Raw genomic sequence first — 40904 nt, 5'->3', positions numbered from 1 at the left:
ATATTGTGCGTTTGGTTAATTGGTGGCAGGGAGTTCCATTTGCAGCTACCCGATGTTCTCGTTTTGCTGCTCTTGGGCCGACCGGTTGACCTATGTCTAAACAAATATTAATTTCGCCAGCGGTATCAAAGTTGGGGGATTTAGGGGGCTTGCCCAAAACCAAAAGATCCTGCATTGATACTTCAATTCAGCAACCCCCAATTTTCCCTCAAATCCTCTGTCGAGAATCCTCAATATCATTCCTTAGCTCCTCTAGCTTCCCTTGTGCCTCTGGATCTTCCAAATTAAAAAGCTTTTGATAAATTCCCTCAGCAGCCTTTAACGATTCAACCGCTTCAGCAAACTCTTCTAAGTTGTGGGCAATCTCACCAAGCTGTTCTTGAATTTCCGCCTGCAATGGCAAATTATTAGCTTTTTTGGCCAGTGCCAGGGCTGTGCGGTAACGCTGCTGAGCCTGTCGCTTTAGTCCAATGCGCTGATACATGTCAGCTTGGAGCTGATAAATGGCAGCATTGTCTGTACCAGCTTTGATTCTTTTTTCTAAAAGGTCAATGGCATCCTGATTGAGACAAGTGTTGGGGTAATTTAGATCTTGGCAAGTGCTGTGATAAAGATGAGCTTTTTTCTGAGCTTTGGCATCTGCATCCAGATTTTGTGTCTCAATCTGAGCTAGCTTCTTCTTCAGCTCCTGCTCCTGGTCATCCGTCAGCAGGGTAATGGTGGGAGCTGGATCTTGATTGGGATTTTCAAGTGAAGACACATCGGTACTAGCAGTCACCACTATAAAATAATCCCGATCCCGTCGGAGTTGGGAGCTATTAGGATAATCAACTATGGGTTCAGATACCCGTTTTTTCCACACTGGTGTTGCCAAATCCTTGATAGTAACATCATAGTGGCTGGCTTCTTTCACCCCATGCCAGCGCAGGGTCAGGGGTTGATTAGGACGTAGTGCTGTATTCCTCGGACTGATCAGGTAGGGAAAGTCTTCATTCTCGATGCCACGTCCAGGTGCTAGGTTATCTCCCGGTCGGAACAATATTCCTGAATTTGGGCAAACTTCAGACACCTTCAAAGCTTTTCCTAAAGGAACTTGCCAATTACTGAGATCACTGCAGGAAACTGTAGCAGAGGACTGAGGGTTTTTGACCCAGATCTGGTCTGTTAGCTTGAGACGATCTCCTTGGTGAGCTCGATCATAACCAAACCACAGGCGACGTTTCACTTGAACATCTCCTGTGACAGCTGCGATGTAGTACAGACCTTCAGCCGGAATAGTTGCTGGAGCCGCGATCGCGATTAAAACGGTGGAAAGTAGGGAGATGGAGAATAGACGTTTCCAAATCATGGCCTTTGTTTCTGTTGTTGAGCTTTCTGAATACGTTCATTAGCTAGATGTAACCAGGTGTCTTCTTCTGGAATTAAACGATTTCCTATTCCTAATTTATTAGCTAAATCTAGCCATTTGTTTGGGTTTAAAATCAGAGGATTTACGATGATTAAATCGCGACAATTTTCCCATTCCTGGAGAGCTTCAGGTTTTTCCTGGCGTTCAAGGACCTGAGCTAAAATACAAGAGGCAGAGGCACGATTGGGCAGATAGTTTGCTACCTTTGGATTCTTGGCAATGTTGATAGCTTTTTCCAGGGCAATCTTAGCTTCATCATCCCGGTTTTGTTTGAATCTTACCCACCCTAAATTTTTATATAAATTGTACTGATCCTCTGGATAAACTGATTGCTCTGTGGTTAATTTTAGACCTTCAACTAAAAGGTTTGCCGCTTTAGGATAGTCCCCTTCTAGAATGTAGAGTCTGGCCAAGTTGTTGTATGCCCTAGGAATTTTGGCACTTACCGCCAGCTGGTACTCTTGCTTTGATTTCTTGAGCTGTAACCAGTCTTCATAGACTACGGCCAGGTTGTAATGGGCCTTAGCATTATCAGGATCAAGGGCAATTGCTCTGTGGTAGTCGGCTTCAGCACTACTAAGCTCACCGGCTCGATAGTGCTCTAAGCCACGTTCACCGTAAATATCTGAAATTCTAGGTAGGCTATACCAAAACCCTAGCAATCCCAACAGTAGAACCATGGTGGAGAGAAACTTGGTTTCAGCATGAAGAAACTTAGGCACTTTCCAACTAATCAGCAATTCCTCAAAACCTTTTTTCAATGCTTCTGAGAAATCGTTGTCTTTTTGCTCTTCTTCGGTAAGGTCACTTTTGGCTTTCAGCAGAGTTATCAGACTCGGTACAATGATCGCGAAAGTGCCAACCACATCGGGACCACCACTTAAGAAACGACTGGCAATGTTGACTAGCAGAGCCAGACTGACACTCCAACCTCCAAAGGTCAGACCCTTAAACACCCAGTCGTAACGATCTAGCCGATGAGGAGGACGCTGTTGATCCAGATACCACCACCAGCCCTTAGGCTTTGCGGGTAGACTGTGACGATAGGTAGAAAGTTCCAGAGCTTGGTCAATCCGTTGTTTGTGTTGTTGGAGTTGGGCATCTAGCTCATGGATGCACTCTAGAAGCTCTGCAGCTATGAAGGGTTCCTGAGTGAGGGCATTGTGGAGTGCATCTCTGGCACACAGAATCTCTAGAGCTTGTTGGTGAGTCAAGGGAGAATCTGTGGCTAGGGACTGCAGGGCAGCTCGATATTGACTTAGCACCAATGTATGATAAGGCATGCTCTTGGGTTTGACTGACTACATTTGACTTAATCTGACTTCTAACTTCTGACTTCTAACTTCTGACTTCTGCCTTCTAACTTCTGACTTCTAACTTCTGACTTCTAACTTCTGACTTCTGCCTTCTGAATGGTTTCCAGTTACCAGAATTGATGAAAGCTGCCCAGAAATAGGGGTGCTGGTATCGTTGATTTTGCTGCATCTCTAGTTGAGCCTGTCTCATGGCCTCGCTACGTCCCAGACCCTGATTTAACTTCTGATAGTAAGAGACCATCAGCTCTTTAGTAGACTGATCGTCCACCCGCCAGAGGCTGATCACCTGGCTTTGGGAACCAGCTAGCACCAAGGCTCGCCGCAAACCATAGACTCCTTCTCCTTGAGAGAGTTCACCTAGTCCGGTTTCACAGGCAGACAGTACCACCAACTCACTACCGTAGAGATTCAGCCCCGATGCCTCCAATGCTGTCAGCACCCCATCCTGGACTACATCGGCAAGGTTGCCACTTTGATAATTCTGAACCCCAGCCAGCACTAGTCCAGAGTTCAACAGAGTCAGCCTAGACCGCAATAAGGGATTTTTTGCCACCAGAGAGTCAACCCGTTGATTGCCCTCAAAGAAGCCATGAGTGGCAATGTGCAGAATACTGGGACGATTAACTTGCTTGATCACTGCTTCAGTTGCCTGTCGCCCAAGCCAGAGTTGAGCTTGGGGTAAGATTTTAGCAATGGCTTTAGCCTCATCTTTGCTTGCTGGTAGAGGGGGAAGCTTACGCTGGGGCCAATTCCCGGAACGGGTAGGGTTTTGAGCTAATTGAACCGTTTCACCAGGTTTTCCGAAAATGGGGTCAGCAATCAGCACTGGCGGCTGCTGAGGTGGGGCTTGAACAGGGAAACGCAGCACGTCTCGCCCGGAGGTAAGGTAGGTAACAGTAACGTTTTCAATCAGGAATTGGTTATTTTTATCCACCAGGGCTTCAAAGGGAATCAAGTTGAGAGCCCCATCCGGTGAAATGATTAAGTGATTGCTATTACCAATTTGTGCTTGGATGGGAGCCAGTATCGCTTCCTCTAATTTACGAGCAGCGTCTTTAACTTGAGGAATACGTATTCGAGGACTGCGGATAGCAGCGGTAAAATCTTTAATCAGTGGGTCTATTTCCTCTACTAGTCCCAAATCAATGCCTTGAAAACGACCATCGGAGTCTAAAGTATAGACGGCATAGCGGGGCTTGCCGAATCCCTGATTTGGAGGAGCTTTGGGGTCAAAAGGTCGGTATTGGAAGAATTCAATCAGAACTGCATCAGGGGGCAGTTGAGCTTGCACAGCTTTGAGGGTAGCGACTTGAGTGGCACGTTGAAATTCAGCACTCTTTTCCAGAAGAGCCTTCTCTTGAGTTTCCCTTTTTTTCGTTAGTTCTTCGAGTTGGGTTTCATAATCATCGGAAGACTGCTTGTTGAAATCTTGATGGTAGAGTTTTGCCAGTTGAGCCCGAGTGTCGTTGAGTTGGTCGAAGCGTTTCTGGTCTTCAGGAGTCAAGTTTTGGCGCAAGCGTTGCCAGCTATTGGTGGTAGTATCCAGAATACGACCTTTACGACGCACAATTGTGGTTAGTGCCAAATGGGCTGCCTTTTGATTATTTGGAATTTGTTGGAGATGGAGAGAAATAGCTTTATCTACTTGATCAGAATCAGAGATTCTGTTGAGATAGTCTTGTTTTTGAGACTCAGAGCCAACTACTAGATTGTAGTCGAGGTTTTGTTCTTCTACCTCTAACCCTTGAATTAAGAGATTGAGAGCAGAAATAAGGTCTTCCTGTGCCCAGTAGAGTACTGCCAGATTATTGAGGCTGATTGCCACATCGGGATGGTCTTCACCAAGGAGTTTTTTCCACAGTGCTAAGGCTTGTTGATACAGGGGTTCGGCTTCAGAATATCTGCCCTGGCGAAAGTAGAGTGCAGCCAGATTATTGAGGCTGGTTGCCACATGGGGATGGTCATCACCGAGGCGTTTTTTCCACAGTGCTAAGGCTTGTTGATACAGGGTTTCAGCTTCACCATATCTGCCCTGGGTTTCGTAGAGTACAGCTAGATTATTGAGGCTGAAAGCCACATCGGGATGGTCATCACCCAGGAGTTTTTTCCTCAGTGCTAAGGCTTGTTGTAAGAGGGGTTCTGCTTCACCATATCTGCCCTGGGTTTCGTAGAGTACTGCCAGATTATTGAGGCTTTGTGCCACATCGGGATGGTCATCACCCAGGAGTTTTTTCCTCAGTGCTAAAGCTTGTTGATACAGGGGCTCGGCTTCAGAATATCTGCCCTGGGTTTCGTAGAGTCCAGCTAGATTATTCAGGCTTTGTGCCACATCGGGATGGTCATCACCCAGGAGTTTTTTCCTCAATGCTAAGGCTTGTTGTAAGAGGGGTTCGGCTTCAGAATATCTGCCCTGGCGAAAGTAGAGTGCAGCCAGATTATTGAGGCTGCTTGCCACATCGGGATGGTCATCACCCAGGAGTTTTTTCCTCAGTGCTAAGGCTTGTTGTAAGAGGGGTTCTGCTTCACCATATCTGCCCTGGGTTTCGTAGAGTACTGCCAGATTATTGAGGCTGCTTGCCACATGGGGATGGTCTTGACCAAGGAGTTTTTTCGTCAGTGCTAAAGCTTGTTGTAAGAGGGGTTCGGCTTCAGCATATCTGCCCTGGCTTTGGTAGAGTTCAGCTAGATTATTGAGGCTGATTGCCACATCGGGATGGTTCTCACCCAGGAGTTTTTTTCTCAGTGCTAAGGCTTGTTGTAAGAGGGGTTCGGCTTCAGAATATCTGCCCTGGCTTTGGTAGAGTAATGCCAGATTATTAAGGCTGTCTGCCACACGGGGATGGTCCTGACCGAGGAGTTTTTTCCTCAGTGCTAAGACTTGTTGATACAGGGATTCAGCTTCATCATATCGCCCCTGGCGAAAGTAGAGTGCAGCCAGATTATTGAGGCTGTCTGCCACATCGGGATGGTCCTGACCGAGGAGTTTTTTCCTCAGTGCTAAGGCTTGTTGATACAGGGATTCAGCTTCACCATATCGCCCCTGGCGAAAGTAGAGTGCAGCCAGATTATTGAGGCTGTCTGCCACATCGGGATGGTTCTCACCTAAGAGTTTTTTCCTCAGTGCTAAGGCTTGTTGATACAGGGGTTCGGCTTTTTTATATCGCCCCTGGTGTTGGTAGAGTGCAGCCAGATTATTGAGGCTTTCTGCCACATCGGGATGGTTTTCACCGAGGAGTTTTTTCCTCAGTGCTAAGGCTTGTTGATACAGGGGTTCGGCTTTTTTATATCGCCCCTGGTGTTGGTAGAGTGCAGCTAGATTATTGAGGCTGTCTGCCACATCGGGATGGTTCTGACCGAGGAGTTTTTTCCTCAGGGCTAAGGCTTGTTGATACAGGGGCTCGGCTTCTGCATATTTCCCCTGGTGTTGGTAAAGTCCAGCCAGATTATTGAGGCTTATTGCCACACGGGGATGGTTCTCTCCCAGCCGTTTTTTGATCAGTGCTAAGGCTTGTTGATACAGGGGTTCGGCTTCAGCATATCGCCCTTGGTTAGAGTAGAGTAATGCCAGATTATTGAGGCTAGTTGCCACATCGGGATGGTCTTGACCGAGGCGTTTTTTGATCAGTGCTAAGGCTTGTTGTAAGAGGGGTTCGGCTTCAGAATATCTGCCCTGGCTATGGTAGAGTACTGCTAGATTATTGAGGCTTTCTGCCACATCGGGATGGTCTTCACCGAGGAGTTTTTTCCTCAGTGCTAAGGCTTGTTGTAAGAGGGGTTCGGCTTCAGCATATCTGCCCTGGCTTTGGTAGAGTAATGCCAGATTATTGAGGCTGCTTGCCACATCCGGGTGTTCCTCTCCCAAGATTTCTTGCCGAATCTCTAATGCTCTCTTAGCTAGGGGAATCGCGTCTGAGTACTTTCCTTGTTGATAAAGCACCCATGCTTGCTGATTAAGTTGAGAGGCTTCTGCTAGGGATAACTCTTTGGCTGAAGCTTCTCGCCAACTGAGTCTGTAGCGTCCTCTCTCTTCTGGTTTGTCAGTTGTTACAATTACTGTGTAGGTACCTGTGCTCGGTAAACTCAAACTCACTCTGGCATTTTTCCGTTCTCCCCCATCATTATCTTTGGCAATTATCCTCTTCTGTTGGGGGTCAAACAAAAACAAGTCAGCATCAAACTCACTGCTGGTTAGCTCAATGGTAATCGCTTCCCCAGCTTTACCAGAAAAACTGTGAGTCTGAAAATAACTCCCATCTTCGAGAGTATCGCTTTCGAGGTCTAAAACACCATTGATGGTCGATTGCTTTCCTTCACTCCCTGGTGAACTCAGTTGTTGAGCTATTATACTTTGCCCCCAGCTAGACCTAGGGAAAGCCACTCCCATTCCCATCACACCGACGACGGTGGCTAAAATCGCTGCTCCCTTGACAGATAGGTTTTGATTCATTGGTTGACACAAAGGTTTTGATTGATTTGCTACATCCACGATTATTTTTCTACAGGAAGTTCTAGGGATCGGGATTTATAGCAAAGGGAATAGGGAGTCGGGAGCAGGGAACAAGTTAGCAAGTAGGGTGGGCAGTGGTTAAGACAGATCAGATCAGGTGGGCTTTAGGCGTAGGTAGGCACTGCCCACCGACGATTAATCCCAATGGTGCCAGATGTGAGTATAAACATTTCCAGGATCACGAATTGTCATAGAAAACTATAGTCAATCAAATTTTTATCCTAATAACTTACCCTTGAAATCGTTATATGAAATTCCTTGATCGTTACGGGAGCGATAAGTTTCCCAAGCTTATTGAGTTTGAATAATTTCTGTGATCGGAATAGTTTCCTTATCTCCTTCTAATTCTATTGGTTGATGCTGAATGTGCTGACGCAACACCTGATTAATTAAGGTTTGATAATTGCCTCCACCAGATAGATGTACCTGCTCACGAAACCACTCGATAACATCGTTATCTAAACAAATGGTGATCCGAGTTTTACCAGATGGCATCGGGTCAATCGCGCCACGCTTACCTTGACTAAAATCATACTCAGCTTCCATCTTCATCCCTCCAGATATTGTTTATGTTACGCTAATGGTGATCAATCGTTCCTCCTCAAATCGTTGCTCCTCAATTGTAATGGCCATTGGGTCAGAGATTATCTATTTTTATAGACATTTCCTCTAAAGCCAATCGTATAAATTTCTATATCTGCTAAGGTTAAATCAACGGTAAAAATCACTCTAATTTTACCAATACGCAATCGATAAAAGCCTTCCCAATTTCCTTTCATTTTCTTGATGTCTAGGTCGTTAAAAGGAATAATTGACTTATTTTCAATAGCATCAACAAGCTGCCTGAGTTGTTTGCGAATATTTGCGGTAGTTTCCTGATCAGCAGACTCTAAGAATTTAATCGCACTCTTGCGGAATTTAATGGTCATTTTTAATCCAATCTGTCAGATCAGTCACGTCTTCAGTTTCATAGTCTTGAGGTAAGCCAAAAGTGGTGTCAAGCTCTTGTTGCTCTTGATCACTAACGTAAGGCATTAACATATGACAGAGTAAGAGTCTTTCTTCTCTCAAAACTTCTCGGATGCTTTCTTTGATCAGTGTTTTTAAGTCTTGAGTTTCCATCGCTTTTGAATTAAAGGTTATTTTTTTAATTATATAGCAAAGGGAACAGGGAACAGGGAACAGGGAACAGGGAACAGGGAACAGGGAGCAGGGAGTAGGGAGTAGGGAGTAGGGAGTAAAGAAAAAAAAAATAGCCGCAGAAATACTATCCACGACTATTTCAATTTGTTATGTCACAAAATTAGCAAACCTAACCTGATCAGATCCTATCTGATTCGACCAAAACCTTGGCCAGGGGGGAAACCCCCCCAGAAAATTAGCGATGCAGCGCGGTCTTGGGGGTTTCCCCCATGAGCGACTGCATCAAGACAAGGTGTTATGGCAATAACCAATACTTGGTGATTGTAGTGATCACTTCCCCTGGAACATCAGTCGCTTCCAAAGGCGTCCATTCCGCAATCTCTGCATAGCCTAGGGCATACAGCATTTGCATACTATAAAGTACTGATTGACGAGAACCTTTGAGAGTGTGGTGAGCAGGTTGTTTCTTGAAGTTTTGGCTGAATTGTTGTGACATCATAAAAAATCTCATTTCGGTTTATATTGATTATTGTAATGATTATATTTTTAATTGTCAAGGGTTTTAAAAAGTTTTTTTTGGAAGTTTTAGGATTAATAAAAAATAAGCGTTCGCTTTTAGCGGAAGCTTTGCTTCATCGCGTAGCGTGACATGCAGGTCAATCGCGTAGTGTATCGTTCAAATAATCGCTTTTATAAAATTAGCGATCGCATAAACGCGGAAGGTTCGCGTGACTCGCGTAGGGTGACATGCAGGTCAATCGCATAAGCGCAGAAGGTTTACGTGACTCGCGTAGCGTCTCTTTCAGAAAATTGCTTTTTTTTACTAGTATTTTGTGATAGCGTTTATTGCATTTATGAGGTACGCTTATCAACCTCAAAGTCCCCCTTTTTAAGGGGGATTTAGGGGGATCATTTTTTACCTCATGGCAGAGAGAATAGCTATAACTAGTAATTTTAACAATAGCGCTGGGAGCAGTAGCTTCTAAAATAGACAAGGTTTAATCAGCGCGGAGATTGTAACGATAAAATACAAATTACTGATTTGCTATAATAAAGTAACCTATCAGCCAAATACACAGGATTGTTTTCCCACTTCCCTGTTCCCTGTTCCCACTTCCCTATTCCCTGCTCCCTGCTCCCTGCTCCCTAAAACCAGAAACTCTGTACCTCACCAAATTGAAAAACGCTATATAACCCCAGACCAAGAGCTACCAATATGTACAGACTGTACTAGGATCTGGTTTCACCGACTTCATCGTTTTGCCCTGATCGTAGTCAAAGCTTCCCTCACAAAAGCCACTTTCACTCTCGAACGCACAATTCAAAACGGTTTTATAATTTTTGCGATGATGATTGTCGATAATCTCAAATTTACCCATTAAGTTGTCTCGAGAAAATGAAACTAGATAAGCATAGGGCAAATGCTGGTATCTTTCAGGTTTATATGGGACACAAGGAACTTTATCATAAACATTTTGGATACGAATAGTTCGTGTCTCCGGGTTTTGTTGAGGTGCCTGTTGTTGATAAAATTCTACAAATGCTTGGTTGCCTACACGAGGGGAAGCATAGTTGTAGCTTACAGACTTGATATCTGGTCTAGACAACGCCATATCAAGTGTGAAGAAAGTGCTCAGTGTAGAGCCTAAACTATGGCCAGTAATATACAGAGTATCGATCGGTTTTTCAGATGCTTGATATTTATCAACTAGGGCAAACACTTGATTCTGCATCGAGGGTGTGTTCCCATCACTATTGGAATAGATATGGTAGAAACCTGATTCAACCCTAAGCTTAGATGGAACTACAACATCTTCCTGATAAGGTACAAATGTTGTATGATTAACACCAAAATTATCTATTAAATCCTCTGTCGAAGAAGTACCTCTAAAGGCAAATATATAAGTGTAAGGAGACTGCTGAGATCGAAACACTAGACCATAACACTCAACAGTTTTGTATTTATTAAAAATCGCATCAACACCAGTCCAGTAGTCTACAAAATCATAACCATCCGGTGGAGACACCTCAAGACACTCAGCAGGGTTTTGCTTATCAAAAGCATCATAAGTTAGACCGCTTGCTTGCGCTAAAACGATGGCCCTGGTGGAATCAAGGTCAGCAGTTGTGAGGTAAGTAATTGTGTTATCCATCACGCATGCTTTCATTAGGATGGCTATATATAGCCATCCTATCTGATGTGTGAAAGAAATGGTCTGCTTTAAGGCAGGAAGCAGACGGCAGATGGCAGAACGTAAGGGAGAAGGCACCACTTTTTAACAATTCCAGTGATTTTACAAATACATTACATAATTTAGGATTGCTATATAGGCTTCCTCCCCACTAGCAAGGATGAAGCCAATGGCATTACTCTCGAGTCTTTTAAACCCTAGTAATGTAATTATTTTTTGCACAAAAGTCCATACAATTAATTGCTGCTTCAGAATTAGCAACAGAGGGATTCACGGTACACTTAAGACGGTAATCACCAGTAAAAAACTGACAGTTAGAACAGGGAATTTGATGCAGTCGTTTGGCAACAGCAAAACTGTCTCGGACTGCTGACAAAACGCTCCAAGCTAGAATCATCATTAGCCCCCAAGCCAAACAAAAACAAATCAGGTTTAGATAAGGCTGGAGGGCATAGATCAGTACGTAAAGGAGTTGAAACACAATTTAATAGACTTCTTGCAGAAGTCGGGAACAGGGAGCAGGGAGCAGGGAACAGGGAGCAGGGAGCAGGGAGCAGGAACCCACCCCTAACCCCTCCCAGGAGGGGAAAAGAGGGAAGAGGTAAAACATTTTGTGTACCTCATAGCTATGATAAACGCTATAATCTTTGCTCCTAATAACTAAAAGGGAATATCATCTAAATCTTGTTGATGACTAGGGCTACCAGACGTTGGGTTTTGAGGAGATGAAGACCCAAAAGAAGAGTCAAAACTTTGCTCAGTATTTTGTTCAGTGCTGGTATAAGCAAAATCTTGTTCGGTATTGCTAGGAAAAGAAACAGATGACGACATCCGATGTTGCTCCATGGATACAACCTTATCATGGGTTTGGGGACGGGATGGTTCTGGGGTATGGTTGAAAGTTCTGTCCGAGGCCATGACTTGTGGCTCGAAGTGATCATCTGTTCCCAATTTGTGAATCCGGGAAACATTCAATTCTGCCCGTTTTTCCTTGAACCCTTCTGGTCGCTCAATCACATTCATCCTTAAGCTCCCTTCAATCACCACGCGATCGCCTGTGGAATAGTTTGTTTTAATTTCATTAGCCAAATATTCCCCCCAACCTACCACTTTTAAGGTTGATGGGGATTCCTCAGCCTTGAGACCGGAGAATTGTACTAGCATCTGAGTCAGGGGTGTCTGATTCTCTGAGGTGTAACGCAGTTCTGGATCTTGAATAATTTGTGCCATTAAAATGCAGCTGTTCATCTCGTATCTCCCTTGTCCTTTCAGTGTTGACTCTTCATTATAGAACAAGCGTACCAATACTCTAGGCTTTTCTTTGAGTGAACTTAACCTACCAACAATTAACTAACAACAATAGCGTAGCGGCTTTCCTCTGAGCTCTACAAACACTCTGGGGAAAGCCACCGCTATGCCTGTTAACAGCCGATCAATCCGATTTATGACACGGCTGAAGGTTGCGCTTCTACACCTTGTTCTTGTTCAACGAATTCCTGAACATGGTTGCGATAATGCTTGAGGTTTTCCTCGGCCCAATCCCGGTCATCGCTGTTGGCAAAAATATGAACTAAGGGTTCGCCAGCATCGGGTAAAATCAACACCCAGTTATCATTTTGCGCGTTGATAATTTTAACGCCATCAACAAGTTCGAGCTGCTCACTGGGATGGGTTTCCACCAGATGACGCATCAGGCTACCCTTAACTGTCCAAGGACAGCGCAGGGTAACGGTTTTGTACCATACCCGGGGGAGCTCAGCGCGAATATCAGCAAGCGATCGCTCTTGGACTGTCAGCATCTCGATCAACTTGGCGATTCCAAACATGGCATCAAAGCCTGGATGTAGTTGGGGGAAAATAAAGCCCATATCCCAACTGCCTCCCAATACCACATTGGGGTTGCTTTGAGAAGCTTCCATCAGTGCTGTGGGGTTAGCTTTGGTGCGGATCACCTTGCCATCATGGCGTCGGGCAATTTGTTCCACCGCACTTGATGTCTGCACTGGAACCACCACAGTTCCCCTGGGATTAGAGGTTAACATAATATTGACCATCAGTGCAGTCAATACCTCACCTCGAATCGACATTCCCGATTCATCCACCAAAATAAACTGTTCCCCATTAGCAGAGACCTGCACGCCAAAATTGGCTTTTAGGGCTTCGACCACCTGACCCAGCTGATTGAGCAAACTCTCTCGTTCTTCTGTGGAGATAGCTGTTTGTTTCAAACTGGCATTGAGGACTACTGCATCAGCGCCAAATTTCGCTAACAGTCGGGGTAACACCGCACCAGACACGGCATAAGCATAGTCAATAACTACCTTAGAACCACTGTTGCGAATTGCCTCTACATTGAGATGCTTCTCAAAAGCAGTACCGTAGATATCGATTAACTGGATCGGGTAGTTAACATTACCGATATCATTGATCTGGACTCGTCTTAGGTCTTCTTTGAAGTAAGCCCCCTCAATTTTTTTCTCTTTACCCTTGCTGATATTAATTCCCTTGGCATCAATAACTTCGATCAGGATATGATCTGGTCGGTCAGGATGCACTCGCACATGGATACCCCCCTCAACCCCTAGGGTTGGTATCACGGTTCGAGCCACAGGAATTGCAGTTGCATCTAGGTTCTGGACATCGACACCCACAGACATCAATCCCCCAATCAAAGACCGGGTCACCATGCGACAGATACTACGCTGGTCACGGGAGAGTGATACTTGGGAGCCTAGTTTTAGGGTAGACCCATAAGCAGCTCCCAACTTAACGGCAAATTCCGGAGTAATATCGATGTTGGCTAAGCCTTGGACACCCCGCTGACCAAAAAGATTCCGTTGGGCAGTGTTGCCCCAAATTAAATTGATATTCAATGTTGCACCTGATTCTATAGTTTTACTTGGCCAAACCCTTACAGTGGGACTAATTTGAGCTTCTTCTCCCACTTTAGACAGGGAACCGACAACGGCACCTTCGAAAACTTGAGCACGACGGTCTACCCGGGTTCCCCTGGAAATGGTGCAGGCACTCAGATTAACCTCTTCACCAATCAACGCTCCATTCCAAATAATCGGTCGTTTCAGGTTAGCGTAGGCAGAGATGGTAACATTATCGCCAATTACTGTTCCTGCTTCGATGTGGGCGTTTGGACCAATCCGGCAGTTGCTACCAATTAGTACTGGGGTTTCAATCTTGGCAGTAGGGTCGATATAGGTATTTTGTCCCACCCACAGTCCTGAGGATTGTTCTGGGTAAGCAAAGTCTAGTGTGACCTTATTCATTAAGCCGTCATACTGGGCTTCTCGGTAAGCCTCCAGGTGACCGACATCACACCAATATCCCTCAGCCACATAGCCATACATTGGCTCATCTTTCGCGAGGAGTTTCGGAAACAGGTCTTTGGAAAAGTCACATTCCTCATTTGATGGCAGGTACTCTAGAACCGATGGTTCGAGAATGTAAGTGCCAGTATTAACAGTATCGGAAAAAATTTCTGAGGTCGAAGGTTTTTCCAAAAATCGGCGGATGCGCATTTCCTTATCGGTGATCACCACCCCGAACTCAACGGGATTAGGAACGCGAGTTAGGATTAATGTCGCCTTTGATTTCTTAGCTTTATGAAATTCAATCGCAGCAGTCAAATCAAAGTCGGTGATGCTATCGCCACTAATGACTAAAAAGGTTTCATTGAGTAATTCGGAAATATTTTTAACACAACCTGCAGTCCCCAGAGGCTGTTCTTCTTCTACCGCATAGGTCATCTTTACCCCAAAGTCACTGCCGTCTTGGAAGTAGTCCCGCATGACATCTGGGAGATAGTACAGAGTGGCAATGACCTCATTGATATTGTGCCGTTTGAGTAGATTAACGATATGTTCAGCAATGGGTCGATTCAGGATTGGCACCATGGGCTTGGGCAGATCACAGGTCAACGGTCTCAGCCGTGTTCCTGAACCACCAGCCATCAGCACTGCTCGCATAATTCCTCCTCTTTTAACCCGTTAAGGGGTTTGATCATCTTGTCTACGTTCATTTGTCTTGTTATGGGCTTTTTTTAGTGAAGTACTTTCCGATACTTTTTAGCTACCAAAATCTACCCTCGTAGACTTTAGCCCGCCAATGCAAGATGCAATAGCATCCAGGGGGTATCTCCGCGCTTCTCTGACGGAATATCCCGCGAGCGCCATAAAAATGTCAAAAAAGTTCGTTCCACCGGGATTTAAGCGCAACTATTTTTACCTTGGTTTTCGGCTTTAATTTAAGTTACATAATCATCCGTGTCGGTGTTACCATAATTTAACTCTCACAAATAATAAGAGTTTTTGGTAGTCTCTGGGACATTTTATCTAGCTGTTTACTCACCTCCACAAACAGTGACTTGATCTCAAAACCGTGATTTTGGCATGCTAGCGTCGATAGTGAGTCATAAAAGAGTGCTTTCGACAAAGACTGGCGGAACTATAACTAACGACATTGGTGTCGCCAAGTTTTCTCCGAGCTCAGAAGAAAGATCGCGTGTTGACCCGCTCCTTCTTCACTCACGTAATCATGACTACTGAGTTTGGCTAGTCTGTCACTCCTAAGGGTCACACCACAAATGAAGACTAGAGAAACTGGATCTGGATCAATGCTACTAGGAGCTGTAATCCGAATCAATTCGGTTGATTAACCTACACACTTATGGTATTGAGGTCATGGTCTAACACTGGCTTGATAAGGTAAAATTATCATTAATATAAAAATTATCTTATAAAAAGCACCGGAGGTGAAAAACCATGTCACAATAACCAAATGTCTTCTACCCAGATTCATCAAGGGTAGTTAAAACCGCCCCAAGGGCTCGCTTTTAATCCCTGTCAGGCGAGACGCCTATCTGACTTGAGACGGGGTTTCCAAATATGGCAAGATTTTTGATGAATGGCTAACTTAATTGTCTTCGGGTTACTGGTAGTCTATGGGTATGGCGTGTGGAAATTCTGGAGGGGGTTTGAGCGCACTGACTTCAGCCGGAGCTTAACCAATCGGATAGCATTGTCACTGTTGTGGCCAGCTTTAATCGTTGCCAATAAGTCCTATCGCAAAAACTTTACTAAAGCCCTTAAGGGCAGATAGGAGTGCTAGATAGCAGTGGCGGTATTTGGCTGATTGGTGGAACCACGGAAAGTGTGACTCTGGCAAATGCGATCGCGTCCAGGGGGATTCCCTGTACAGTAACGGTTACCACAACGGTGGCTAAATCCCTCTATCCCCAAACCCCAAATTTAAGGGTTCAAGTCGGACGTTTAGATACAAATGGGCTAGAGCAGTTTTTGGAGAAGCATGGTATTGTAGCGATCCTAGATGCCTCTCACCCCTATGCAGTGGAAATTTCCCAAATAGCGATTTCAGCTGCTTGTGCTCGGCATATACCTTACCTGCGTTTTGAACGGCAACAGCTAAATTCTCAGGTAAGTTCTGAACTAGACAATTCACCAATAATTTATCTCAATAGTTTCCAAGACCTGATTGCTGGTAACTATCTCCATCACCAGCGGGTATTGCTGACCATCGGTTACAAAAATTTACCCTTATTCCGTAGCTGGCAAGACCAGTCAACCCTATACGCCAGGATTCTGCCGAGTGTTACTGCCATCGATGTAGCGATCGCGTCTGGATTTAGCCCAAATCGAATTATTGCCCTGCGCCCTCCGGTACCAGCTGATTTGGAAAAGGCACTCTGGCATCACTGGGACATCTCTGTGGTTGTCACCAAGGCCTCTGGGGTTGCTGGGGGAGAAGATATTAAACGAGCCCTAGCTGCTGAGTTAGGCATCTCCCTAGTTATCATTACTCGCCCAGTTGTTGATTATCCGCAGCAAACCAGCAATGTATCTGTGGCATTAGAGTTTTGCGATCGTTATGTTTGAACTATCCTCCCCCTTAAATAAAAGGTAAGCATTCAGCCTTTGGCTGACGGCTGACAGCTGAACGCGCACGCGTGCGCGTAGCGCATGAGCTGAATGCTTAAAACCATAGCTTAAACCATAGCTGGTTCGAGTAACCTGATATTAGAAAAGTTGAATTCAGTAGCTGTCCGCCCTTTTTCCTCAATGGCATAAACCACTTGACGAGTCATAATATAATAATCACCAACTTTATCGAACCTGTCCTCAAACTCTCGTTTAGCCATCAAATCACCCGTTTTGGCATTGCGAAAAATGGCATTGTAGCCTGAGGAAATATACCCTTCTCCTGTATCTAGGCTATCGTTGGTATTAATTGTAAAAGCCATCGGACCCATAACCCGACTGACATGACAAATTTCCCTTCCTCGGACTTTATAGTTAGAGCCCATAGCATCACCCTTGACAAAAATTTCTACTGCACCAGTAGAATCATTTTCACCAAAGCTAAATTGGTTTTTACCATGGGCTTTTTCAAAAGATGACCGCTTGCGGTGGGTCACAATATCCCGCATCTGGTTATAGACACTTTCTTTGACCTTTTCATCATCAAACCCACTGACTTCAACACTGTGATCACCATTAATGCGAACTTGACCAGTGTATACTTCATCACCTTGCTTAATTTCCAGGTCAGCTTTGTAACCAGGAAAATTGTCGTCCCAGGTGTAGCGGTTTTCGTAAGCCGCCTGGAATACTTCACGAGCTGTTGCGTTTTCGATCATAGTCTTGCTAAGTCAACCGATAGTTTATCCAAAGACTACTCATTCACTAATCTCTGACGCTGGTTATTATAGCATTACTACTTTACATATAATCTTTAAATTGGGTGAGGTAGTTTAAGCTAACTTTAAGCTAAAAATCATTTTTAACCATTACTCCCAAATTTATCATGAGTTGGAATAAGTATAGGTAAGTTTAGTTTAAATTTTCCATAAAAAGTTTGCTAATATTACCGTTAGGTTTTATAAATAATAAACTATTAACCATTAACAGGATCAGCTGACTTTATTTTAATTCCATAGTTCTGACAGCTGCTCTCCCTGTTCTCGTCAGCAGGAAGTATGGTTATTTAACCAGATTTGATCTAATTCTCCAGCAGAGGAGATCGCTTAAGCTTGCCAGCCTTAAGCTAACCCCCTAAGCCAATGCTAAGCTTACCAGCTATCACCCCTTGATCATGCCAAAGTTACTGGGGGTGGTGATTGTAAGGGTAACGTCAAGGATGGATGGTTAATCGATATCAGTTGGTTGATTGGAAACCATCACAGGAACTTGATAAAGAGGTACAGTGAAGGTAACTGTTGACCCTAAATTTTCCCCCATACTGAAAAAATTGACCACACCCCCCATGGTTTCAATCAGCTTTTGGGATATGACTAGACCTAAACCCGTGCCGCCATATTGGCGAGTTCGGGAACCATCGACTTGGGTAAATGTTTGAAACAGCCGGTCTTGCTGGTCTAGGGAAACACCGATGCCAGTATCGGCAACTCGAACTTTAACCAATCCTGGGAATTCCGTACCTTTGAAAGTTATCTTCTTTCGGATCACCTCAGCACTAACAGTCACCCCACCTTCATCAGTAAACTTAATGGCATTGCCCACTAGGTTTAACATCACCTGTAGCAGCCTTTGATAGTTACCATACATAACAATGCCATCATAGACATCAGGCATTTCAATTCTGAGGCTGAGGTTTTTGAGCTCAGCTTGATTGGCCGTAAAGTCCTCAACTTTTCTAAACAGAGACTCTAATTCTACTGGAGCCAGTTCTAGCTCCATTTTCCCCGCTTCAATCTTGGCAATATCGAGGATATCATTAATAATATTTAGCAGATGCAATGCAGAATTGTAGGCTTCTTGGATAAAATCCCGTTGCTCCTGTGGATCGTCTGCCATGCCATCAAGAACCAACTTGAGAAACCCAATCATGCCATTGAGAGGGGTGCGTAACTCATGGGAAGTATTAGCCAGAAAATCACTTTTGTGGCGAGACGCTTCTTCAGCCCTTTCACTAGCTATTTCTAGCTCCTTGTAAAGGGTGCCATGAGCGATCGCTGTGCCGACTTGTTCAGCCAATTCTCCCACTAACTTTATTTCTGCGGCACTCCATTGACGGCGATGGTCACACTGCTGTAGCCAAATCAAACCATTGGGTTGATCTTTATAGGAGGTTGAAACCACCAACACAGACAACTGTTCCCATTCACCGGGAACAATGTGTTCGACCAGCACTGGCTCCTGACTAGTGAGGGATTGTTCGAGGTAAGGCTCAGAATCTAAGGGTAGCAGTTGTTTCGCCATTGACCGCAAGGGCTGTTGGCAATATTCTGCCTGCACCTTGGTTACCCGTGCGTCTGGTTTGTAATAGCAGACGAGGCAACGGCTTACCTGGAGTGCCTCCCCTAGACTTTTGGCAGTTTGTTGCCAAATGGTATCTAGATCGAGAGTACGACGAATCTGCCCGGAAATTTTGGTGAGTAATTTTTGATGGGGGTCTACACTTAGGCTTGTAGGAGATTCCCGGCATTCCAATGTTGATGATTCCGGCAACAAGTGACCCATAACTAGAACGGTTGTTGCTTCGCCATCCGCTGGCAAAATAGGACTAATCACCAACTCAAAGGCAAAGGATCTGTCCTGGTAACAAAACGATTGAAGACAACGTTCAGGGGTTCGCTGGCTCAAAATTCTCTGAAGCCTCTCTTGGTAGGCTTCGGCTTCAGTCGGGCAGAATGCATCTTCTAGGGGAAGTCCCACCACTTGTGTGAAACTCAGACCATATTGCTCAGCAGCTTGCCAGTAAAAAGAAAGGCATTTACCCGATGCCTCTTGAGTATACACCAGCTCACACCCTAAACCCTGCAAAAAGTTAGAATCACCTTGTGCACTAGCGGATTGCCTATTTATATATCCAGTTTGAAAACATTGAAAATTCACAGGTGCAGCCATTAAAAGAAACCTGGAAACTACAAGCAACACCGGGAGCCTCAGTTCCCGTTTCAACAAGTAAATGCAACCACCCAACCCTAACGCACGAGCCAATGGCAACGTCTCAACCTAGATGCCTTTACCTCTTGTCTATCAATCGTTCCACTCACCTCGGGGCGGCAGGGGCGGATTTCGGTCAAAGGTACGGGCTAATTCCTGATCTGTTCCCCTTTCACCCCTGAGCCATTGACGAATTGCCGTTTCTATTACTTTACTCGGATCATTAGTCAAGTGTTTGATTTGATCCAAGAGTTCCGTATCCAAATGAATAGAAATTTCTTCTTTGTCAGCTGAACGTGATAGCGCTACGTTAGTAGCTTTGGTAGACTCAAGGTGGTTTTCAAGCAAACCCTCTTGATGTAAGGCATGATCATTCATAATCAATGGGCTAATAACACTACTAATATAACTTTACGATAACTGACAATTACGCTGGGTCAGTTATAACCATTCCAGGGATAGTACCCTTACCTCTGACGGAAAACATTAAAATACATTAAGTGAAGCATGAACTCAATAGACCAGTTATTGACTGGGTTTATACCAATAGCTTATGACTGATGCCCCTGTCTCTCATATTCGTAATTTTTCGATTATCGCCCACATTGATCATGGGAAATCGACCTTAGCTGATCGCCTACTGCAAGCTACTGGTACCGTAAGCGACCGCCAGATGAAAGAACAGTTCCTGGACAATATGGATTTGGAACGGGAGCGGGGAATTACGATTAAGCTGCAAGCAGCTCGGATGAACTATACAGCTAGCGATGGTCACCAGTACGTTCTCAATTTAATTGACACTCCCGGTCATGTGGATTTCTCCTATGAAGTGTCCCGCTCACTAGTGGCTTGTGAAGGAGCACTGTTGGTAGTCGATGCATCCCAGGGTGTAGAGGCTCAAACTCTAGCAAATGTTTACCTAGCCCTTGAACACGATCTAGAAATTATTCCAGTTCTAAATAAAATAGACTTGCCTGGAGCTGAACCGGAAAGGGTAAGTACCGAAATCGAAGATATCATTGGTCTTGATTGTAGCCAAGCGATTCGAGCATCAGCCAAGGAAGGTATAGGCATACAAGAAATCCTGGAATCTATTGTACATCTAATTCCACCTCCAATCGATACTGTAGACCAACCCCTAAGGGCGTTGATTTTTGACAGTTACTATGATGCTTATCGTGGCGTAATCGTTTATTTTAGAGTGGTCGATGGCACTCTAAAAAAAGGCGATCGCATTCGCTTGATGGCATCTGGCAAGGAGTACGAAATTGATGAGCTAGGGGTGCTTTCCCCTAACCAAGTCCAAGTCGATGAACTCCACGCTGGTGAAGTTGGTTACCTAGCTGCTGCCATTAAGGCGGTAGCCGATGCCCGTGTGGGTGACACCATTACTTTAGCAAAAGCAGCAGCTATTGACCCTTTACCGGGATACACTGAAGCCAAACCGATGGTTTTTTGTGGCTTGTTTCCCACTGATGCTGACCAGTACAAGGATTTAAAGGAAGCATTAGATAAGCTCAAACTCAATGATGCTGCCCTGAACTACGAACCAGAAACTTCCTCTGCCATGGGATTTGGCTTCCGCTGTGGTTTCTTAGGCTTGCTGCACATGGAAATTGTTCAAGAGCGCCTGGAAAGGGAATATGATTTGGAGCTAATCACCACCGCCCCTTCAGTGGTCTATCAAGTGACTACCAATCAGGGAGAAGTCCTTGAAATTGATAATCCGAGTACTCTGCCATCCCCCCAAGAACGGGAAAAAATTGCCGAACCCTATGTCCGGGTAGAAATGATTACTCCAGAAACCTATGTTGGGACTCTGATGGAACTCTGTCAAAGCCGCCGTGGGGATTTTAAGGATATGACTTATCTTGCCCAAGGACGGACTACTTTAATTTATGAATTACCCCTAGCAGAAGTGGTTACTGACTTTTTTGATCAAATGAAGTCTCGCTCTCGGGGTTATGCCAGTATGGAGTACCAGCTCATTGGTTACCGAGATAATCCCTTAGTCAAGCTGGATCTACTGATTAATGCGGAGCCTGTAGACTCCCTGGCAGTAATTGTTCACCGAGACAAAGCTTACTATGTGGGTCGTACCTTAGTGGAAAAACTCAAGGAACTCATTCCCCGGCACCAATTTAAAATTCCTCTTCAAGCCGCTATTGGTAGTCGAGTCATTGCTAGTGAACATATTCCGGCTTTGAGAAAAGATGTATTGGCTAAATGCTACGGTGGTGACATTTCCCGGAAGAAAAAACTTCTCCAAAAGCAGGCAAAAGGTAAAAAGCGGATGAAGGCTGTAGGCACTGTTGATGTTCCCCAGGAAGCGTTTATGGCAGTCTTACGTCTTGACCAAGGTTAGAGGGGGGATTCAGTGATTAAAAGTCCAGACCTGAAAGCCTAGTACTAATCTCGGAATGCTTACTACCAACTAGCGTAATTTTCAACCAGTCAGCCAAGAGAATTCGATGATCACCTTCGGGAATTACGGAATTGGTTTTCAAGGTAGGTAAAAAACTATATGGAGAGATATATATCCGGACTTTTTGCCATAAATTAAGTAAAAATTGTCTAACTGGACACTGTTAAATTCAGAGGTTAGTTTAGGATTGATTTCACATCACAAAAGTTCAGTGGCATGAGAATCCTAGTTACTGGTGGGGCTGGTTTTATCGGCTCCCATCTAATTGATCGTTTGATGGCAGAAGGTCATGAAGTTATTTGTCTGGATAACTTCTATACTGGCCACAAACGGAATATCCTCAAATGGCTGTCACACCCCTACTTTGAGTTGCTCCGTCACGACATCACTGAGCCAATTCGGTTAGAAGTTGATCAAATATACCACCTCGCTTGTCCAGCATCCCCAGTTCACTACCAATACAATCCCGTCAAGACTATCAAAACCAATGTCATGGGTACCCTATACATGTTAGGGTTAGCCAAACGGGTGAAGGCGAGATTCTTATTAGCCTCCACGTCTGAGGTATATGGGGATCCGGATGTCCATCCCCAGTCAGAAGATTATCGGGGTAATGTCAATCCCATTGGGATTCGCAGTTGTTACGATGAAGGCAAGCGAGTGGCAGAAACCCTCGCATTTGACTACCATCGACAGAATGGTGTAGACATTCGTGTAGCCCGCATTTTTAACACCTACGGTCCTCGAATGCTGGAAAATGATGGGCGAGTCGTTAGCAATTTTGTGGTGCAAGCTCTGAAGGGGGAACCCTTAACCGTTTATGGTGATGGTTCACAGACCCGCAGTTTCTGCTATGTCTCCGACTTAGTAGAAGGACTAATGCGACTTATGAATAATGACCATACCGGACCGATTAATCTCGGGAATCCTGGAGAATACACTATCTTAGAACTCGCTCAGGCGATTCAAAAAATGGTCAATCCTGATACAGAAATTATCTTTAAGCCTCTACCTCAGGATGACCCCCGACGTCGCCAACCAGACATTAGTAAAGCTAAAACCTTACTAGGGTGGGAACCTACTATTCCTTTGTCAGAAGGGTTAGATTTGACAGTATCCGATTTCCGTAAGCGTTTAACTGCTCAAGAGTAAAACAATCAGATTTAATTAAATCAATCAACCTCAGGTCAGGGTGCCAATACTATCTTTGGCTCCAACCGTGAGACTTTCCTAACGTTTACTAACGATTGAAGTTTATATTAATTGAGGCATAGGTCCATGCGCGTTTGTGTAATTGGTACAGGATATGTGGGCTTAGTAACTGGCGCTTGCTTAGCCCATATCGGTCATCATGTAATCTGTGTAGACAACAACGAAGAAAAAGTTAAGCTGATGAAATCTGGACAGTCCCCCATTTACGAACCGGGACTGTCGGAAATAATGCAAGAGTCAGCTAATGCAGGTAGAATTGAGTTTACCACAGATTTGGCGGCTGGGGTAGACCATGGGGAAATTTTATTCATTGCAGTGGGAACTCCCCCCCTACCTACTGGAGAAAGTGACACTCGTTATGTGGAAGCTGTTGCCAGAGGGATTGGAACCCATCTCAAGGATGGTTACAAAGTAATTGTCAACAAATCAACGGTACCCATTGGTTCTGGAGATTGGGTGAGGATGATTGTCCTAGATGGGGTAGCTGAACGCCAGAAATCTTTGGTAACTGCAGGAGGTAAAGCTGAAACTGAACCAGCAGAAGACATTACGGCGGATTTTGATGTGGTCAGTAATCCAGAGTTTCTCCGAGAAGGCTCAGCAGTTTACGATACCTTTAATCCAGACCGTATTGTCCTAGGAGGCAATAGCGAACAAGCGATCGCAATGATGAAGGAACTGTATCAACCAATTGTTGAACGCCAGTTTGCCGAAGACAAATCCCTTCCCCCAGTTCCTGTACTAGCTACAGACCTCAGCTCAGCTGAGATGATTAAATATGCGGCTAATGCCTTTTTGGCTACTAAAATTAGCTTTATTAATGAAATTGCCAATATTTGCGATCGCGTAGGTGCTGATGTTACCCAAGTTGCCCAAGGAATTGGTTTAGATTCCCGGATTGGCAACAAGTTTTTACAAGCAGGAATTGGCTGGGGTGGTTCTTGCTTCCCCAAAGATGTCTTAGCACTACTCCATACCGCTGAAGATTACGGCTATGAAGCAGATTTGCTGACAGCCACTGTCAGTGTCAACAAACGCCAACGTCTACTTGCCCTTGAAAAACTCCAGAAAGAGCTGAAAATCCTCAAAGGTAAAACAGTGGGACTGTTGGGTTTGACCTTTAAGCCCAATACTGATGATATGCGGGATGCTCCTGCTCTAAATCTGGTGGAAGAACTAAACCGACTCGGAGCCAAGGTCAAAGCCTATGACCCAATTATTTCCCAAACTGGCATGCGTCATGGTCTATCTAACGTGATTGTCGAAACCGATCCAGAACGGTTGGCTGATAGCTGTGATGCTTTAGTTTTAGTTACAGATTGGGATCAGTTCCAGAAGCTCGACTATGGTAAAATGGCCGAGCTGATGAACTATCCGGTGATCATTGATGGTCGCAACTGCCTAGATCGGACCCAGCTAGAACGTGCTGGTTTCTCCTATTTGGGAATTGGTCGTTGAACTCTATCCCCTCCTCATACGAGGATTGATTGTCAACCTAAAGTTGTCAGAGCAGCTGATTCACTTTATCTGATTATCTGACAACTTTAGGTTTAAAACCAACTTTAGGTTTAAAACTTCCCGACAAACCTCTGACTGGGGACAATCAAGTTGTGTTGTTACTTCCTGCTCTAGGGAAGAGGACTTTCCTGGAGCGCTTTGATCAAGGAATTAGGGGCATCTTTTAGGTGCGACCCGGAGGTGCGACCCGTGATGGCGAGCAATCCCTTGACCGTAGGTCACGCGGGGCGCGTTCGCCATCACGGAAAGCGCACCTGTAGCGAATTTAATTCTTAATGGTAAGAGCGTACCTTTAGAATTTTTGTGATAGCAAGTTTACCTTACTTATATGTAAATTGCCATAAGTGAAATCCTGTACTAGAATAACTGAGGGGTCTGACCCCTCAGTTATTTTGTGAATACTAGCTAAATACCCAAACCCCATCCCCAAAGCTAAAAATCCTAGTTGTTGGGATTTGCCAACAACTTTGTGTTAAGACTAGTGTTGGTGTTGAACAAGAACAAAACCCCAGTCAGCACCCCCCACCCTTGGTGACGGGGCATCAAGCATCTAAATTGAGTTAACTGACCAGTAATCCCCATTAATATTGGCTAGGTGATCGGCAAGTGTTAAAGTCCTACCAAAAAATCGGCACTACCCCAAAAGGGGAGGTCAGGCAACTGATTTGGTTGTCAACTATTATGGGGGAGATTATATATCTGTGTTGATGGTTTAATGGCTTTATGGATGCCAGCAACCATTGACTATCAGCAAACCTAATCAGTAACCCTTAGTGATGTAGTTGGCGACAAATCGAGCTAAGCACTAAACTCTAGTAATGGTAATTTTGGTGATAGTTTTGGCTTAGATCACTAATAGTCCAGTTAATCCAAGGGATATGAGCTAATTTTGGTTCATTTTAAAACAAATATGAGCCAAAATAATCTATAAATGGGTGTGCCATAAAATTGTGACCATAACTGGTCGTCAGGAAATATCAATGAGAGTGGAGTGGCAACAAAAACACGAAAAACATCACTAAGGGTTATTAAACATGCACAAAGCTATCAAGACCAAACTAAAACTGAATAATCACCAAAAAACTTTGATGGCTAAACATGCTGGCTATTATAGGTGGGTTTATAACTGGGGACTGGCTTTATGGCAGCAAGCTTACTCAGAAGGTCTAAAACCATCAGCAAGTAAGCTGAGGAAGCTTTTTACCAACCATGTCAAACCCCAGTACCCTTGGATGAATCAACTATCCTCTAAAGTCTATCAATATGCTTTTATTTCCCTAGGCGTTGCCTATAAACGTTTCTTCAAGGGGCTAGGAGGATATCCAAAATTCAAAAAGAAAGGGAGAAATGACAGTTTGACGATTGACAACTCTGGTAAGTCGATTAAATTATCAGGCATAAGACATAAGTTACCCAAGTTAGGTTGGGTGAAAACTTATGAGCCATTACCACAGATAACCACCAAGAAAATAACTATTTCTAGGCAAGCTGACGGTTGGTATGTGAGTTTTCATTATGAACACGAAGCATTACCGACCCCCAAATTAAAAGATGTGGTAGGGGTGGATTTAGGAATCAAGGAATTAGCTGTACTCAGCACTGGCATTGTGTTCCCAGGTTCATTGCCCTATGGTCAAGCTTTTAAGCAACTAGTCAGATGCCAGCGTGACCTATCTAGAAAAATTAAAGGTTCAAACAATTGGTACAAGGCAGTAAATCGACTAGCTAAGAAACATCAAAAAGTAGCTAATATCCGCAAAAATACATTAAACCAACTCACTACTTATTTAGCTAAGAACCACGGCACGGTAGTGATTGAAGACTTAAATGTATCTGGAATGATGGCTAATCATAGGCTAGCTGCCTCTATTGCTGACCAAGGGTTTTACGAGTTCAAGAGACAGCTGGAATACAAATGTGAATGGTATGGCTCACAGTTAGTCATGGTTGACAGATTTTACCCATCATCTCAACTGTGTTCAAGCTGTGGGCATCGTCAAAAGATGCCACTGAACATCAGGACTTATAACTGTCCTGAGTGCGGGTTAAGTCTCGACAGAGATTTAAACGCAGCAATTAATTTGAGAAACGCCGTAGGCTCTACGGTGTCTGCCTGTGGACGGAGTGCTGCCGACAGTTCCGGAAGAAGCAGGAAGTAAACAGCTTTAACTAGCTAAGGCAAGTTTTGTATAAGTTTTATGGAGCAGGTAGTATGAGTCGCCCAAAACCAAGCCCTTTGCTAGAGCGGCGACAGGGTTTACAGAAAGGATTGATTAGGCAAAAAACCCAGACAATCCATCAAACAACTAGTCAATGTCTGAGATGGATAGTCAAGAATGTCCTTCTATGGATGCAACTGCTTAGTACTGGGTCATTCGTTGTAGTCTGGATGCTGTCCTTCAGTGCCATTGAACCAGCCCAGGCAACTGCTATATCTAAACATACTAAGTTCTTAGAGCAGCTCCGGACAAATCAGAGCAATGATTCAGAGCAATCCATTAGTGAAGAAAGTGAAGAAGTAGCCCCAATAAGTATTGTAGCACTAGGAAAGCTTGAAAGTCAACAGGAGACAATCCCTGAGCCAATTAAGACCCAAAGGTCTTCTGCCCCAAGGAGCAACTCCACCAGGAAACTGGATTCAGCTGTGCCGCCACACTTCTTACCCCAGACTGAAGAATCAGCTAAACCAGTAGCTAAGCGTAAGTTAGGGTCACGCCAGTCAAGGGCTACCCCTGAGGCTCTCCCGACCTTGCTGAAAACCAAGGAATCTGCTCAGCCCAGTTCTTATGCTACCAGGAGGAAGTTACCATTATCTCGGTTGCAGCAGCAAAAATTAGCCAAACGGGAGTCTACAGCTAAAGCTGTTTCTGCACCGCTGAAAACCCAAAGCTCAGCTACCTCAAGGACTGCCTCCCAAAAAACCGTCCAAAAAACCGTAGCTGCTCCAATCCAGCCGACGGCTAAGCCCCAGCCAGAGGAGATAGCCAAAGTTATTCCAGCACGGCCCAAAGGTAAAAAGTCGGCTTTACTAAGCAGTAACGGTAGAGAAAACGGTAGAGAAAACAGAACTACCCTAGCCCAGCCGACAGGTAACCACCAGCAAAGACAATCAACTAAACCCAAGTTCAGATCACCCTATGCCAGGTCTAGAGCTAGGGCAATGCCACCCTTTGGAAAAGCCAAAACGTCGGCTTCCCTAAACATCACCACTAGCCAACCTAACCTCACCACTAGCAAAAAGGTGGGTTCGGAAATCCCTGAGTTATCTCAACAGCCTCAAAAACCAGGGAAACTGGAGCTAAAACCAGGACACAGGGATGGGTTACCAAAGTCATCCCGGCTCAATAAAACTACTAAAGTCTCTCATCGACCTAACCCTGAGGCTACCTCGAAACTAGGCTCACCAGTCCCAGAGTCGTCGGAACTAAAACACAGCAAAGCAGCTAACTCTAAGCTAGTCACCCAGAAGAAATCTGCTGACACTAAAGCTGACACTAAAGTAGACCAGTTAGCGTTAACGCCATCACCTCAAAAGCCTTTAGTGTCATCATCGACGCTAAACCTAGAGAAAATCGACTTAACTTTCACGGAATTCAAGCTAAGCCAACTGTTGCCCTATGGCAGCAGTTCGAGTTTAGATTTGCAAGGAGTAGTTCCAGCTAACTGGAGCAACTGTCAAAACAACACAGCCTGTAATCAGCTGCTGCCATCCCTAATTCCGAAGTTAGTTCCCAATAGTCCCAACTCTAGCTCGAACCAGCAGACAACCTCCCAAGCAAAAACCGAACCTTTGCCAGTACCAACAGGGCCAATTCCGTCCAATGCTGGTAAACTGCCCAACAAGTTCAAGCAACTACCTCCTTCCCCACCAACCCTGCCCGAGCAGCTAGGGCAAGGAACAGCCACACCCCTATTTCTGAATAACTACCAAAACCAATCGGTAGGACAACTGCCTGTCTTCCCACAAACCAAAACACCAGCGCCATTGCCAGCACTTCCTAACTCGATGCCGTTGGTAAGCAATACTCCTAACCAGAATTGGGGCTATTTTCCTTACGTGCCACAAACGGTAGTATTGATGCCGATGATGCCAGGAGTAACTGGGACGATGCCGTTGGGAACGAGTATGGGTACGAATAATGGGTTACCTGCTCAATTGCCCTACGTACCACAAACTGTAATATTGATACCAACGGCAGGGTTCGGCATGTCTACCCCCCAGGGGATAAATAGCTATAACCCTAGCTATAACCCTGGCTTGGGTCAGCTACCTTATTTGAGAACTACACCGGCTCCCCTGCCAGCCCCAGTCAATACCATTCCGATGGGGGGTACTACCTATAACCCTGGCTTCGGTCAGTTGCCCTACCCGAGACCTATGCCCGCTCCTCTGCCAGCCCCAGTCAATCCCATGCCCATGAGGGGTAGTCCTTACAATTCGGGTTTAGGTCAGCTGCCCTATCTGAGAAGTTCCCCAGCCCCCCGGCCAGTAGTCCCGATCAATCCCATTCCCATGGGGGGCAGTAGTTATGGCTTGGGCTTAGGTCAGCTACCGTATTTGAACAATATTCCAGGGCAGGTACCAGGGCAAGTCATTGCGATACCAATGATGCCCAATCCCAACATCCCTGGCTTGAGCCAGTCTCCTTTTCCAGCCACCCCTCCAGGTCAGGTACCAGGACAATTCATTCCCATCCCAGTGGTGCCGAATCCCAACACCCCTGGCTTTGGTCAATCTCCTTTCCCAGCCACCCCCCAACCACCCCTACCAGGGCAAGTCACTCCCATCCCAGTGGTGCCAAATCCCAACACCCCTGGCTTTGGTCAAGTACCCTTCTTCCAACCAGCACTACAACCCTGGCCACCGGCTCCTAACTCAAACCTGAATCGACCAACCTCTCCCCCAACAGCCCAATCCACCGGTCGCCCCTTGCTGCCTACTACCGCTCTCACCCCAGCATCATTGCGTTTCCAGGGTAGTTTCGTGACTCAAGGGGAAAATTCAGTAGCCAGAGCTCGCTTGGACGGAAACTATGTGCTAACGCCCCAATTCCTGTTTGGAGCTACCCTAGATCTGACTAGCGAAAATGACCAATTGGTAGACTCACCTAACGAAGGGGCAACTATCAATCAGTTGTTCTTTACGGCTGCTCCTGCTAGCACCTTACCCACTCTGCGCTTTTCTGTCGGTCAGTTGGATTTAACCTCCTACTTTGATCGGAATAGTTTTGCCAAGGATGGGGTAAGCCATTTCTTTAATCCAGTTTTTCAAACTAATCCAGCCTTGAGTGCTACTGCGATCGCATCTCGTCCAGGTTTATTGGTTAACTGGGCAGTTACAGACAATATAGAAGGCAAAGTCGCTCTGTTTTCATCAGCTGAGAGTCTGGAGCGATTTGACCTCAATGGCTTGGCTGGAGAAATTGGTCTGCGTTACGATAATGTGATCGTGCGAGGAACCTATGCCTCAGGCAGGGATGGTGGTGCCAATAGTGGCTTCCGGGAAATTTTCTCCATCGAACGGGGAAGGGATGACTTTGGCATCAACAAGAATGATGATGAAGAAGCATTTGGTGTCAATGGCGAAGTGTTTATTCCTGAACTGAATATGGGCATATTTGGTCGCTATGGGATTTACCGCAACCGGGATTTGGATGAAGATGGAAACACCTTCAGTTTCGGAATCACCTTCTTGGATTTGTTTTCTAAGAATGACCGGGTAGGATTAGCCTATGGTCGGGACCTCTCCAATGAGGAATTGCGCCAGGAAAATGGGGATGATGTACCAGATGTGTTAGAGCTATACTACGATTTCCAATTTTTACCGAATGTGCGGCTTGGTTTTAGCCTTCAGCAACGCAATAGTTTCAAGGAAACGTTTGCCGGATTTCGATTGAAAACCGATTTTGATGTAACTCCTAGAGGTAGGTTTACTCCATGATTCTAGAGGAAGGCAAAAGGAACAAGGGAAAAGGCTTACCCCCGATAAAGAGCGGAGAATCCTCGGGTCAGAGGCAAAAGGCAAAGGGACTGGATTCACCTTGCCATCCGTGCCGCCGTGTGGTAAATTATTTACCCATTTACCTCTTACCCTTGACCGTTTACCTCTTACCCTTAACTGTTTCCCTTTTCCCTCTTGCCTTTTGCCTTGAGGCAGCTCAAGCCCAAACTATTCCGGTGCCGATTATCAAAGCCTTTAATCTGCTCAGGGAAGGACGAGTGGAGGAGGCAATTAAAGAGTTTGAGCAAGCTGTCCAGCGTTATCCCCAATCCATTGATGCGAAGATTGGCCTAGCCATCGCCTACCGCCGACAGGGATTGATTGACCAAGCCTGGGATGCCTATCAACAGGTGCTCGCTGAAGACCCTACCAATGAGTTAGCCCTAAGTGCAGTAGGTCTGTTCGGGACTTATAAACAAGAATGGCAGGCTCAGGGAATTGAAGCCCTTACGGTCTTGCTCGATATTAATCCCAATGATACAGAAGCTCGTGGCAGGCGAGCTCTGCTGTATGGTTATCAGCAACGATTTGGTGAAGCGATCGCAGACTATGAAATTGTGCTGCAAACGGACCCTACTCCAGATGTGCTAATAGGGGCAGCAGAAGTTTACACCTACAACGGTAACCCTCAAAGGGGTCTGGAACTCTTTAATCAATACCTCGCGACAGGGAATGTGATTAGTGGCTATGCTGTGCTGGCTTATGCCCAATCCTTAAGGCAAACTGGCAATGCGGCTCAGGCGGTGCAGGTTCTGGAAAACGAGTTAGTGGGATTCGCCCTAATCGATCAGCTGGATGACCTAGGCATCCAAACCCGAGCCGCCCTCTCCCAAGCCTATGCTGAAAATGGACAAATCTCTGAAGCCTTGGCTGTATTAGAGCCTTTACAAGGTCTTTCTCAAGCCACATTGCCCTTAGCGCGATCGCTAAATGAAATTCGCAATAAAAATCAAGATCCAGCCCTGGAAGCCCAAGTCTCTATGCTCTACCGCCAGGCACTGGCAGAGAATCCTAATGACCCTAACTTAATTCGGGAGATAGCTGATGTGTTCACAGGCATACCCAGCGAACGGGCAACCGCATTGCAGCTTTACCAACAACAGCTTGCCTTCGAGCCTGATAACCGTAGTCTGATGATTAAGATCGTGGGTCTGGAACGTCAGACCGGGTTAATTTCTCAAGCTCAATTGAGCAACCGTCTAGCGACCATACTGATTCCCCTACCTACTGAACCCAGGGAATTGCAAGCGGTGGCAGACGCCTTGATCCCGATCGAGCCGCCGGGGCCAGAATTTCTATCTATTTACCAAAATATCCTGGCATCTGGGGTTAACGCCCCGTTTTTGTACTTTCGGATGGCTCAACTTTACATTGAAGCCAATGACTTGATCTCAGCTAGAAATGCTTTGGCTACATATACCGCCACACCCCAGGGAGCTAACGATCTGGTAGTACAGTTGCTAGCGGCAGATATTGAACGTCTTGAGGGTAACTGGATTGCTAGCCGCCAGCGTTACCAAGCCTTGATTGCCAGCAACCCACAACGGGATATTCTCAATGGAGCATTGCAAGGATTGTCATCTATACTTCTGCTACAGGATAGACCAGGGGAAGCTGTGGCAGTTTATGACCAACTAGTGGCGCTCAATCCTAGTGATGTTAACCTACAGCTAGCACGCGCTACAATTGCCTATCAAGCGAATCTGATTCCAGAATCCCAAGCTGAGGCATTTGTATACTATTGGTTGCAGACACAACCCAATGTGCTTCCGCCCCAAGAACTCTTTGCTCTAGTCGGTGCTCTACCTGCCAATCCCACACGAGAACCCCTATACATTTCGCTCCTGCAATCTGAACCAGACAACATACCAGTAAACCGCCGTTTAATTCAGGTTATTGCTCAGCGTAGTCCAGAATTAGCTAGAGCTCAGGTGATTGAATTAGTCAATCGAGCTCCCTACTCCGTTCAGACATACTTGTTGCAGGGGCGATTGGCAGAAGCGATTGATCAGTTAGACATAGCAGAACGCGCCTATCAGGTGATTTTGACCGCAGAACCCAGTAACACTGAGATTATTGCTGCTTTAGGTGGTGTTCGTTTCCAACAACGACGCTTTGACTCCGCCAAGCAACTCTATTATAGGGGTCTTGCGATCAAACCCCTGGATTTCGGGGTACGTCGCGCCTTAGTTGGACTAAATCAGACAGAAGATTTTAAAGTCAAAGCCCTAGAACAGTTGGAACAGCTACGACTGGAGGAATTCAGTCGAGGGTCTAGTACTGCTACCCTGTCCCGTCAGAGACAGCAAATCCAAGAAGGATTTCTGTTCCGCAGGGGTTTCCAACCGCCTTGGGAACGTTTTGATTAAGGATAAAAAATGAAGTCTAGATGAAGTGTCAAGTGTAAAGAATAAATTCTAAATGAAGTATAAAGGATGAAGTGTCAAGGATGAAGGATGAAGGATTAAGGATTAAGGTATCGCAAGGGAAAATCCCAAATGGCAATGAACACTTAAAAATTGGCAGTTTTATAATCACAAATGAATAATCCAGACATTTAAAGCCAATATCAGAATTGAATAATTCTGAACTCTGATGTTTTTAGGCTAGGCTTAGGTTCAGACTTCTTCCCTTAAAAGACTACGTTGGATCAATCCAGAGGCTTGTATCCAACTATGTTTGAGGAGTAAATGTAAGAGCCGCAAATTTACGATGTCATACAACAGCCGTCAAGGTTTATTTATGGGTCGCACCCTCAGGGTTTCTATAGTTACTTTCACCATTATGTTGTTGAGTCTATGGGGTTGTGCTCCCCATCAATTGTCAAGACGATCTCCAACCCCTTCACCACCCCAGTCATCACCAAGCAAAACGCCTTCAGTATACCGTGAGTATCCTGAACCAGAGGCTCCCCAGACTGCTTTACCTATAGACGAAAGCGCTATTATAGCAGAAAGTTGGACTGTATACAAAGAGAAATTTATTCAAAAAGACGGGCGAGTCATCGACTACGAAGCAAGCGATCGCTCAACCTCTGAAGGGCAAGCCTATGGGATGCTGCGAGCGGTGATTGCCGATGACCCCACCACCTTTGCCCTAACCTTAGAATGGTCTCAAAACAATCTCAAACGCTCAGGAACCAATGGTACTCTCGAAGACCAACTTTGGGTGTGGAAGTGGGGTCGTAATCAGAGCGGTAACTGGGGTGCGATTGACAGAAATTTTGCCAGCGATGCCGATATTGATGCAGCAACAGCATTAATTCTCGCTTCTCGTCGCTGGAATCGACCGGAATACCTAGACTTAGCTTTGACTAAGCTGGAAGATTTGTGGAACTTGTCCACCAAAGAGGTCAGGGGAAAGCGCTATCTTCTGCCAGGACCTGTAGCAGCCTTTGTGCCCTCTCCATCAACTGTATATCTCAACCCCTCATATCTTGCTCCTTTCTCCTTTCGTCTCTTTGCCCAAGTTGACCCCAACCATGACTGGTTAAGTTTGGTGGATAGTAGCTACCAGGTGTTAAAAGAGTCTTCTCAGGTTTCTGCTGTAGGTTTACCCAGCGATTGGATAGCCCTTGATACCGAAACTGGTCAATTCCAGCCATTGCCACCAGACAGTCCACTCAAAAGTTCTTATAGCTTTGATGCCTACCGAGTGTGGTGGAGAGTTGCTTGGGATGCAGCTTGGTTCAATACCCCAGAAGCATTTTCCTATCTCGGTACTGCCACCCAGCATTTGCAATCCCTGTGGCGTTCTTCTTCAAAGCTGCCCGCCAGGATTGACATCCAGGGAAAACCAACGGTGACTTACGAAGCAACTTCCCAATATGCCATGCTTTATTCTGCCCTACGTTTAATTAAGCCAGCGATGGCTAGAGAATTGATAGAGCAGAAACTAATACCACAATATCAGGAAGGCATTTGGGATGATCAATCGGCCTACTATACCCAAAACTTAGCTTGGTTAGGGTTATTGCCTACCACAGCCATCGACCGCAACCTGTTAAATCCCAGTTAGGGAGGGGAATAGTTTAAACATACCAATAACTATACCGATAACTATACCGATCAATCTATACCGATCAATCAGGTGATACAGGTGACAAAAATGGTCTAAATCGTTAAAGTTAAGCCTAAGCAATACAACTTTTCTTTATAAATTAAGGGTGATCTTACTATTCTCCTAGTATTCTCTATTGTTAAGATTATGAAATTCTTGTTTCGCCGCTCCCAAGCCCAAGATCGTACGACTAATCATCAACGACGTCCTTCTCTAGGTCCTAGATTATCCTTGTTGCTGCTATGTGCAAGCATGGTATTAACCCTCGGCATCGGTACTACCCTAACCAGAGCTCAAGGGGACGGTAACCTCAGAAAACAGGAAGACCAGTTCATCCAGAAGTACAGCTTACCCAAAACCCCCACTAAGGCTCCAGTCTACAAACCTAAACCTCGACCTCGGCCAGCGGCGCGACCTAGACCAAAAGCTGCTCCAGCAGCGCCACGACAAAGACGTTCTAATCCTGCGCCAGCAAGGGTTGCTCCCACCAGACCTCGACCAGCTGCCCGACCTCAGCCACGGACCAAACCCCGCTCCCAGTCCCAACCTCGTTCACAGCCCCAATCTACCCCAAATCCAATTGCTTCTACGCCGAATATCCCATTAAGTGAGTACATCTTGCAATTTAACCGCTCTCCGATTGTAGGCAATCGCCTCCGTATGCGGGGGGTTTATTCGGAAGCAAGACTGGGCTTTACCCGTCCGAGGGGTTGGAATATAAAAACCGCCAAAGCCTTAATCCGCTTCCAGCATTCACCAGCCTTGATTGCAAATCGCTCTAACCTGACCTTGCGGATTAATGGTACCAGTGTGGCCAGTGTCCCTCTCAACCGCAAGCAGTCTCAGGTGGCTAACGTCATGTTTGCTATTCCAACGACCCTGATCCAGGACTACAATGAACTTTCCCTAGTAGCCCAGCAACACAACACCACTGGCTGTACGGATGGAGGGGATGCCACGTTGTGGACTGAGGTTTTGCCGGATTCCAAATTAATCTTCCAATACCAAGTTCAACCTATCCCCCTAAATTTCAGTCGCTATCCTTATCCTTTCTTTGATCAACTCAGCTTAGATGCCAATCGCATTGCTTATATGCTGCCGCAGGGGAATGTCCAGACCCGATCCGTGGATTCCTTAGAATCTTGGTTGACTGCTGCGCCTCGCTTACAGGCTTCCCTAGGCAGATTGGCTGACTTCCGTCCTATTACCACCCGTTTAGTAGAGACTATCGACGAATTAGAGTGGGGCGATAGTTTAGTTGTGATTGGGACTCCTGGAAATCAACAGGTTTTGAAGTCTTTAGAACTGCCCTTTACTTTCTCCGGGAATCAGATTTTAGATGGAAATCAGATTCCCTTACCCGATGATGTCGGTGTGCTGGCACTTACCACCGTCAATGATGGCAGTAACCCGGTCTTGGTGGTGACTGGCAATGGCCCAGATGGCGTGAAAAAGGCTGCCCAGTTTTTAGTACAGCCAGATACCAGTAAACTTGGCACAGGTCAATTAATTTTCGTGGATCAGGTTCCGGATGTACCAATACCATCCTCCCGAAATTGGCCTGGTTATTTGCCAGAAGAAAATTCCTTTACTCTCCAAGACATCGTTACTCAGCCCAATGGTAAACCCTTTAAGGACGTAACGGTGCGAGGCAGTGGAGCACCACCGGTAGAGTTTAATTTTCGTGCCTTACCGGATGATCGGTTTAAACGGGGCAGTTCCATGAATTTAGTTTACAGCTATGGTCCCCAGGTCAATCCTCGCACCTCTGCTGTAGAAGTCTTACTAGATGATGTACTAATTGGTGGTAAACGCTTGACTAAGAGGGATGGCTCACAGCGAGAAACCCTCAAAGTGGATCTTCCTGCCAATCTGATTAAACCCACCTCTAAAATCAAAGTTGCTTTCCGGCTGAACCCCAGGGAACCAGAGGAGTGTGGTAAAATTACGGACCAACAACTAACCGGTACGGTTCATGCTGAAACCAGCTTCAAAGTTAATCGGGAGCCCTCAGTTCAACTACCTAATCTAGAACTGTTGCAAGTAGGTTACCCATTTGCAGCTCCTCAAGATTTGTCCAATACAGCGATCGTGTTGTCAGAGACACCATCTGATACCGATCTGCTCACACTACTAGCTATGAGTGAACGTTTAGGACGTCTGAGTAAGGCAGATTCAGTACAGCTGGATGTTTACACCATTGAACAATTGCCTGATCAGATCAGGAGGAAGCGCAATCTAGTCGGAATTGGCACCAGGGATGAATTTCCGTTTCCAGAGGTATTTGAGTCAAAAGGTTTGCGTTTGAGTAATGCTCTAGGACGTCAGTGGGGTGAAGCTAGTGCCCAGACTCTACCGGATACTGAAGGGGTAATGAAACAAATCATGTCTCCCGATAACAATCAGCGGGTACTTTTGGCTTTGAGTGGTCAAACGGAAAATGGCTTAGACCGCGTGCGGCAGATTCTCACTAAAGATTCTTGGTTCTACCAGTTGCAGAAGGATACGGTTTTAGTTAGTAGTTATCAACAAGACCCTGCTGGTTATGACCCCGATGCCTATAAGCTAGAGTTCTTTGAACTAGCCCGTTCTAAAAAGCGCATTGAAAAAACCTCCGCCCTCAGTAAAGCATCGTTCTTCCTCCAACAAAACTGGTGGTTCCTAGCTTTAGGTATTCTGGGCGTAACCTTCCTGCTTTATGGCATTAGCCAGTTGTACCTCAAGCGTGTGACAGATCAAAAAAGTCATTAGTAATTAGTGATTAGTGCTTAGTCTTTAGTTTTAATTAGTCTTTAGGATTGTTTGTATATTAAATAGGATTAAATCAAAATTCCACTGTAAGCTATCAGCTGATAGCTGATAGCTTACGGCTGAATACTTACATCAATATTAGTTTCACATCTCAAATCAAAATGCTATAAATTGCTATGTCTTTTTCCTTATTCAAACAATCGAGAAATAGGCAAAATCGCCCTCGTCGATCCCCTTTAATTACATTACTCGTTGATCGCCTACCTCGGTTTTTTGACCGAGTCCTAGCACGGCTAGGGTCGAATCACTTGTCGTGGCTGATTTTGCTGCTGGTGTTGCTATCCATACCCCTGATTACTACACCCCTAACAGTCAGGCAGCAGGGGATTGTAGCGATCGCACTAATATTGGTTGGTCAAGTGGTAGTGCGCACTGAAGCCAAACAATCTGATAAAACAGTCAGTGAGTATTTTCATCTGTTTTTAGTATGGCTGAGCCTGGTGACCACCATGCGCTACCTATACTATCGCTTTGCCTATACCCTAAATTTTGATACTTGGATCAACGGGTTTTTCTGTGTGCTGTTGTTGGGGGCGGAATTGTATGCAATTCTAACCCTATTGCTAGCTTATTTTCAAACTATCAAAATCAAAGACCGAGAAACCGTTGATCTGGCTAACTATCCTCAAGACCAATGGTTCAAGGTTGATATCTACATTCCAACCTACAACGAGCCTGTGGAAATTGTCCGCAATACAGCAGTAGCCGCTCTGGCTATGGACTATCCGGAGGATAAAAAACAAGTCTATGTCTTAGATGATGGCAGAAAGTATCCAGAGCGTCGCAAAAAGTTGAAGCAGATGTGCGAAGAAATCGGCTGTAAATTGTTGACTAGACCTAACAATGATCATGCCAAGGCAGGTAATATCAACACAGCTTTTAAGACTACCAAGGGCGATCTGGTATTGATTCTGGACTGCGATCACATTCCAGTGCGAAAATTGCTGATGCGCACAGTCGGGTTTTTCTACAACCCAAACGTATCCTTTGTGCAAACGCCCCACTGGTTCTTTAACCCCGACCCCTTTGAGCGAAATCTCTATACTAAGGGTGAGATTCCAGTGATGAATGAACTCTTTTATAAAGTACTGCAAAAGGGCAATGACTTCTGGAATGCTTCCTTTTTCTGTGGCTCAGCAGCGGTAATTCGCAAAAACCATGCGCTGGAGATTGGGGGAATTGCCGTTGAAACCGTTACAGAAGATTGTCACACGGCCTTCCGACTCCATTCCTTAGGTTATGAGTCAGTGTACTATGACCAGATTATGGTTGCTGGCTTAGCCCCTGAAACCTTTGCCTCCTATGTGGGTCAGCAAGTGCGTTGGGCAAGGGGAATGGCTCAGATTCTACGGCTAGAATTCCCCTTGTTGAACTGGAAGGCAAAACATCTCACCTTAGGCCAGCGGATTTGCTATTTTTCAGCCACCTCCCACTTCTTCTATGGCTTTCCCCGGCTGATTTACGCTATCACTCCCACTCTATTCCTATTGTTTGGCATCAATCCCATTCAGGGTTTGGGGCTAGAAACCTTATTTTATGCCCTGCCCCATCTACTGATTAGCCTCAATGCTAACTATATCACCTACAAAGAAGTTCGCTTTTCCTTCTGGAACGAGGTGTTTGAATTTGTGATGTCATTCCAGACGGGGTATGTCACTCTGATGGCGGTGATTAACCCCAAGCTCGGTTCATTTAATGTAACTGACAAGGGGGTATCGGTTAGTCAGCGGAGTTTTGATTGGCAGTCAGTACAGGGTCTTTTGGTAGTAACAGCTATAGTGATTGCTGCCTTACTAGCTGTTCCCTTTTGGCTGCTGCTCCGTCCAGAAGATGCAGAAGCGGTCTTGGTTAACGCCATGTGGTGCGTCTTTAACTTGATTCTGCTGACAGCAGGTTTGTTGGTTGCCTTTGAACAACCCCAACAACGCCCCAAACACCGCCTGCTACGACGCCTTCCGGTGACAATTCACACCACTGACCAGAGTTGGCCAGGGGAAACGGTTAATATCTCAGAAAGCGGAGTTTTAATTGCCTTAGATAGCTGGCCCAACCTACCTGATCAAGTAGACCTTGAAATTGTGGGAGATTACGGCAGACGAGCCTTTGTTGCTGGAGAAATTATCCGCAAGACACCGATTAGTGACCATCAAGTTCACCTTGCGATTAATTTTATCAACCTCACTCAAGCTCAGCTAGATGATTTAGTCCTAGTAATTTATTCCGATGTCAGGGAGTGGTATTCCCAGAAGCGTGCGACCTTAGACCGACCTATGGGCTCCTTAGGTTTCTTAGCCACTGGTGTGTTCCGTGCCTTCCGAGAGTTGAATACCCAAACTAGTACTAAGGTGCGTAAACAGATTAGGGCTACTGCTCAGCTTTATTGGGAAGGTAAGTTTTACAGTGGTAGGGCAACTGAAATGGGAGTGATGAGTTTACGGGTTGAATTAGAACGCAGCACTGCCTATTCTGATACCACGGAGCAAACTAGTCCATTGCTCACACCAGAAGATTTACGAAGAATGGAGCAAGACCAACCCTTCGTTGGCTTGCTATTGAGTCAGGAATCGACTAACCAGTTACCACAGCGATTGTTGGCTCAAATTGTGGATGTCGAAGATTTATCCGATCAAGTTGCCATTGAGTTGAAGTTCCCAGACCAATTAAAGCAGAAACAGGAGACCAAAATTAAACAGCTTTTGAAGGTACTTTAGTTGAAGGTTTAATCAGGTTGAAGGTTGAAGGTTGAAGGTTGAAGGTTGAAGGTTGAAGGTTGAAGGTTCCCCTTGGAATTACCCTAGGGTAGGTTAAAACTGGAGTTTAGACTATGACAAAATAGCCCAGTCTTCTTTTGAGGCTGAGATGTTAGTAAATTGATGCAAAATTTGGTCTAAGTCCAGGGTAAACGCATATAGAAAAGAAAGAACAATGGTGTAAAATCAAGGATTTTGTCGTAACTGCTCACCGCAACAAGGTGGTGTTATTGCCAAGAGTATCGATTTTGCAATCGCGAAGAACAAAGGGGTCGGTTATTGGTTCTATGAGCTGCTGTTAACTCCAGTAGGCAAAGAAGCTACGAGAATTTTCAGCAAGAAATTGTTATCCAAACCAGCACGAAGCGCGCTTCATTCTTAAACTGCCCGCGGGTTGGCTCAAGACGCAAGAGATTAAGAGCCAAACGTCGCAGAATACTGAAGTTGCGAGGAGCATGGTTTTTGCGAATGCGACATTTGTCCTCACAGAACAGTACATCTAGTGGGACTAAGCGCGATAATTAAAGGCATAAATAGTGCTATCCTATATAGGGTCTAGTTTTTAGGTTGGTTACTTTGTCCCTCCAATCCCATGAAAGAAACTGTTTCCACAGCAATGCCTCCAT

Annotated in this window: 26 protein-coding genes; 11 read left to right on the top strand and 15 right to left on the bottom strand. The window is 45.3% G+C overall.

Annotated features, from left to right (window positions below; genetic code table 11):
• Window positions 1-208 precede the first annotated feature (208 nt).
• The 12 genes from F6K49_RS17450 to F6K49_RS17395 form a co-directional block, all read right to left on the bottom strand.
• The gene (locus tag F6K49_RS17450; protein ID WP_293098605.1) at window positions 209-1348 is read right to left on the bottom strand and encodes a tetratricopeptide repeat protein; all 1140 of its coding nucleotides are present in this window, start codon (window positions 1346-1348) and stop codon (window positions 209-211) included.
• Complete coding sequence (locus tag F6K49_RS17445; RefSeq protein WP_293098599.1) at window positions 1345-2691, bottom strand: tetratricopeptide repeat protein; 1347 nt, start codon at window positions 2689-2691, stop codon at window positions 1345-1347. The genes F6K49_RS17450 and F6K49_RS17445 overlap by 4 nt, the downstream gene beginning before the upstream one ends.
• Window positions 2692-2767: 76 nt before the next feature.
• Complete coding sequence (locus F6K49_RS17440) at window positions 2768-7171, bottom strand: tetratricopeptide repeat protein (RefSeq protein WP_293098592.1); 4404 nt, start codon at window positions 7169-7171, stop codon at window positions 2768-2770.
• 351 nt (window positions 7172-7522) lie between these two features.
• Window positions 7523-7783 carry a BrnA antitoxin family protein gene (locus F6K49_RS17435; protein WP_293098587.1) on the bottom strand — a complete coding sequence of 87 codons (261 nt, stop codon included), beginning with the start codon at window positions 7781-7783 and terminating at the stop codon, window positions 7523-7525.
• Between the two features lie 92 nt (window positions 7784-7875).
• Entirely contained in the window at window positions 7876-8160 is a 285-nt protein-coding gene (locus F6K49_RS17430) for a type II toxin-antitoxin system RelE/ParE family toxin (protein ID WP_293056145.1), read from the bottom strand.
• Window positions 8150-8506, bottom strand: coding sequence for a hypothetical protein (locus tag F6K49_RS17425; protein WP_293098584.1), 357 nt, complete (start codon window positions 8504-8506; stop codon window positions 8150-8152). The genes F6K49_RS17430 and F6K49_RS17425 overlap by 11 nt, the downstream gene beginning before the upstream one ends.
• 163 nt (window positions 8507-8669) lie before the next feature.
• Window positions 8670-8870 carry a hypothetical protein gene (locus tag F6K49_RS17420; protein ID WP_293098614.1) on the bottom strand — a complete coding sequence of 67 codons (201 nt, stop codon included), beginning with the start codon at window positions 8868-8870 and terminating at the stop codon, window positions 8670-8672.
• A 712-nt stretch (window positions 8871-9582) separates the two neighbouring features.
• Window positions 9583-10527, bottom strand: coding sequence for a lipase family protein (locus tag F6K49_RS17415; protein ID WP_293098581.1), 945 nt, complete (start codon window positions 10525-10527; stop codon window positions 9583-9585).
• A 229-nt stretch (window positions 10528-10756) separates the two neighbouring features.
• Window positions 10757-10966: a hypothetical protein gene (locus F6K49_RS17410; RefSeq protein WP_366514199.1), complete on the bottom strand. Its 210-nt coding sequence runs from the start codon at window positions 10964-10966 to the stop codon at window positions 10757-10759.
• 84 nt (window positions 10967-11050) lie between these two features.
• Window positions 11051-11176 (bottom strand): hypothetical protein, encoded by a 126-nt coding sequence (locus tag F6K49_RS17405; RefSeq protein WP_293098576.1) that lies wholly within the window; start codon window positions 11174-11176, stop codon window positions 11051-11053.
• A gap of 50 nt (window positions 11177-11226) precedes the next feature.
• On the bottom strand, window positions 11227-11814 hold the full coding sequence (locus tag F6K49_RS17400; RefSeq protein ID WP_293029693.1) for a single-stranded DNA-binding protein: 588 nt from the start codon (window positions 11812-11814) through the stop codon (window positions 11227-11229).
• A gap of 194 nt (window positions 11815-12008) precedes the next feature.
• Window positions 12009-14546 carry a mannose-1-phosphate guanyltransferase gene (locus F6K49_RS17395; RefSeq protein ID WP_293098573.1) on the bottom strand — a complete coding sequence of 846 codons (2538 nt, stop codon included), beginning with the start codon at window positions 14544-14546 and terminating at the stop codon, window positions 12009-12011.
• A 937-nt stretch (window positions 14547-15483) separates the two neighbouring features.
• On the opposite strand from F6K49_RS17395, the gene F6K49_RS17390 reads away from it, so the two are divergent.
• Window positions 15484-15678 carry a hypothetical protein gene (locus F6K49_RS17390; RefSeq protein WP_008178699.1) on the top strand — a complete coding sequence of 65 codons (195 nt, stop codon included), beginning with the start codon at window positions 15484-15486 and terminating at the stop codon, window positions 15676-15678.
• A 2-nt stretch (window positions 15679-15680) separates the two neighbouring features.
• Window positions 15681-16472, top strand: coding sequence for a cobalt-precorrin-6A reductase (locus F6K49_RS17385; protein ID WP_293098570.1), 792 nt, complete (start codon window positions 15681-15683; stop codon window positions 16470-16472).
• Window positions 16473-16582: 110 nt separating this feature from the next.
• Here F6K49_RS17385 and F6K49_RS17380 read toward each other — a convergent pair whose 3' ends face one another.
• The 3 genes from F6K49_RS17380 to F6K49_RS17370 all read right to left on the bottom strand — a co-directional run bounded on the left by F6K49_RS17380 (window position 16583) and on the right by F6K49_RS17370 (window position 19880).
• Window positions 16583-17233, bottom strand: a complete 651-nt coding sequence (locus tag F6K49_RS17380; RefSeq protein WP_293027154.1) for a DUF3386 domain-containing protein — start codon at window positions 17231-17233, stop codon at window positions 16583-16585.
• Between the two features lie 508 nt (window positions 17234-17741).
• The gene (locus F6K49_RS17375; protein WP_293027151.1) at window positions 17742-19463 is read right to left on the bottom strand and encodes an ATP-binding protein; all 1722 of its coding nucleotides are present in this window, start codon (window positions 19461-19463) and stop codon (window positions 17742-17744) included.
• A gap of 132 nt (window positions 19464-19595) precedes the next feature.
• Complete coding sequence (locus F6K49_RS17370; RefSeq protein WP_293027147.1) at window positions 19596-19880, bottom strand: hypothetical protein; 285 nt, start codon at window positions 19878-19880, stop codon at window positions 19596-19598.
• Window positions 19881-20055: 175 nt separating this feature from the next.
• On the opposite strand from F6K49_RS17370, the gene lepA reads away from it, so the two are divergent.
• The 9 genes from lepA (at window position 20056) to F6K49_RS17325 (ending at window position 40239) form a co-directional block, all read left to right on the top strand.
• Window positions 20056-21867, top strand: coding sequence for a translation elongation factor 4 (gene lepA / locus F6K49_RS17365; RefSeq protein ID WP_293027142.1), 1812 nt, complete (start codon window positions 20056-20058; stop codon window positions 21865-21867).
• 276 nt (window positions 21868-22143) lie between these two features.
• Window positions 22144-23079 carry a UDP-glucuronic acid decarboxylase family protein gene (locus F6K49_RS17360; RefSeq protein WP_293027137.1) on the top strand — a complete coding sequence of 312 codons (936 nt, stop codon included), beginning with the start codon at window positions 22144-22146 and terminating at the stop codon, window positions 23077-23079.
• A 126-nt stretch (window positions 23080-23205) separates the two neighbouring features.
• Entirely contained in the window at window positions 23206-24597 is a 1392-nt protein-coding gene (locus tag F6K49_RS17355) for a UDP-glucose/GDP-mannose dehydrogenase family protein (RefSeq protein ID WP_293027134.1), read from the top strand.
• Between the two features lie 1094 nt (window positions 24598-25691).
• Window positions 25692-26816: an RNA-guided endonuclease TnpB family protein gene (locus F6K49_RS17350; protein ID WP_293027131.1), complete on the top strand. Its 1125-nt coding sequence runs from the start codon at window positions 25692-25694 to the stop codon at window positions 26814-26816.
• 53 nt (window positions 26817-26869) lie between these two features.
• Complete coding sequence (locus tag F6K49_RS17345) at window positions 26870-30598, top strand: hypothetical protein (RefSeq protein WP_293027126.1); 3729 nt, start codon at window positions 26870-26872, stop codon at window positions 30596-30598.
• On the top strand, window positions 30595-33027 hold the full coding sequence (locus F6K49_RS17340; RefSeq protein WP_293027121.1) for a tetratricopeptide repeat protein: 2433 nt from the start codon (window positions 30595-30597) through the stop codon (window positions 33025-33027). Before F6K49_RS17345 ends, F6K49_RS17340 begins: the two co-directional genes overlap by 4 nt.
• 343 nt (window positions 33028-33370) lie before the next feature.
• On the top strand, window positions 33371-34675 hold the full coding sequence (locus tag F6K49_RS17335) for a glycosyl hydrolase family 8 (protein ID WP_293027117.1): 1305 nt from the start codon (window positions 33371-33373) through the stop codon (window positions 34673-34675).
• 189 nt (window positions 34676-34864) lie between these two features.
• Window positions 34865-37468 carry a cellulose biosynthesis cyclic di-GMP-binding regulatory protein BcsB gene (locus F6K49_RS17330; protein WP_293064887.1) on the top strand — a complete coding sequence of 868 codons (2604 nt, stop codon included), beginning with the start codon at window positions 34865-34867 and terminating at the stop codon, window positions 37466-37468.
• A 176-nt stretch (window positions 37469-37644) separates the two neighbouring features.
• Window positions 37645-40239 carry a glycosyltransferase family 2 protein gene (locus F6K49_RS17325; RefSeq protein WP_293030259.1) on the top strand — a complete coding sequence of 865 codons (2595 nt, stop codon included), beginning with the start codon at window positions 37645-37647 and terminating at the stop codon, window positions 40237-40239.
• The last annotated feature ends 665 nt before the right edge of the window (window positions 40240-40904 follow it).

This window comes from Moorena sp. SIO3I6 (assembly GCF_010672095.1).
The sequence above is the reverse complement of the archived record's forward strand: the minus strand, read 5'-3'. Positions and strand labels throughout refer to the sequence as shown.

Coding starts and splice junctions, on each gene's coding strand:
- F6K49_RS17450 (WP_293098605.1), bottom strand. CDS start 1,348: ATGATTTGGAAACGTCTATTCTCCATCTCCCTACTTTCCACCGTTTTA.
- F6K49_RS17445 (WP_293098599.1), bottom strand. CDS start 2,691: ATGCCTTATCATACATTGGTGCTAAGTCAATATCGAGCTGCCCTGCAG.
- F6K49_RS17440 (WP_293098592.1), bottom strand. CDS start 7,171: ATGAATCAAAACCTATCTGTCAAGGGAGCAGCGATTTTAGCCACCGTC.
- F6K49_RS17435 (WP_293098587.1), bottom strand. CDS start 7,783: ATGAAGATGGAAGCTGAGTATGATTTTAGTCAAGGTAAGCGTGGCGCG.
- F6K49_RS17430 (WP_293056145.1), bottom strand. CDS start 8,160: ATGACCATTAAATTCCGCAAGAGTGCGATTAAATTCTTAGAGTCTGCT.
- F6K49_RS17420 (WP_293098614.1), bottom strand. CDS start 8,870: ATGTCACAACAATTCAGCCAAAACTTCAAGAAACAACCTGCTCACCAC.
- F6K49_RS17415 (WP_293098581.1), bottom strand. CDS start 10,527: ATGGATAACACAATTACTTACCTCACAACTGCTGACCTTGATTCCACC.
- F6K49_RS17410 (WP_366514199.1), bottom strand. CDS start 10,966: ATGATGATTCTAGCTTGGAGCGTTTTGTCAGCAGTCCGAGACAGTTTT.
- F6K49_RS17405 (WP_293098576.1), bottom strand. CDS start 11,176: ATGTTTTACCTCTTCCCTCTTTTCCCCTCCTGGGAGGGGTTAGGGGTG.
- F6K49_RS17400 (WP_293029693.1), bottom strand. CDS start 11,814: ATGAACAGCTGCATTTTAATGGCACAAATTATTCAAGATCCAGAACTG.
- F6K49_RS17395 (WP_293098573.1), bottom strand. CDS start 14,546: ATGCGAGCAGTGCTGATGGCTGGTGGTTCAGGAACACGGCTGAGACCG.
- F6K49_RS17390 (WP_008178699.1), top strand. CDS start 15,484: ATGGCTAACTTAATTGTCTTCGGGTTACTGGTAGTCTATGGGTATGGC.
- F6K49_RS17380 (WP_293027154.1), bottom strand. CDS start 17,233: ATGATCGAAAACGCAACAGCTCGTGAAGTATTCCAGGCGGCTTACGAA.
- F6K49_RS17375 (WP_293027151.1), bottom strand. CDS start 19,463: ATGGCTGCACCTGTGAATTTTCAATGTTTTCAAACTGGATATATAAAT.
- F6K49_RS17370 (WP_293027147.1), bottom strand. CDS start 19,880: ATGAATGATCATGCCTTACATCAAGAGGGTTTGCTTGAAAACCACCTT.
- lepA (WP_293027142.1), top strand. CDS start 20,056: ATGACTGATGCCCCTGTCTCTCATATTCGTAATTTTTCGATTATCGCC.
- F6K49_RS17360 (WP_293027137.1), top strand. CDS start 22,144: ATGAGAATCCTAGTTACTGGTGGGGCTGGTTTTATCGGCTCCCATCTA.
- F6K49_RS17355 (WP_293027134.1), top strand. CDS start 23,206: ATGCGCGTTTGTGTAATTGGTACAGGATATGTGGGCTTAGTAACTGGC.
- F6K49_RS17350 (WP_293027131.1), top strand. CDS start 25,692: ATGCACAAAGCTATCAAGACCAAACTAAAACTGAATAATCACCAAAAA.
- F6K49_RS17345 (WP_293027126.1), top strand. CDS start 26,870: ATGAGTCGCCCAAAACCAAGCCCTTTGCTAGAGCGGCGACAGGGTTTA.
- F6K49_RS17340 (WP_293027121.1), top strand. CDS start 30,595: ATGATTCTAGAGGAAGGCAAAAGGAACAAGGGAAAAGGCTTACCCCCG.
- F6K49_RS17335 (WP_293027117.1), top strand. CDS start 33,371: ATGTCATACAACAGCCGTCAAGGTTTATTTATGGGTCGCACCCTCAGG.
- F6K49_RS17330 (WP_293064887.1), top strand. CDS start 34,865: ATGAAATTCTTGTTTCGCCGCTCCCAAGCCCAAGATCGTACGACTAAT.
- F6K49_RS17325 (WP_293030259.1), top strand. CDS start 37,645: ATGTCTTTTTCCTTATTCAAACAATCGAGAAATAGGCAAAATCGCCCT.